72 protein-coding genes, 1 riboswitch and 1 other annotated feature (1 of these 74 running past the window's edge) are annotated in these 53519 nt (G+C 45.8%); of the genes, 64 read left to right on the top strand and 8 right to left on the bottom strand.

The annotated features are described in order from the left end of the window. Positions 1 to 762, bottom strand: the 5' portion of a protein-coding gene (locus ABNS49_RS09790) for a choline/ethanolamine kinase family protein (RefSeq protein ID WP_168353632.1). It extends 75 nt beyond the left edge of the window; 762 of the gene's 837 nt are visible here — the first part of the coding sequence; the start codon lies at positions 760 to 762; its stop codon lies beyond the left edge, outside the window. Between the two features lie 74 nt (positions 763 to 836). Here ABNS49_RS09790 and ABNS49_RS09785 point away from each other — a divergent pair, with 74 nt between their 5' ends. The 7 genes from ABNS49_RS09785 to ABNS49_RS09755 all read left to right on the top strand — a co-directional run bounded on the left by ABNS49_RS09785 (position 837) and on the right by ABNS49_RS09755 (position 5081). After that, positions 837 to 1253 carry a hypothetical protein gene (locus ABNS49_RS09785; RefSeq protein ID WP_135980876.1) on the top strand — a complete coding sequence of 139 codons (417 nt, stop codon included), beginning with the start codon at positions 837 to 839 and terminating at the stop codon, positions 1251 to 1253. Positions 1254 to 1266: 13 nt separating this feature from the next. Next, a complete protein-coding gene (locus tag ABNS49_RS09780; RefSeq protein WP_135980875.1) occupies positions 1267 to 1767 on the top strand; it encodes a tetratricopeptide repeat protein in 501 nt (166 codons plus the stop codon). 113 nt (positions 1768 to 1880) lie between these two features. Beyond that, complete coding sequence (gene rplK, locus ABNS49_RS09775) at positions 1881 to 2300, top strand: 50S ribosomal protein L11 (RefSeq protein ID WP_016320225.1); 420 nt, start codon at positions 1881 to 1883, stop codon at positions 2298 to 2300. Positions 2301 to 2313: 13 nt separating this feature from the next. Further along, positions 2314 to 3000, top strand: a complete 687-nt coding sequence (rplA, locus tag ABNS49_RS09770; protein WP_135980874.1) for a 50S ribosomal protein L1 — start codon at positions 2314 to 2316, stop codon at positions 2998 to 3000. A 28-nt stretch (positions 3001 to 3028) separates the two neighbouring features. After that, positions 3029 to 3147 (top strand) — a sequence feature (ribosomal protein L10 leader region). Between the two features lie 33 nt (positions 3148 to 3180). Beyond that, complete coding sequence (gene rplJ / locus ABNS49_RS09765) at positions 3181 to 3702, top strand: 50S ribosomal protein L10 (RefSeq protein WP_135980873.1); 522 nt, start codon at positions 3181 to 3183, stop codon at positions 3700 to 3702. A gap of 23 nt (positions 3703 to 3725) precedes the next feature. Continuing rightward, the gene (rplL, locus tag ABNS49_RS09760) at positions 3726 to 4094 is read left to right on the top strand and encodes a 50S ribosomal protein L7/L12 (protein ID WP_135980872.1); all 369 of its coding nucleotides are present in this window, start codon (positions 3726 to 3728) and stop codon (positions 4092 to 4094) included. Positions 4095 to 4175: 81 nt separating this feature from the next. Next, the gene (locus ABNS49_RS09755; protein ID WP_168353631.1) at positions 4176 to 5081 is read left to right on the top strand and encodes an ATP-binding cassette domain-containing protein; all 906 of its coding nucleotides are present in this window, start codon (positions 4176 to 4178) and stop codon (positions 5079 to 5081) included. Positions 5082 to 5133: 52 nt separating this feature from the next. On the opposite strand, the gene ABNS49_RS09750 is transcribed toward ABNS49_RS09755, so the two are convergent. Then, positions 5134 to 5946: an HAD family hydrolase gene (locus ABNS49_RS09750; RefSeq protein WP_135980870.1), complete on the bottom strand. Its 813-nt coding sequence runs from the start codon at positions 5944 to 5946 to the stop codon at positions 5134 to 5136. A 198-nt stretch (positions 5947 to 6144) separates the two neighbouring features. On the opposite strand from ABNS49_RS09750, the gene ABNS49_RS09745 reads away from it, so the two are divergent. Continuing rightward, the gene (locus tag ABNS49_RS09745) at positions 6145 to 7455 is read left to right on the top strand and encodes a class II D-tagatose-bisphosphate aldolase, non-catalytic subunit (protein WP_135980869.1); all 1311 of its coding nucleotides are present in this window, start codon (positions 6145 to 6147) and stop codon (positions 7453 to 7455) included. A gap of 179 nt (positions 7456 to 7634) precedes the next feature. Here the strand turns inward: ABNS49_RS09745 and ABNS49_RS09740 are convergent, their stop codons facing one another. The 3 genes from ABNS49_RS09740 to ABNS49_RS09730 form a co-directional block, all read right to left on the bottom strand. Continuing rightward, positions 7635 to 9218: an IS1182 family transposase gene (locus ABNS49_RS09740; RefSeq protein WP_135981386.1), complete on the bottom strand. Its 1584-nt coding sequence runs from the start codon at positions 9216 to 9218 to the stop codon at positions 7635 to 7637. 112 nt (positions 9219 to 9330) lie between these two features. Continuing rightward, a complete protein-coding gene (locus tag ABNS49_RS09735; RefSeq protein ID WP_135980868.1) occupies positions 9331 to 9957 on the bottom strand; it encodes a hypothetical protein in 627 nt (208 codons plus the stop codon). A gap of 2 nt (positions 9958 to 9959) precedes the next feature. Further along, complete coding sequence (locus ABNS49_RS09730; RefSeq protein ID WP_288342080.1) at positions 9960 to 10505, bottom strand: hypothetical protein; 546 nt, start codon at positions 10503 to 10505, stop codon at positions 9960 to 9962. A 151-nt stretch (positions 10506 to 10656) separates the two neighbouring features. Here ABNS49_RS09730 and ABNS49_RS09725 point away from each other — a divergent pair, with 151 nt between their 5' ends. Beyond that, complete coding sequence (locus ABNS49_RS09725) at positions 10657 to 11823, top strand: SIS domain-containing protein (RefSeq protein WP_135980917.1); 1167 nt, start codon at positions 10657 to 10659, stop codon at positions 11821 to 11823. Between the two features lie 10 nt (positions 11824 to 11833). Then, positions 11834 to 12268 carry a PTS galactosamine/N-acetylgalactosamine transporter subunit IIA gene (agaF, locus tag ABNS49_RS09720; RefSeq protein ID WP_135980866.1) on the top strand — a complete coding sequence of 145 codons (435 nt, stop codon included), beginning with the start codon at positions 11834 to 11836 and terminating at the stop codon, positions 12266 to 12268. A 28-nt stretch (positions 12269 to 12296) separates the two neighbouring features. On the opposite strand, the gene ABNS49_RS09715 is transcribed toward agaF, so the two are convergent. After that, positions 12297 to 13238: an AraC family transcriptional regulator gene (locus ABNS49_RS09715; RefSeq protein WP_289642108.1), complete on the bottom strand. Its 942-nt coding sequence runs from the start codon at positions 13236 to 13238 to the stop codon at positions 12297 to 12299. 405 nt (positions 13239 to 13643) lie between these two features. Here ABNS49_RS09715 and agaV point away from each other — a divergent pair, with 405 nt between their 5' ends. The 50 genes from agaV (at position 13644) to ABNS49_RS09465 (ending at position 47861) form a co-directional block, all read left to right on the top strand. Further along, a complete protein-coding gene (gene agaV, locus ABNS49_RS09710) occupies positions 13644 to 14120 on the top strand; it encodes a PTS N-acetylgalactosamine transporter subunit IIB (RefSeq protein WP_135980864.1) in 477 nt (158 codons plus the stop codon). Between the two features lie 15 nt (positions 14121 to 14135). Then, positions 14136 to 14927, top strand: coding sequence for a PTS sugar transporter subunit IIC (locus ABNS49_RS09705; RefSeq protein WP_135980863.1), 792 nt, complete (start codon positions 14136 to 14138; stop codon positions 14925 to 14927). Continuing rightward, positions 14917 to 15792, top strand: a complete 876-nt coding sequence (locus tag ABNS49_RS09700; protein WP_135980862.1) for a PTS system mannose/fructose/sorbose family transporter subunit IID — start codon at positions 14917 to 14919, stop codon at positions 15790 to 15792. The genes ABNS49_RS09705 and ABNS49_RS09700 overlap by 11 nt, the downstream gene beginning before the upstream one ends. 338 nt (positions 15793 to 16130) lie before the next feature. After that, positions 16131 to 17387: an IS110 family transposase gene (locus ABNS49_RS09695; RefSeq protein WP_348687908.1), complete on the top strand. Its 1257-nt coding sequence runs from the start codon at positions 16131 to 16133 to the stop codon at positions 17385 to 17387. Positions 17388 to 17627: 240 nt separating this feature from the next. Next, positions 17628 to 18041 (top strand): 30S ribosomal protein S12, encoded by a 414-nt coding sequence (gene rpsL / locus ABNS49_RS09690; RefSeq protein WP_135981179.1) that lies wholly within the window; start codon positions 17628 to 17630, stop codon positions 18039 to 18041. Between the two features lie 26 nt (positions 18042 to 18067). Further along, on the top strand, positions 18068 to 18538 hold the full coding sequence (gene rpsG / locus ABNS49_RS09685; protein WP_135981180.1) for a 30S ribosomal protein S7: 471 nt from the start codon (positions 18068 to 18070) through the stop codon (positions 18536 to 18538). Between the two features lie 17 nt (positions 18539 to 18555). Further along, positions 18556 to 20634 (top strand): elongation factor G, encoded by a 2079-nt coding sequence (gene fusA, locus ABNS49_RS09680; protein ID WP_135981181.1) that lies wholly within the window; start codon positions 18556 to 18558, stop codon positions 20632 to 20634. An 89-nt stretch (positions 20635 to 20723) separates the two neighbouring features. Then, positions 20724 to 21908 (top strand): elongation factor Tu, encoded by a 1185-nt coding sequence (gene tuf / locus ABNS49_RS09675; RefSeq protein ID WP_135981182.1) that lies wholly within the window; start codon positions 20724 to 20726, stop codon positions 21906 to 21908. Between the two features lie 168 nt (positions 21909 to 22076). Continuing rightward, complete coding sequence (locus ABNS49_RS09670; RefSeq protein ID WP_135981183.1) at positions 22077 to 23540, top strand: amino acid permease; 1464 nt, start codon at positions 22077 to 22079, stop codon at positions 23538 to 23540. Positions 23541 to 23840: 300 nt separating this feature from the next. Continuing rightward, positions 23841 to 25160, top strand: coding sequence for a M18 family aminopeptidase (locus ABNS49_RS09665; protein WP_135981184.1), 1320 nt, complete (start codon positions 23841 to 23843; stop codon positions 25158 to 25160). Further along, positions 25157 to 25798 carry a hypothetical protein gene (locus ABNS49_RS09660; RefSeq protein ID WP_135981185.1) on the top strand — a complete coding sequence of 214 codons (642 nt, stop codon included), beginning with the start codon at positions 25157 to 25159 and terminating at the stop codon, positions 25796 to 25798. Before ABNS49_RS09665 ends, ABNS49_RS09660 begins: the two co-directional genes overlap by 4 nt. Positions 25799 to 25837: 39 nt before the next feature. After that, positions 25838 to 25952, top strand: a riboswitch (FMN riboswitch). Positions 25953 to 26036: 84 nt separating this feature from the next. Continuing rightward, entirely contained in the window at positions 26037 to 26684 is a 648-nt protein-coding gene (locus ABNS49_RS09655; protein WP_135981186.1) for an ECF transporter S component, read from the top strand. A gap of 16 nt (positions 26685 to 26700) precedes the next feature. Further along, a complete protein-coding gene (locus ABNS49_RS09650; RefSeq protein ID WP_135981187.1) occupies positions 26701 to 27159 on the top strand; it encodes a pyridoxamine 5'-phosphate oxidase family protein in 459 nt (152 codons plus the stop codon). A gap of 204 nt (positions 27160 to 27363) precedes the next feature. Further along, the gene (gene rpsJ, locus ABNS49_RS09645; RefSeq protein WP_016320210.1) at positions 27364 to 27675 is read left to right on the top strand and encodes a 30S ribosomal protein S10; all 312 of its coding nucleotides are present in this window, start codon (positions 27364 to 27366) and stop codon (positions 27673 to 27675) included. Between the two features lie 14 nt (positions 27676 to 27689). Further along, positions 27690 to 28385: a 50S ribosomal protein L3 gene (rplC, locus tag ABNS49_RS09640; RefSeq protein WP_135981188.1), complete on the top strand. Its 696-nt coding sequence runs from the start codon at positions 27690 to 27692 to the stop codon at positions 28383 to 28385. Then, positions 28385 to 29014, top strand: coding sequence for a 50S ribosomal protein L4 (gene rplD / locus ABNS49_RS09635; protein ID WP_135981189.1), 630 nt, complete (start codon positions 28385 to 28387; stop codon positions 29012 to 29014). The genes rplC and rplD overlap by 1 nt, the downstream gene beginning before the upstream one ends. After that, positions 29014 to 29304 carry a 50S ribosomal protein L23 gene (gene rplW / locus ABNS49_RS09630; RefSeq protein WP_135981190.1) on the top strand — a complete coding sequence of 97 codons (291 nt, stop codon included), beginning with the start codon at positions 29014 to 29016 and terminating at the stop codon, positions 29302 to 29304. Before rplD ends, rplW begins: the two co-directional genes overlap by 1 nt. Before the next feature lie 58 nt (positions 29305 to 29362). Further along, positions 29363 to 30196 carry a 50S ribosomal protein L2 gene (rplB, locus tag ABNS49_RS09625; protein ID WP_135981191.1) on the top strand — a complete coding sequence of 278 codons (834 nt, stop codon included), beginning with the start codon at positions 29363 to 29365 and terminating at the stop codon, positions 30194 to 30196. Positions 30197 to 30210: 14 nt separating this feature from the next. Beyond that, positions 30211 to 30489: a 30S ribosomal protein S19 gene (rpsS, locus tag ABNS49_RS09620; RefSeq protein ID WP_135981192.1), complete on the top strand. Its 279-nt coding sequence runs from the start codon at positions 30211 to 30213 to the stop codon at positions 30487 to 30489. Between the two features lie 12 nt (positions 30490 to 30501). Next, positions 30502 to 30837, top strand: a complete 336-nt coding sequence (rplV, locus tag ABNS49_RS09615; RefSeq protein WP_135981205.1) for a 50S ribosomal protein L22 — start codon at positions 30502 to 30504, stop codon at positions 30835 to 30837. A gap of 10 nt (positions 30838 to 30847) precedes the next feature. Further along, positions 30848 to 31699 carry a 30S ribosomal protein S3 gene (gene rpsC, locus ABNS49_RS09610; RefSeq protein ID WP_135981193.1) on the top strand — a complete coding sequence of 284 codons (852 nt, stop codon included), beginning with the start codon at positions 30848 to 30850 and terminating at the stop codon, positions 31697 to 31699. Beyond that, entirely contained in the window at positions 31686 to 32102 is a 417-nt protein-coding gene (gene rplP, locus ABNS49_RS09605; protein WP_135981194.1) for a 50S ribosomal protein L16, read from the top strand. The genes rpsC and rplP overlap by 14 nt, the downstream gene beginning before the upstream one ends. Beyond that, on the top strand, positions 32102 to 32302 hold the full coding sequence (gene rpmC / locus ABNS49_RS09600; protein WP_016320201.1) for a 50S ribosomal protein L29: 201 nt from the start codon (positions 32102 to 32104) through the stop codon (positions 32300 to 32302). The genes rplP and rpmC overlap by 1 nt, the downstream gene beginning before the upstream one ends. A 12-nt stretch (positions 32303 to 32314) precedes the next feature. Then, positions 32315 to 32572: a 30S ribosomal protein S17 gene (gene rpsQ, locus ABNS49_RS09595; protein WP_135981195.1), complete on the top strand. Its 258-nt coding sequence runs from the start codon at positions 32315 to 32317 to the stop codon at positions 32570 to 32572. 17 nt (positions 32573 to 32589) lie between these two features. Next, entirely contained in the window at positions 32590 to 32958 is a 369-nt protein-coding gene (rplN, locus tag ABNS49_RS09590) for a 50S ribosomal protein L14 (RefSeq protein ID WP_135981196.1), read from the top strand. Positions 32959 to 32970: 12 nt separating this feature from the next. Continuing rightward, positions 32971 to 33294, top strand: a complete 324-nt coding sequence (gene rplX / locus ABNS49_RS09585; protein ID WP_016320198.1) for a 50S ribosomal protein L24 — start codon at positions 32971 to 32973, stop codon at positions 33292 to 33294. A 9-nt stretch (positions 33295 to 33303) separates the two neighbouring features. Next, on the top strand, positions 33304 to 33843 hold the full coding sequence (gene rplE / locus ABNS49_RS09580; protein WP_135981197.1) for a 50S ribosomal protein L5: 540 nt from the start codon (positions 33304 to 33306) through the stop codon (positions 33841 to 33843). Positions 33844 to 33855: 12 nt separating this feature from the next. Continuing rightward, entirely contained in the window at positions 33856 to 34041 is a 186-nt protein-coding gene (locus ABNS49_RS09575) for a type Z 30S ribosomal protein S14 (protein WP_015535556.1), read from the top strand. An 18-nt stretch (positions 34042 to 34059) separates the two neighbouring features. Further along, the gene (rpsH, locus tag ABNS49_RS09570; RefSeq protein WP_135981198.1) at positions 34060 to 34455 is read left to right on the top strand and encodes a 30S ribosomal protein S8; all 396 of its coding nucleotides are present in this window, start codon (positions 34060 to 34062) and stop codon (positions 34453 to 34455) included. An 18-nt stretch (positions 34456 to 34473) separates the two neighbouring features. Further along, positions 34474 to 35019 carry a 50S ribosomal protein L6 gene (gene rplF / locus ABNS49_RS09565; RefSeq protein ID WP_135981199.1) on the top strand — a complete coding sequence of 182 codons (546 nt, stop codon included), beginning with the start codon at positions 34474 to 34476 and terminating at the stop codon, positions 35017 to 35019. 21 nt (positions 35020 to 35040) lie between these two features. Further along, the gene (rplR, locus tag ABNS49_RS09560; RefSeq protein ID WP_135981200.1) at positions 35041 to 35397 is read left to right on the top strand and encodes a 50S ribosomal protein L18; all 357 of its coding nucleotides are present in this window, start codon (positions 35041 to 35043) and stop codon (positions 35395 to 35397) included. 12 nt (positions 35398 to 35409) lie between these two features. Next, on the top strand, positions 35410 to 35922 hold the full coding sequence (rpsE, locus tag ABNS49_RS09555; protein WP_135981201.1) for a 30S ribosomal protein S5: 513 nt from the start codon (positions 35410 to 35412) through the stop codon (positions 35920 to 35922). Positions 35923 to 35939: 17 nt separating this feature from the next. Continuing rightward, positions 35940 to 36377, top strand: coding sequence for a 50S ribosomal protein L15 (gene rplO, locus ABNS49_RS09550; RefSeq protein WP_135981202.1), 438 nt, complete (start codon positions 35940 to 35942; stop codon positions 36375 to 36377). Positions 36378 to 36380: 3 nt separating this feature from the next. After that, positions 36381 to 37670 (top strand): preprotein translocase subunit SecY, encoded by a 1290-nt coding sequence (gene secY / locus ABNS49_RS09545; RefSeq protein WP_135981203.1) that lies wholly within the window; start codon positions 36381 to 36383, stop codon positions 37668 to 37670. A 12-nt stretch (positions 37671 to 37682) separates the two neighbouring features. Then, positions 37683 to 38330, top strand: a complete 648-nt coding sequence (locus ABNS49_RS09540; protein ID WP_135981204.1) for an adenylate kinase — start codon at positions 37683 to 37685, stop codon at positions 38328 to 38330. A 131-nt stretch (positions 38331 to 38461) separates the two neighbouring features. Then, positions 38462 to 38578 (top strand): 50S ribosomal protein L36, encoded by a 117-nt coding sequence (gene rpmJ, locus ABNS49_RS09535; protein WP_003866328.1) that lies wholly within the window; start codon positions 38462 to 38464, stop codon positions 38576 to 38578. A gap of 12 nt (positions 38579 to 38590) precedes the next feature. Further along, positions 38591 to 38956 (top strand): 30S ribosomal protein S13, encoded by a 366-nt coding sequence (gene rpsM / locus ABNS49_RS09530; RefSeq protein WP_135981390.1) that lies wholly within the window; start codon positions 38591 to 38593, stop codon positions 38954 to 38956. A gap of 16 nt (positions 38957 to 38972) precedes the next feature. Further along, complete coding sequence (rpsK, locus tag ABNS49_RS09525) at positions 38973 to 39362, top strand: 30S ribosomal protein S11 (RefSeq protein ID WP_135981391.1); 390 nt, start codon at positions 38973 to 38975, stop codon at positions 39360 to 39362. Positions 39363 to 39387: 25 nt separating this feature from the next. Continuing rightward, positions 39388 to 40341, top strand: coding sequence for a DNA-directed RNA polymerase subunit alpha (locus tag ABNS49_RS09520; RefSeq protein WP_135981255.1), 954 nt, complete (start codon positions 39388 to 39390; stop codon positions 40339 to 40341). 18 nt (positions 40342 to 40359) lie between these two features. Then, positions 40360 to 40722 carry a 50S ribosomal protein L17 gene (gene rplQ, locus ABNS49_RS09515; protein ID WP_135981256.1) on the top strand — a complete coding sequence of 121 codons (363 nt, stop codon included), beginning with the start codon at positions 40360 to 40362 and terminating at the stop codon, positions 40720 to 40722. 90 nt (positions 40723 to 40812) lie between these two features. Next, on the top strand, positions 40813 to 41346 hold the full coding sequence (locus ABNS49_RS09510; protein ID WP_290138791.1) for a class I SAM-dependent methyltransferase: 534 nt from the start codon (positions 40813 to 40815) through the stop codon (positions 41344 to 41346). After that, a complete protein-coding gene (locus ABNS49_RS09505) occupies positions 41343 to 41768 on the top strand; it encodes a hypothetical protein (RefSeq protein WP_135981258.1) in 426 nt (141 codons plus the stop codon). The genes ABNS49_RS09510 and ABNS49_RS09505 overlap by 4 nt, the downstream gene beginning before the upstream one ends. A gap of 90 nt (positions 41769 to 41858) precedes the next feature. Then, positions 41859 to 42686 carry an energy-coupling factor transporter ATPase gene (locus ABNS49_RS09500; RefSeq protein WP_135981259.1) on the top strand — a complete coding sequence of 276 codons (828 nt, stop codon included), beginning with the start codon at positions 41859 to 41861 and terminating at the stop codon, positions 42684 to 42686. Then, complete coding sequence (locus tag ABNS49_RS09495; protein ID WP_135981260.1) at positions 42662 to 43522, top strand: energy-coupling factor transporter ATPase; 861 nt, start codon at positions 42662 to 42664, stop codon at positions 43520 to 43522. The genes ABNS49_RS09500 and ABNS49_RS09495 overlap by 25 nt, the downstream gene beginning before the upstream one ends. Then, the gene (locus ABNS49_RS09490) at positions 43515 to 44321 is read left to right on the top strand and encodes an energy-coupling factor transporter transmembrane component T (protein ID WP_135981261.1); all 807 of its coding nucleotides are present in this window, start codon (positions 43515 to 43517) and stop codon (positions 44319 to 44321) included. Before ABNS49_RS09495 ends, ABNS49_RS09490 begins: the two co-directional genes overlap by 8 nt. A gap of 8 nt (positions 44322 to 44329) precedes the next feature. Next, positions 44330 to 45058: a tRNA pseudouridine(38-40) synthase TruA gene (gene truA / locus ABNS49_RS09485; protein ID WP_288342933.1), complete on the top strand. Its 729-nt coding sequence runs from the start codon at positions 44330 to 44332 to the stop codon at positions 45056 to 45058. Further along, entirely contained in the window at positions 45051 to 45884 is an 834-nt protein-coding gene (locus ABNS49_RS09480; RefSeq protein ID WP_288342935.1) for a histidinol-phosphatase, read from the top strand. Before truA ends, ABNS49_RS09480 begins: the two co-directional genes overlap by 8 nt. A 118-nt stretch (positions 45885 to 46002) precedes the next feature. Next, entirely contained in the window at positions 46003 to 46440 is a 438-nt protein-coding gene (gene rplM, locus ABNS49_RS09475; protein WP_135981263.1) for a 50S ribosomal protein L13, read from the top strand. 12 nt (positions 46441 to 46452) lie between these two features. Next, the gene (rpsI, locus tag ABNS49_RS09470; RefSeq protein WP_288342937.1) at positions 46453 to 46860 is read left to right on the top strand and encodes a 30S ribosomal protein S9; all 408 of its coding nucleotides are present in this window, start codon (positions 46453 to 46455) and stop codon (positions 46858 to 46860) included. Positions 46861 to 47030: 170 nt separating this feature from the next. Continuing rightward, complete coding sequence (locus ABNS49_RS09465; RefSeq protein WP_288342939.1) at positions 47031 to 47861, top strand: Cof-type HAD-IIB family hydrolase; 831 nt, start codon at positions 47031 to 47033, stop codon at positions 47859 to 47861. A 69-nt stretch (positions 47862 to 47930) separates the two neighbouring features. On the opposite strand, the gene ABNS49_RS09460 is transcribed toward ABNS49_RS09465, so the two are convergent. Beyond that, positions 47931 to 48737, bottom strand: coding sequence for an SDR family oxidoreductase (locus ABNS49_RS09460; RefSeq protein WP_288342941.1), 807 nt, complete (start codon positions 48735 to 48737; stop codon positions 47931 to 47933). A gap of 114 nt (positions 48738 to 48851) precedes the next feature. Between ABNS49_RS09460 and ABNS49_RS09455 the strand changes: the two genes are divergently transcribed. The 3 genes from ABNS49_RS09455 (at position 48852) to ABNS49_RS09445 (ending at position 51406) form a co-directional block, all read left to right on the top strand. Continuing rightward, on the top strand, positions 48852 to 49679 hold the full coding sequence (locus ABNS49_RS09455) for a glycerophosphodiester phosphodiesterase (protein ID WP_288342943.1): 828 nt from the start codon (positions 48852 to 48854) through the stop codon (positions 49677 to 49679). A gap of 261 nt (positions 49680 to 49940) precedes the next feature. Next, positions 49941 to 50750: a Cof-type HAD-IIB family hydrolase gene (locus ABNS49_RS09450; protein WP_288342945.1), complete on the top strand. Its 810-nt coding sequence runs from the start codon at positions 49941 to 49943 to the stop codon at positions 50748 to 50750. Positions 50751 to 50764: 14 nt separating this feature from the next. Continuing rightward, positions 50765 to 51406, top strand: coding sequence for an HAD hydrolase-like protein (locus tag ABNS49_RS09445; protein WP_288342947.1), 642 nt, complete (start codon positions 50765 to 50767; stop codon positions 51404 to 51406). A 66-nt stretch (positions 51407 to 51472) separates the two neighbouring features. Here the strand turns inward: ABNS49_RS09445 and gdhA are convergent, their stop codons facing one another. Further along, the gene (gene gdhA / locus ABNS49_RS09440; protein ID WP_289183861.1) at positions 51473 to 52804 is read right to left on the bottom strand and encodes an NADP-specific glutamate dehydrogenase; all 1332 of its coding nucleotides are present in this window, start codon (positions 52802 to 52804) and stop codon (positions 51473 to 51475) included. A 184-nt stretch (positions 52805 to 52988) separates the two neighbouring features. On the opposite strand from gdhA, the gene rpiB reads away from it, so the two are divergent. Beyond that, positions 52989 to 53438, top strand: coding sequence for a ribose 5-phosphate isomerase B (gene rpiB / locus ABNS49_RS09435; RefSeq protein ID WP_288342949.1), 450 nt, complete (start codon positions 52989 to 52991; stop codon positions 53436 to 53438). The last annotated feature ends 81 nt before the right edge of the window (positions 53439 to 53519 follow it).

Below are 53519 nucleotides of genomic sequence, written 5' to 3'. Positions count from 1 at the left end.
GTGGGTGGAGTCGTACAGCATATTGGCCCAATAGCCCCACAAGATGTCTTCGAAACATTCGAACAGGCGGACTTCCTGCTGGGCTTGAAGATCGTTGGCCAATCCATACCCTTCGAAAAAAAGCAGACGTTCTTTTTCGTCTTCGATTTGATTTTCGCTTAAAAAACTCGCGAGATCAAACCGGTAGTCGTTCATGCTGGCGTATTCGTAGTCGATCAAATACAGCCGTCTGGATGTAAACAGCAAATTGCCGTCCACCACATCGTTGTGGCAAAGCGTGTCGGGCCGGTACAGCTTTTGCACCCGGGCAATGACGGCATCCGCTTGCTCAAAATGGACGAGGGGATGCGCGATCCGGCTTCGGTAGCGCTCAAGCTTTTGAAAGGGATCGAAAGCAAAGGAAACGGCCGGTTTTTGATGGAGCGCTTTGAGCGTCCGGCCGACTTGCCACGCTTTGTTTTGCGAGCGAGCCTGGGCGTACGTGCAGGTGTCGGGAATGTAGGTCGTGATCTTGATGCCGTTTTGGGTGTCAAAATCGACGAGCGGCACATCAAGGTCCTTTACGAGCGCGAGCACGCGCGCTTCTTCGTGAAAGCGCAGATCCAGACAAGCGTGGCTGGATCGAGGCGTTCGGACGATGTAGGTGTGGTTTTGGGTTTGCAGGCGATACGACTCGTTGCTGATGCCAAGATTGGTTGGCGTTAGCGTGTACGGCTTGTCGAGGCGTTGGTCGAGCCATTGTTTGATTTGATTCAGATTCATAGGCATATAATATCATGCAAGGAGTTAGAACAAAGCATTTTTGAATGGTATAATTGAACAAACGAGGTGAAATTATGAAACAACCAAATATTCCGCAAATCCCGAAACCCGGCGCAGGATTCGCCGAAAGACCGGTCAAAGAAAGCCGGCTTTGGATCGTGGCGCTTATTTTGGCGCTCGTTTCGATCGTTCTGGCCGTATTTGCGGCTTGGCATGGATTTATTTTAGGTTTTCTTGCTTTGGCGTGCGGCGTGATTGCCTTCGTTCTGGTTTGGAAGGAATTTGAGTGGACGAAGAAGATGCTTTCGCTTTTGATTTTGAGCATTTGCGCGGCCGTGCTTGGGTTTTATTCCTTTGGGACAGGCGTTTACAATATGGTGCAGATGATGCGCTTTTCCTATCCGGCGGGTCATTCTTTTGATTCGGATGACTGGAACGTGATCGACGAGCCGTATTTTGATTTTGAAGAGGACTACGACTTCTGGGACTAAGGCGGTGTTGGCGATGGATCAGGAAGTGTTGCACGATTTAAAAGCCGAAATCAGCCGGCTGCTGGAAAGCGATCAAACGGCGGACGCGTTGCCGCTGCTCAAGCAAGCTGCCAACTGGGGCGATTTGGAGAGCCAGAAAACACTGATGGCGATGTTTTTGGAAAAGGAGCGTGGTGTTGGTTACGATCCGAAAAGCGGATACGAATATGCGCGCTTAGGCGCGATGAATGGCGACCCGAAAGCGATGTATGTCGTCGCCATGATGAATCGGGATGGTGTCGGCTGTCCGAAAAATATGGAGCAGGCGTTCTACTTTATGAAGAAGGCGGCGCAGGCAGAGTATCCGCTGGCGTACGATGGTCTGGCGATGCTGTATTTGAACGGAAAAGGTGTCGCAAAGGATCCTCTGGCGGCCTTGGATTGGATCCGGAAGGCGAAAGAAAGCCTGGATTGGACACCGGCGCTGGAAAAGCATGCGCGTTTGGTGGAGAAAACCGTGGAGAGAATGAAATAAAAAAGATAAAGCTTGCGTTTTATCTTTTTTTTGCTTATAGTTAATAAGCATGCGTGGGAGAACACTCGTGTTCACAAACCACTGCATAAGGCCATTTATAGGAGGAGCGTCTTATGAGCAAGAAAAAAGTAACAAAAGTTTGTAAGTTGCAGTTCATGGCAGGCGGAGCAAAACCGGGACCAGCTTTGGCGAGTGCCGGAATCAACATGCCTCAGTTCTGTAACGCGTTCAACGATGCGACAAAAGACCGCAAAGGCGATGTCGTACCTGTTATCATCACGGCGTACGAAGACAAATCGTTCGATTTCGAATTGAAAACGACGCCAGCAGCCAACATGCTGAAAAAAGCGGCAGGTATCTCGAAAGCCAGCGGCGACCAGAAGCAGACGGCCGGTACGATCACAGTGGATCAGTTAAGAGAGATCGCTGAATACAAAATGCCGGACTTGAACGCAAACGACGTCGAAGCAGCGATGAAGATCGTTGCCGGAACTGCCCGTAACATGGGTATCAAAGTCGAAGGAATGGAATAAGGAGGAACGATCCATGGCAAAAGTAAGTAAAAGATTTGCGGAAGCTGAAAAATTAGTCGATCGTGATCGTCTTTATTCAGTGGAAGAAGCTGTTGCGCTCGCGAAAAAAGCCGCAACCGCAAAATTTGATGAAACTGTTGAAGTAAGCTTCAACTTGAATGTAGACCCTCGTCATGCGGATCAGCAGATTCGTGGTGCGATGGTACTGCCGCACGGAACGGGAAAAACGCAGACGGTTGCGGTAGTTGCCGAGGGTGATAAAGCGAAAGAAGCGGAAGCTGCCGGCGCCGATTTTGTTGGTGCTGATGAGCTGATCCAGAAAATCCAGGGCGGATGGTTTGGATTCGACGTTTTGATCGCAACCCCGAACATGATGGGAAAACTGGGACGTCTTGGTCGTGTACTGGGACCTAAAGGCTTGATGCCAAACCCGAAAACGGGAACCGTGACGATGGATATCGCTAACGCGATAAACGAAGTCAAAAAAGGAAAGATCACTTACCGTGTGGATAAAGAAGGAAACATCAACGTATTGATCGGAAAAATCAGCTTTGATGATGACAAACTGGTAGAGAACTTCCGCGCGATTTATCAAACGATCGCGAAAGCGCGTCCTACGAAAGTAAAAGGAACGTACATTAAAAACCTCGTGCTTTCCACGACTATGGGTCCTGGAATCCACGTTGAGCGTCAAAAGTAATTGACAAATTTGAATTTCAAAGTAATATAAGATTGTTATCAATATTCCAAAGACAGTAACGGCAGTTTTGCTTAATCATGTTACCGAGGGGTCATACATAAAAATGATGTGTAAGCCTGCCCTCGTGCGGGCTTTTCTTTTGAATATTGTAACGATATACAGAAAGAAGAGGTGGATCGGATGAACAAAGATATCCTTGCCCAAAAGGAAGCCGATGTCAAAGCTCTTACAGAAAAAATGGAGGGCTCCAGCTCGATCGTCATGGTGGAATACCGTGGATTGACTGTGAAGGAATTGACGGAACTTCGTCGCGCTCTGCGTGCGGAAGACGTGGATTTCAAAGTGTACAAAAACACGACAGCACGTCGTGCGGCTGAAAATCTGGGATATGAAAAGTTCGCAGAAACTTTAAAAGGACCGAACGCATTGGCGTTTGGTAAGGATCCAGTTGCTCCAGCTCGTGTACTCGCAAAATTTGCGAAAGGACACGATAAACTGATTTTGAAAACTGGTATCGTTGACGGTGACGTGGTCGATGAAGAAATGATCAAAACACTGTCTGCATTGCCGAACAAGGAAGGCATGCTCGCCAAATTTGCGTCTGTATTGAACGCGCCGGTTGTTAAATTCGCAATGACGATCAAAGCGTTGGCGGAAGCAAAGGAAAACGGAAGCGCCCCAGCTGAAGAAGCTGCCGCGTAATACAATATTAGGAGGAAAAGAAAATGGCTAAATTAACTCAGGAAGAAATTCTTTCTTACTTGGAAGAAGCGACAATTTTAGAACTTAACGATTTAGTAAGCGCAATCGAAGAAAAATTCGGTGTTGTAGCCGCTGCTGCCGTAGCTGCTCCAGCCGCTGCTGAAGAAGCTGCAACAGGTCCTACGGAAGTAACTGTTACGTTGACTTCTGTTGGTGGAACGAAAGTTGCTGTCATCAAAGCCGTTCGTGAAATCACTGGTCTTGGACTGGTAGACGCGAAGAAACTGGTTGACTCCGCTCCAGCTGCAATCAAAGAAAACATTGCTCCAGAAGAAGCAGATCAGATTAAAGAAAAACTGATGGCTGCTGGCGCAACTGTTGAAATTAAGTAATCGAACCAAGTAAAATCAAAAGTCCTGTTTTGCGGGACTTTTTTTTCAATTCATTGGGCTTTGGTCAGGAGGAGAATGTGGATGATTCAGTTTCGTCATGTCAATAAAACGTACCCTTCCGGGGTTTGCGCGCTTCGGAACGTTTCGTTTCATTTGCCGCCTGGGGAAAGGGTGGTGCTATATGGACCGTCGGGTTCTGGAAAAACAACGATTGTATCTCTGATTGCCGGCTTGGAAAAACCGACAGTGGGCGTTGTGGAAGTCCAAGCATCCAAAGTTTCGGTGGTTTTTCAGGAAGATCGGCTGTTTTCTCATCTGTCGGTGTTTGACAACATCGCATTTGGCTTGGATCATCACGCGTTTGCCGAAGAAGAAATTGAAAGACGGGTGAAAAGGATCGCGGCTTTGACGCGAATCGAGTCGTCTTTGGCACAAAAGGCAAGCGCTTTGTCTGGTGGCCAGCGTCAGCGCGTGGCGATTGCCCGCGCGCTTGTTTCCGGCCCGGATGTTTTGCTGCTGGACGAAGCATTCAATCATTTGGATCCGGCATTGAAGCGCTCCCTTATTTTTGATGTTCTGGCGTGGGTGGATGAGTTGAACATCACACTGGTGAGTGTGTGCCATGATTTTCAGGAAGCTGGTTTGCTTGGAAACCACATTCTTGTCATGCAGGACGGAAAACTGATTCAGGAAGGGGCACCTTCGCAAATCCGAAGCCATCCCGTCTCGCTCGATGTGGCTTCTTCGCTGTCGCTTTTGGGTGTCAATGTTTGGAAAGGACAGCTGGTACCGGTTGAGTGCTGTTCGTTTGAAGTGGATGAAGGGGCGCAGGCGATTCATGGGTGGAAGCCGATTCGGCAATTCGCGTATCTTGACGGTTTCCTGCATTTAGGCACATGGCAGGGGGAGCCGTTTTATGTGTATTCAAAGAAAGAAGATGCGGGAGAGGATCCCATCGTATACATTCATGAAGAAAAAAAGGAATAGAAAAAGAGGAAATTCGACGGAATGAACGGAATTTCCTCTTTTTTGCGTTGTTTTAATCTTGGACTTCTTCGGCCATGATCTTTTTCAAGCCGTTGAATAAGCCGTGGTGGAACACGTCGGTGGTGGAGAAGTCGGCAAAGCTTTTGACGTAGTCGTTTGCGCTGCCCATCGCCACGCCGATGTGGGCCTGCTCAAGCATTTTCGTGTCGTTGGTGCTGTCGCCAAAGGCGATTACATCATCCCAGGTCAGCCCTTCCCGTTCCAGAATCATATCAATGCCGTGCGCCTTGTCGTTGTCGGCGTTGAAAATATCGTAGCAAAAGCCTTCGGTTTTGACATTGATTAGATCGGAGCGAAGATCGGGGTGCTCGTCCATGAAGCTTTGCAGCTTGGTGGAGTCTTTCGTGAGCACGACGGCGTTGAACGCCCGGTGACGTTTATGATAGGCCTGGTTCGGATCGTAGAACAAAGAGTCGAGGACGTTGCAGTATTTGCAGAAATAGTACATCGGATAAAAGTCGTTGTAGATGTACGTCGCATCCCCGAAATGGAACATCAGCCCGTATTCATTGGCGCGGGCTAGCTCGACGAGTTCTTCGACGGTTTCTTTTTGGATTGGGTCGGAGCCGATTTCATTGAAGTCGGCATCGAGGACGTATCCTCCGTTGATCAAGACATAATAGTCGAATTTCACTCGTTCCAGGATGAGTTTCATTTGATTGAGAGGACGGCCTGTGGCGGCGGCAACGATGTATCCTGCGTTTTTCAGGGATTGAATGGCCGCGATGCTCGATTCTTGAATGACATCGTTTTCGGTTTGATAAAGAGTGCCGTCCATGTCGATAAATACGATTTTATGTTTCATGTGTATTCCTCTTTTCTTGTAATTTCTATTATATCCCTGAAAGGGGGTTCCAAGAAGCCATTTGATTGAAATTAGGTGGTAAAAAAGAGCGGATTTTCTTTATGGTTTACTTTTTAGCGAGAATATTATAATAAATAGCAACCCTATTTTTTCCTGTTTGTTCCATGAATATAATTCAAACGAACAGGAGGATATACTATGAAAAATCCATTGAAACAAATCGTAAAAGCGCAAAAAGCGGGGAAGGCTCTTGGCATTTATTCTTGTTGTAGCGCGAATGAATATGTGATAGAAGCGGTACTTAGAAAAGGGAAGGAAGAGGATTCGTGCGTTCTAATTGAGAGCACAGCCAATCAGGTAGATCAATTTGGTGGATATACCGGGATGACTCCAGCCGATTTCAAGCAGTTTGTGTTGAAAAAGGCGGACGAAGTTGGTTTTGACGCTTCAAAGTTGTTTTTGGGAGGGGATCATTTAGGACCATTGACGTTCGCAAATGAAAACGAGACCGAAGCGATGAAAAAATCAAAAGACCTTATTCAAGCGTATGTGAAGGCGGGGTTTTCGAAAATCCATATCGACACGAGTATGAAAGTGGCAGATGATGACCCGAATACACGTTTAAGCGATGAAACGATTGCCCGTCGCGGCGCGATATTGGCGCAGGCGGCGGAAAAAGCGTTTGAAGAATACAAGCAGGCGCATCCTAACGCGATAGAGCCGGTGTATGTGATTGGAAGCGAAGTCCCTATTCCTGGCGGGCAGCAAGGAACGGAAGCGGCATCAGAAATGGAAGTGACGAAGCCAGAAGACTTTCAAGCGACTTTGAAAGCTTTTCAAAACGCGTTTTTACAGCGTGGATTGGATCAGGCTTGGAACAATGTGATCGGCATTGTCGTGCAGCCAGGCGTCGAAGAAAAAGACGCGGGCTGTGTGGAGTATGATCGAAAGAAAGCCGAGAAGCTTTGCCAGGCGATTCAAGCGTATGATCAAATCGTTTTCGAAGGCCATTCGACGGATTATCAGACGAAAATCAAACTGCGGGAACTTGTAGAAGATGGTGTCGCCATTTTAAAGGTTGGGCCGGCCCTGACTTTTGCGATGCGAGAAGCGTTGTTCGCGCTTGCGTTCGCGGAAGAAGAGTTGTTTGGCGCGCAAGGCAGCCACTGGATGGATGTGCTTGACCAGGCGATGCTTGACGATTCGAAGTACTGGGAGAAGCATTATATCGGCACGCCAGAACAAACGCGAATCCAGCGTAAATACTCGTTTTCAGATCGGAGCCGCTATTATATGCCTGATGCGCGCGTACAGGCCGCGGAAACGGTGATGCTGGCGCATTTTAAAGACGGGGTTCCTTTGAACCTTCTCAGTCAGTTTATGCCAAGACAATACACGGCTGTGCGTGAGGGACGGATAAAAAATGAACCAAAGGAGCTGATTTTAAATTATATTCAGCATACTATCGACGAATATTTGTACGCGACGTATCAAAAAGAATTGTTTTAAAAAAAGGGGCTGTAACGAATCAGTGATTTTTAGAAATCACTAGAGCGTTGCAGCTCTTTTTTTCTTTGCTTCTTTCGAAAATGACAGAATCTATGCCAAAAAGAAAAGCGCGCCTCATTTTTTGGCGCACTTAAAAAGAAATATCACTTTTTCTGCTTTTTTCGATTGATTTTATGGTTTCAGGCTTCGCACTGTTTCTTCTTTGGAAACTTGCTCCTGTGATATCGGCGCAGATTATGACCGATTGATACAAGTAGAAGCTCCAATTTGACGCCGGTTTCTCCTCGACGGCGGAATCGGTCGTATTGATAATCCTGCTTGATCTCTCCGAAGATCCCCTCCGCCTGGACACTTCGTTGCGTCATCAGCTCTTTTCCTTCGTCCTTAGCCAGGTTCGCTTTGACTTCTTCCTGATACTCGATCAGTTTTTCAGTGATTTTCAAAGTACGCCCTTTTTTGGCTTTCGTACATTTCGCTTTTAACGGACAATCCGGACAATGCGCATTTTGATAGTGTTTGGTCTTTCGTTCATATCGTCCTCTTTTATCCGTGGTTTCCTTGATGAATGTAAAGGTGTGGCCGGCTGGACAAAGGACTTCTCCTTGTTCATCCGGTTTCATCTGATAGCTTTTGAACCGGTTTTTATCTGTGACCTTTTCCTGCTCTTTTCGATATGTGTTGTACTTCATGAAAAGCTCGATATGGTGTTCTTTACAATACGAATAATTGTCGTAGCTTCCATAGCCGGCATCGGCCGGTGTTTTCGTTGGATAGTCGCCATAGGCTATATTGTATCCTTCCATGAACGGGATATAGGTGTTCAGGTCATTGGCGTCGCTAGACACATAGATATGGCGGATATAGCGGTTGCTGCTTCCCATCTGGACATTGTATCCGGGCTTGAACACATTGGTGTGATTGTAGTAATCGTATTTCATGTGCATGAACGTAGCGCCTGGATCCGTTTTGGAAAAACTGTTTCTTCCATCGGCCAGCCGATAGTAGATCGAGTATTTCAGAATCTTATCCGCGTCTTCTTCAAAGCCTTCCTTAAAACGCTGGAAAGGATGTTTTCTTTGTCCTTTGCCATGTTTTGACTCGATTTTCCTCTGATTCATGAGTCCCTTGATCGTGTCGACGATCTCGACAAGATATTCGAAAGAAAATTCCTTCAATACCGAAAGTTTGACGGGGACTGCTTCTTTCTGGCAGTATGCATTGAAAGCTTTGATGCGTTCCATAATCTTCACCCAGCGCTTTTGACGATACTTCTTCGTTGAGCGCATCCATACGAAAGTCATCTTGTTGGCGTTGGCCTCAAATTTGGTGCCGTCGATATAAAGGATGTCGGTATGGATGTCGTCATGGGCTTCAAAATAACGATTGAACTCGACAAAAAGATCTTCTAAAGACATCCGAAGATTGTTGGCGATGAAGCGTTGAAAAGCCATAAAAGAAGGGGTGAGGCCATCCATGATGAATTGAAAACGAATATCGAATTTACACAGATCCTCAAGATCGCGAAGAGAAGCGTAGCCTTTGAGGGTATAAGCTAGAAGGATACATTGGAGCAATTTCAAACCATCGTAACCGCAGTCATGACGGGAAGAGAAGTCGATATATTTAAACACGTTGACTCCCTCTACGACTTCCTTCACGGTTCTGGAGATATCATCCCGAGGGATGGAATCATCATAAACAAATGACAAAGGGAATTGAAAAGATGGCTGAAGTGCGTTACTATGGACTAGGTATTTTGGCACACATAAATAATACCAAAAAAGGCCGGGTTGATGATCATTTTGATATCAACTCGGTCCTTTTTTTATTTCGGGAGCCGGATATTTTTTTACTTACCCGTTACAGCCCCTTTTTTTATACGTGCTTTTTTAGTTTTTGGCTTGTTTGTTGATCGACGAAAGCAAAATGAGTTTTGCTGAGGTGTTCGTATTTTTGTGCGTTTTCCCAGTCGTTCTTGTTTTTATAAATACGCGAGATGAGAAATTCGTGGACGCCACGCTGCGAGTCTTCCATCCCTTCAATTTCTTCGAGAAGGGCAGGAAGGTCGTGGTCGTTTTTTAAAATGTAAATGTTGTAGACTCGATGGGCTTCCTGCTTCATTTGCTCGTTGCTGGAGCAGTCCACTTTTGTTAAATACTTTTTGGCGTTTTTAGCATCGTTGAGCCCAATAAAATAATTGAATCCTTTCATCATGTATGTGTCTTTTTCGCTTTTTGGCATTGGGATTCTTTCCAGCTCTTCCAAATATCGTAGCGCTTTTCGTTTCTGGTTTTGAAGGATGGCGGCATTCAGGCGAAGATCCAGCAGGCTTTGTTTCGAAAACAAAAGTTTTACCAGCAGTGCATCCACTTTTTGGTCAAACGACGCATAGTGGCCGTTTTGGAGAAAAGTAACGAGTTGTTTGTAGATAGAGCGTTTGATGCCACCGACTAATGTATAAAGAATTAAAGCGGTGACAACGACAACAGCAATCGTCTGCATGCTTATCTTTTTCCTTTCTTTTCTTTATGCGCAAGTAGCATTCCGTATTGATACGCCATGTACAACGCAAAGACGGCAAGGCAGTAGCTTGCGCTTTCCAGAGCCGGATGTCCATGAACTGCTCCGGGTACAAATGTATTGACGACAAGTAAAATCGCCAGCAGGCAGTAGAGCGTCAAGCGAAGAATCAATCCTTCTTTGGAAACTTTGATTTCTTCATTGACGGCTGTAGCACGCGCTTTCTTCGGAAAACCGACGGTTCTGGGCATTTTTTTTAAGAAGCTGTGGTAGCGATATTCCAAAAAGATGAAAATCACGGCGCTTAAGCTGATCGACAAAAAAAGATTCAGCTGAAACAACAAGTAAAAAAAGATTAAAGAAATCACGGTTAGAACAACACGCATTCGCAAGGTATTGAATGTTTTCCGGTGAACCGGACTGATCGTATAGGAAACATTCGCTTTTGGGTTGAAATACAGCAAGGTTCCATTGGACTGTTCAAAAAGATTGGAGCCGCTTGCCAATATGTTTGCAAAGTTATTTCTCATATAAATTCCTCCGTATTTATTATAAAAAGAACGCGATTTATTTCCTACCACTTATTAACGATGTTTTTTCACATTTTAGCAGTCGTGTTGAAATGAGGCCTTTCAAAAATATAATTAGAACCGTGAACCGGACGAAGGAGGTTTGATGAATATGCTTTTAAAAAAAGAACAGGTCGACTGGAAACAATTGAACGGTTTTTGGACAGCATCGGAAATTCGGCAGCAGCCGGAAACTTGGAATAAAACGATTGCTCAAATCGCAAAAGAAAAAAAGGCGATTATGGATTTTATCGCGCGAATTACGAATTGTGCGGATTACGATATCATTTTAACCGGGGCGGGAACGAGCGAGTTTGTCGGCAATTCTGTCTTCCCTTTTTTGGAAAAAACGTACGACCATAAAGTAAAGTCATACGCGACGACGGATATCGTGGCAGATCCAGAGTGTTATTTATCTAAAACAAAACCGACGCTTTTAGTGAGTTATGGAAGAAGTGGAAATTCACCGGAGTCGGTGGGCGCGGTAGAAGCTGCAAACTCGGTTTGTGAAACCATACAGCATTTAATGATTACATGCAACGAAAAGGGAGCGTTGTCGAAATTCGCGATCGGAAAAGCGAATTGTCTTGTCATTAATTTAACGCCGGAAACATGTGATCAAAGCTTTGCGATGACGTCTTCTTTTTCCAATATGGTTTTGGCTACTTTGCTTGCTTTTAGCAAAGATTTTGAAACGCTGTCAGTTGAAGCCGCTTTGACGGCGAAAATGGACGAGTTGTTTTTTGAACAAAAATGGGAGCTTGCCCAAGAAATCGTGGATACCTACGACTTTAATCGAATCGTCTATTTAGGAAGCAACAGCTTAAAAGGCTTTGCGCAAGAATCCGCTTTAAAGATTTGCGAGCTAACAGGCGGTACGGTTGATACGGTTTTCGACTCACCACTTGGATTCCGTCATGGACCAAAATCGGTGATTAACGATTCAACTTTAACGATTGTTTATTTGAGCGATGATCCGTATACGCGTCAGTACGAATATGATTTGATTCGCGAAATGAGTGAACAGCGGAAAGGAAACAAGATTTGTGTGTTGTCAGGCGGGGAAGACGCGATAAAAAAGGAAGTGGATTATTTTCTTTCTTTTGACAATCCCCAAACGATTCCTAACGCACTGCTTGGTTTGGAATACATTACGTTTGCGCAAACCTTAGCTTTGTTTAAATCGCTTCGTTGCCATTTGGGTCCGGACAATCCGTGTCCGAGCGGGGAAGTCAACCGCGTGGTAAAGGGTGTAAACATTTATCCATATACAAAATAAGGAGGAAATTATGATTGGAATTATTGTGACGGGTCATGGCCGGTTTGCTCAAGGGTTGAAAAGCGCAATTGAAGTGATTGCCGGAGAACAACGGAAATTTATTGCCGTAAACTTTGAAAAGGAAGTCAAAGAGCTGGAGCAAGACTTGACCAAAGCATTAAACGAGTTACAGGATTGCGAAGGGGTGCTTGTTTTTACCGACTTGCAAGGTGGCTCGCCATTTAAAACGATCGTCGAGCTTTCGATGAACCGATCGGATATTGAAATTTTGGCGGGTGTGAACATGCCAATGCTGGCGGAAGTTGTGCTGGCTAGAAATTTTGGAATGGATTTGGATACGCTGGCAGCGACAGCCATCCAAACCGGTAAAGAAATGATGACGCGGTTTGATTTTTCTGTTTTATTCGAAGAAGAAGAAGAAATCATCGAGGAAGACGGCATTTAAAAAGACAAAACATCTTTGCGTTTTGCCTTTATAAAATCTTGTTTGCGTATTCTGTCGGAGTCAATCCAAATTCCTGCTTGAATCGGCGGGAAAAGTAATGGATGGTTGAAAAACCGAGCATGGTGGCGATTTCGGAAATAGTGAATTTGCTTTCTTTGATCAGTAGTTTGCTTTTTTCTAGCTTTAAGCTGCTGACGTATTCTTTGGGTGCGATGGATAGATTGTTTCGGAATAGGGATTGAAGTGAGCTGCGGGAAATCCCAAATTGCGCGCAAAGCTCCTCAATGTTAAAAGCGGTATAAATGTTTTCATTGATATAGAGCAGAATTTCGTTAAGCAGTTCGTTTTCAAAGCGCTGCTGCATCGGCGTGCTGGCTACTTTACTGAGTGACTTCTCCCCTTTTTTCAGCAGATTGATGATGATCTTTTCCAAAGCGATGATCATGAGATCGCGATCATAAGCGGACTTTTGATCGTTGGATTTTACAAAGGTTTCTATAGCGGCCCGGGAATCGCGATCAATTTCAAAGACGGTGTTGACAAGCTTTTTCTGGTTGTCAAGATTTGTTTCCAAGTCAATGATGATGGTCAAGTAGGAACAGGCTTCGTTTGTTGTATTTTGCCGATGGAACTGTCCGGGAGCGTATAAAATCATTTGATTGCTTGTCAGCTGGTATTTGTGATCTTCTATGGTCGTATGGAGTGTGCCACTGTCAACGAAAGTGATTTCCCAATATTGATCTTTTTCACCCGGAAAGAAATAGTTGGATGAGCGAACATTGTAGTAGTAGGCAATCAATTCGTTAATTCGGACCGCGGGCTTGATGCGGGAATAGCCGTAAGGATTGGGAATAAAGCGGTTTTGAAGGACGGTTGTCCTTGAAAAGGCGATTTCAACTTTGGCTTCATTGCCTAGGGAAATAAAATTGAACAATACGCCTTGATTAATTTTCACGACGCGATGAATCACGAATCGGTCGAAAGTTTCCTGATCCAGAGAATTTGCCACGACGAGCATGCAGATTCCTTCGGTGGATTTTAAATAAATATCGGTGTTGGCGACGTAAAAATAAACGATTTTATCGTTTTGAATTGTAAAAATGTAATTGTTGTCGTGGATTTCGTTGTTTTCCGAGAAAATACTGAAGACTTCACCGTACTTTAAAAAATCGACACTGGAAGTTTTATTAAACATATAAGATCACCTTAACCTTTTGTATGGTTTCATTATAGCAATTATGACAAAAAAATGAAAAATGTTTTATTAAAAATCTGTCAAAAGTTATAAACACAAGCGCAAAAAATGCAAAGATTTTAAATCTTTTTAAATTTAGAATGATGTTACAAAAAGCGAAGGCTTAGAAGGAGGGAAAAGATGCCTAATATTGTATTGACCCGGATCGACAATCGTCTGATCCATGGGCAGGTTGCCACGCAGTGGTGTGGCTCAGTAGGAGCGAATTTACTTTTGGTTGCGAACGACGCGGTCGCGGGAGATAAAATGCGGCAAGGATTATTAAAAATGGCCGCTCCAGGCTATGCTCAAACGAGATTTTTTAGCTTGGCTAAGACCATCGCGGTCATCGACAAGGCAAGTCCAAGACAAATGATCGCGATTATTTGTGAAACGCCCCAAGATGTGCTGAAGTTGGTTGAAGGAGGAGTTCCAATTCAAAAAGTCAATATTGGAAACATGCACATGTCGGAAGGAAAACGGCAGGTGGCAACTTCTGTTGCGGTAGACGATGACGATGTCGCCGCGTTTAGAAAATTGCAGGATCTTGGTGTGGAATTAGAAATCCGGCGAGTACCGGATTTGGCGGCAGAAGATGTCAATAAATTGTTTGGATAGGAAGGTGAGAAAAATATGAATATTGTTGAGATTATTCTTTTGGCGGTTGTCACATTTATTTTCGCAATCGACCAGTTCTCTTTGACAGAAATCATTTATCGACCAATTATCGCTTGTCCGATTATCGGGCTTGTTCTTGGCGACTTGCATACAGGACTTGTCGTGGGTGGAACGTACGAATTGATGATGATTGGTAATATGCCAGTCGGCGGGGCGCAGCCGCCAAACGCGGTACTGGGAAGTGTGGTTGCGATGATCTTCGCCATCAAAGCGCGAATGAATATCGACGCAGCTTTGGGGGCGTGCATGATTTTCGCAACATTTGGACAATATGTGGTGACTTTGACATTTACGGTGATGTCCGGATTGATGGCAAAAGCCGACGAGGCGGCGATCAAAGCAAGTCCGGCAGGAATTGTGAAAGTGAATTTGATTTCTTGTTTGATTCTTGGTTCGCTGTTTGCCTTGATTGCTGTGATCGCTTATGTGGGTGGTGTTGCCATGTCTGGAACATTGGAACAACTTTCCGAGAAGGCGTCTTGGTTCATGGGCGGATTGAGCGCGGCCGGAGGAATGATGCGCTTTGTCGGTTTCGCGATTTTATTGAAAATCATGCTGGCCAACGATATGTGGGGTTATTTGTTTGCTGGTTTTGTTTGCGCGCTCGTCATTGGAAATATCGAGGCGACGGCTTCGGCTTGTCTGCTGCTTGTCGCATTCCTTGGTGTGGCGGTAGCAATCAATGATTTCCGGGTAAATGGTTTGAAGAAACAAGTCGAAGAAGGAGGTTTTAGTGATGGCATCTAATAATAAAGAGTTGCGATATATCGACACGACACCGGCACCACGTGTCAGCAAAAAGACATTGAATAAAATGGTTTGGCTATCGACTATGCTTCAGGCGTCGTTCAACTATGAGCGAATGCAGTCAGGTGGCTGGTTGTGGGCTATGTTGCCAGGATTGGAAGAAGTACACACGAACAAGGAAGACTTGTCAACGTCTATGATTCAGAACTTGGACTTCATCAACACGCACCCGTTCGCGGTTACGTTTGTTATGGGGATCGTGCTCTCGATGGAGCAGATGAAAACGGATGTACAGACGATTCGTTCAGTTCGTATTTCTGTGGCTGCGCCACTTGGAGGAATTGGCGACGCTTTGTTCTGGTATACGCTAGTTCCAATTACCGCGGGTTTGACGGCCAATATGGCAATCAATGGTTCAATACTCGGTCCGATCCTTTATTTCATTATTTTGTTTGGATGCGAGATGGCGCTTCGCTATGGGTTGATGTATTGGTCGTATAACTTAGGCATGAAGGCCGTGTCGATGATGACGGAGTATGCGGATGAGTTTACGCATGCGGCTGCAGTTCTTGGCGTATTTGTGGTCGGGGCCTTGATTGCTAACTATGGCGGCGGAACGACGTTAGGGATGACGATTGCGAATGGGGAGTCACCGATTGTCATTCAAGACTATTTAAATATGATTCTTCCTTGCATGCTTCCGCTATTGATTACTTTGCTGATGTATTTCCTCATTAAGAAAAAAGGCTGGACGCCGGTTAAATGTATCGGTTTGATTCTTGTGATGGGAATTGTAGGGGCTATTTTTGGAATTTGGTCTGGAACTTATAAACCATTTGTTCCGGTTCCTTGGACAGTTGGTTAATCAAAGGCTAAAAATAAACTTCATAAACTTGAAAAGGGATTTCATCGTGAAATCCTTTTTTTACTTTTTGTTATCGTTTTTTATAAAAAATCTCCATACTCCGAGGTGTACCACACGGAATGTAACTTTAGACAAAAATCTATTGTTTCATTCCTTTTTTCTTTATACTGGAATTAGCGGAAGAGGTCGTCTCTTTTTTGAGCTCCGAACTCGTAAAAAAAATTGATTGAGGGACGGTTGAACGCACCACCATCTGTTGATCGCTTCGTCGAAAAAACGTATAAAAAAATGATCTACGCAGCCGTTCCGACCGCTTTATTTGAAAAGGAGTTTTGTTTATGGAAAATCTTTATGCGGTTTGTTGTGGTATTGATGTTCACAAGAAATTGATCGTCGCCTGTCTTCGTCAGGAGCAGAACACCCAGATCAAGGAATTCGGTGCTTCCACTCGTGAACTTCTCTCTTTGGCGGATTGGCTCTTGGAAAATCATTGTCAAGCCGTCGCTATGGAAAGCACCGGTTCTTACTGGAAACCTTTATACAATGTCCTTGAATCTTTCGACTTGAACCCGATTGTTGTCAATGCTCAGCATATGCGCAATGTTCCCGGTCGAAAGACGGATATCAAAGACGCGGAATGGATTTCCGATCTTCTTTGTCATGGCTTATTGATTCCCAGCTTTATTCCCAATCGCTCCCAACGCGAACTTCGCGAGCTTGTCAGCTACAGGAAAAGTCTGGTAAAAACCCAATCCGCCGAATTGAACCGGCTCCAAAAAATGCTGGAAGGCGGAAATATCAAGTTGTCCGGTACAGTATCCAATATCAATGGAAAAAGCGCGAGAAATCTTTTGGATCTCATTCTGGAAGGCGAAAAATTCGATGAAGCTGTTTATGACCAGATGATCAAAGACAGAAAGATTTCAAGAAGATTAAAAGCGAGCAAAACAAAGTTGATCGAGGATATGAATGGCGTGCTGAGTCCGGTTCAAATCAAAATGATCCGGGAACTGCGCAAGCATATTGATGAATTGGAAAAGCATATTCGAGAACTGGATCAGGATATCAACGACGCCATGAGCGATCCGGAGAAAGAAGCGGCCAAACGATTAACGCAGATTCCGGGAATCGGAGAAGACAGCGCGAAAATCATCATATCTGTGATTGGTGTCGATATGAGTCGGTTTCCCACGGATCGCCACATTTGTTCATGGGCGGGAATCAGCCCGGGAAACAAAGAATCGGCAAAGAAAAAACTGAGCGCTCGAACGACAAAAGGAAACAAACTGCTAAGGAGTACTCTGGTGGTTTGCGCGCATTCTGCCGTAATGAAAAAAGAAAGCTATTTTTCCTCTCTATACAACCGGATCGCGGCACATCGCGGAAAAAAGAGAGCGATCGTGGCAGTGGGACATTCAATTTTGAAGATTGCATATCATATGCTGAAAAACGGAGAATCATACAAGGAATTGGGAAGCAATTATTATCAAACAAAGACAAAGGAAAGTAAGATCAAAAGTTATTTGACAAAACTAGAAAACCTGGGCATAGAGATTCCAGTGGAATATAGGAATCAGGCACTTCAAATGTCTTGATGGAAGAGATACAAATTAACGCTGTTTTTCAAAATAGGGTTTTTATGCGCTTTTTTATAGAAATCAAGGAATAAGTTACATAAAAAAAGCTTGACAAACAAAACGGATAAAAGTATTGTAATGATTGTACGCGCGAGGTCCGAAATAGGGACCTTAAAAAATGGGCATAAGATGAACCGCCCGGATTCGTGTACTTAATTTTATTCAAATTAGAAGTAGATAAATTGGAAGGAGGATCTTATGCCTACAATCAATCAGTTGATTCGAAAAGGTCGTAAGGCTAGTCAAAACGTATCGAAGTCACCGGCTTTGAACCGCGGTTACAACTCTTTGAAATCGAAACCGACAAATCTTTCATCTCCGCAAAAACGTGGAGTATGCACGCGTGTCGGAACGATGACGCCAAAGAAACCAAACTCTGCGCTTCGTAAATATGCCCGTGTTCGTCTTTCAAACGGAATGGAAGTTACCGCTTATATCCCAGGAATTGGACACAACTTGCAGGAGCATAGTGTGGTTCTGATCCGTGGTGGTCGTGTTAAGGACTTGCCAGGTGTTCGTTACCATATCGTCCGCGGTACGCTGGACTGCGCTGGTGTAAACGACCGGAAACAATCCCGTTCCCTGTATGGAACAAAAAAACCGAAAAAATAAGTCGATCGTGAAAGGAGAAATAAACTATGCCTAGAAAAGGACATATCGCTAAACGTGATGTATTAGTAGACCCGATTTACAACTCTAAGCTGGTTACTCGTCTGATCAACAAGATCATGATCGATGGTAAAAGAGGGACTGCTCAGAAAATTTTATATAACGCTTTCGACATCGTCGAAGTGAAAACAGGAAAACAACCAATGGAAGTTTTCGAGGAAGCGTTGGAAAACGTAATGCCTCAGCTGGAGCTGAAGGCTCGTCGTGTAGGTGGCGCGAACTACCAGGTACCGGTGGAAGTCAGCGATGAGCGTCGTTTGACGCTTGGACTGCGCTGGTTGGTTAACTACGCTCGTCTGCGCAACGAAAAAACAATGGAACAGCGTCTTGCCGCTGAGATTATTGACGCGGCAAACAACTCTGGTGCCAGTGTGAAGAAACGCGAATCCGTTCATAAGATGGCAGAAGCGAATAAAGCGTTTGCACATTACCGCTGGTAGGAAAGGATGTCGGTTAAATGCCAAGAGAATATGCATTGAAAGATACTCGCAATATTGGTATCATGGCGCACATTGACGCCGGAAAAACGACAACGACTGAACGTATCCTTTACTATACGGGTGTTAACCACAAAATTGGTGAAACACACGATGGTGCGAGTACAATGGACTGGATGGAGCAGGAGCAGGAACGTGGAATCACGATCACTTCCGCTGCCACGACATGCCATTGGAAAGGCTGCCGTATCAATATCATAGATACTCCGGGCCACGTTGACTTCACCGTTGAAGTTGAACGTTCCCTGCGTGTTCTTGATGGTGCGGTAACCGTATTGGATGCCAAAGCCGGTGTTGAACCGCAGACAGAAACCGTATGGCGTCAAGCCACGGAATACGGAGTGCCTCGTATCGTATTCGTCAACAAGATGGATGCGACGGGAGCGGACTTCATTATGTCTTGCAATACGATCATTGATCGTTTAGGGGCGAAATCTTGCCCAATCCAGCTCCCAATCGGAGCCGAAAGCGATTTTACAGGAATCGTTGATATTATCGAAAGAAAAGCGGAGATTTACAAAAACGACCTCGGTACAGATATCGAAGTGACGGAAATCCCTGCTGATCTTGTTGATCTCGCAGAAGAGTATCGCATGAAGCTTCTCGAGTACCTTGCAGATTACGATGAAGATCTTATGATGCAGGTGCTGGAAGGAGAAGAGCCAAGCGTTGAAGAAATCAAGCGCGTATTGCGTATCGCGGTTTGTGCCGGCGATTTCTTCCCGGTTCTTTGCGGATCGGCCTATAAAAACAAAGGTGTGCAGATGGTTTTGGATGCGGTTGTGGATTACCTGCCGTCTCCATTGGACATTCCTGCCATCAAAGGAACGACGCTGGATGGCGAAGCCGACGAGCGTCATGCTAGCGATGAGGAACCATTCTCCGCGCTGGCGTTCAAGATCGCGACGGACCCGTTTGTTGGAAAATTGTCGTTCTTCCGTGTTTATTCGGGAACGGCGACATCCGGAAGCTACGTCTTGAACTCGAACAAAGACAAGAGAGAACGTTTCGGACGAATCGTGCAGATGCACGCCAACGCCCGGAAGGAAATCTCGGAAGTATACGCCGGCGACATCGCCGCTGCGGTTGGATTGAAAAATACAACAACAGGCGATACGTTGTGCGATGAAAAGAACCCGATCATTCTGGAGTCGATGGAATTCCCTGAACCAGTAATCGAGTTGTCCCTGGAGCCAAAAACAAAGGCCGATCAGGACAAAATGGGTCTTGCGCTTTCCAAATTGGCGGAAGAAGATCCAACATTTAAAACATACACGAATGAAGAAACCGGCCAGACGATCATCGCGGGTGTCGGTGAACTTCACCTCGATATTATCGTAGACCGTCTGCGTCGTGAATTTAAGGTGGAAGCGGTTGTTGGTAAACCACAAGTTGCTTATCGCGAAACGATTCGTCAGGGCGCGGAATGCGAAGGAAAATACATTCGTCAGTCCGGTGGTCGCGGACAGTACGGCCATGTATGGATCAAATTTGAACCAAACGAAGGAAAAGGATTTGAATTCGTTGATGCAATCGTCGGAGGAAGCGTTCCTAGAGAATACGTGAAACCGACACAGGAAGGTTTGGAAGCAGCACTCGAAAACGGTGTGATTGCCGGCTATCCGGTAATCGACGTAAAAGCGACGCTGTTCGATGGATCTTACCATGATGTCGATTCCTCGGAGATGGCATATAAGATCGCGGCAAGTATGGCACTGCGTGAAGCGGCAAAAAAATGTAAACCAGTTCTGCTGGAGCCGATCATGTTTGTTGAGGTCACGGCCCCTTCCGAATATTTGGGTTCGGTTATGGGCGACGTTTCCAGCCGTCGTGGTCAGATCACGGATCAGGAAGAGCGCGGTAACGCGATTATCGTGCGCGCGATGATCCCGCTTTCCGAAATGTTTGGCTATGTCACTGACTTGCGCGGATTCACGCAGGGACGTGGTAACTATTCCATGAAATTTGATCATTATTCAGAAGTTCCAAAGAGCATTTCTGAAAAAATTATCAAAGAAAGCGCAGCTGCGCAGGATTAATTGAGGATAGGTGGTTGATTTTAAAGCTGCATTGCATTAAAATTAAACCGACTTGTTATGAATGTTTAGCATTTAGGAGGAAAATTTAAATGGCTAAGGAAAAATTTGACAGAAGTAAAACGCACGTTAATATCGGTACGATTGGTCACGTAGACCACGGTAAAACGACTTTGACTGCAGCGATTACTAGCGTTTTGGCTAAAAAAGGTATGGCCAAAGCAGAAGCTTACGATGAAATCGACGGTGCTCCAGAAGAAAAAGAACGTGGAATCACGATCAACACGGCACACGTTGAATACCAGACAGAAACTCGTCACTACGCGCACGTAGACTGCCCGGGTCACGCCGACTACGTTAAGAACATGATCACTGGTGCCGCTCAGATGGACGGTGCGATCCTTGTTGTTGCGGCATCGGATGGTCCTATGCCTCAGACTCGTGAGCACATCCTTCTTGCTCGTCAGGTAGGTGTTCCTTACATCGTTGTTTACTTGAACAAGTGCGACATGGTTGATGACGAAGAACTCGTTGACCTTGTAGAAATGGAAGTTCGCGAATTGTTGAACGAGTACGGATTCGACGGAGACGAAACCCCAATCATCCGTGGTTCGGCTTTGAAAGCACTGGAAGGCGATCCAAACTACGAAGGTTCGATCGACGAACTGATGGAAGCCGTTGACTCTTGGATCCCAGATCCAGAACGTGATGTTGACAAACCATTCTTGATGGCAGTCGAAGACGTTATGACGATTTCCGGACGTGGTACCGTTGCAACAGGACGTGTTGAACGTGGTACAGCTCACCTTGGTGACGAAGTTGAAATCGTTGGTATCAAACCAACTCGTAAATCCGTATTGACTGGTCTTGAAATGTTCCACAAACAACTGGACGAAGCACAGGCCGGTGACAACATTGGTGCATTGCTCCGTGGTGTTGCACGTGACGAGATCCAGCGTGGACAAGTTCTTGCAAAACCAGGAAGCGTAAACCCTCACACGACGTTCAAGGCGCAAGTATACGTTTTGAGCAAAGAAGAAGGTGGACGTCATACTCCATTCGTTTCAAACTACCGTCCTCAGTTCTACTTCCGTACAACGGACGTAACTGGTGTTATCACGCTTCCAGAAGGAACGGATATGGTTATGCCAGGGGACAACGTAGAAATGAACGTTGAACTGATCGCTCCAATCGCTTTGGAAAACGGAACAAAATTCTCTATTCGTGAAGGTGGCCACACAGTAGGTGCCGGAAACGTTACAGAAATCATTGGTTAATCTTTGATAAAATCAGACAGCTGGTATCAGCTGTCTTTTTTTGTTTCATCGCGTGAAAAAGGATGTATATTGTGGACTGTCCCCTTTTTTGATTTGTAGAAAAGATTGACATATCATGAAAAATGTGTGAACATTTATGTAATTGGCTTATAAGAAAGGAGACAAAGAATGGCTAAAGACAATTCAACAGGCCAGCAAACCGCCGCATCTTCCAAGATCAAATGGTACATGCTCGCATTCATGGCGTTCTCTACCGTTTGGGGCTTTGGAAATGTAACCAACGGATTCGGATATTTCCACGGTACGCAGGTGATCTTCTCATGGATCATGGTATTCGTTTTGTATTTTGTTCCGTATGCGTTAATGGTCGGAGAGCTTGGCTCTGCTTTCAAAACGGCAGGTGGAGGTGTCACGTCGTGGATTCTTGAAACGACGAATCCGAAGCTTGCGTATTACGCCGGATATACGTACTGGGTAGTCCATATTCCGTATATCGCTTCGAAAGGTTCAGGAGGGCTCAAAGCGCTCGCCTGGATGACTTTAAGCAACGACTGGTATGATTCGCTGCCTTCCTGGCAGATTCAGCTGGCAACCGGCGTCGTCTTCCTGTTCTTCTGCTGGGTCGCTTCCCGAGGATTGAATCCTTTGAAAGCATTGACTACAGCGGCGGGATCGAGTATGTTCGTCATGTCGATCCTGTTCATTTTGATGATGATGGCTGCACCGGTCATCAATCCATCGGCATCGTATGTACCGCTTGACTGGAGCTGGGAAGCGCTGATTCCTAAGTTTAATGTGGAATACTTCACTTCGCTCTCGATCCTGATCTTTGCGGTCGGCGGCTGCGAAAAGATTTCTCCATATGTAAACAAAGTGGAAAATCCAGCGAAAAACTTCCCGAAAGGAATGATCGCGCTCGCAATCATGGTTATGGTGTGCGCGGTTCTTGGAACGGTCGCTTTGGGCATGATGTTCTCAGGCGCCGAAATCACAGGCGATGCGCAAGCTTCGTTCATCGCCAATGGCGCGTACGAGGCGTTCCAGCGTCTGGGCGACTACTATCACGTCGGCAACTTGTTCGTGATCTTCTATGGCGCCTGCAACACGATTGGACAGTTCTCGACACTTGTGTTGAGTATCGACGCGCCGCTGCGAATGCTGCTTGATGACGGCAACGCCCGCCGCTTCGTTCCAAAACAGCTGCTCAAGCAAAACGATAAAGGTGCCTATGTCAATGGTATCAAATTGATCGTTGTGCTTTCCGGAGCCATTATCGCGATCCAGCTGCTTGGAAAAGACGCTTCGGATATCATCACCTGGCTGACCCGGTTGAACTCCGTTTGTATGCCATTGCGTTATTTGTGGGTATTCTTCGCGTACATCATGCTGCGCAAGCTGTCTTCCAAATTTCCGCGTGACTACATGTTTGTGAAAAACAACAAAGTAGCGGTCTTCTTCGGTGTATGGTGCTTCGCGGTCACCGCGATTTGCTGCGTGCTCGGAATGTATGCGGCAGGCGATCCAATGCGCACGATCTTCAACGCGATCTCGCCATTCGTGTTCCTGCTTCTCGGCTTGATCATGCCGGAAATCAGAAAACGTCAGGACGAGCGCGACGGAACGACAGAATAAAAAACAATACAAAAGAGGCTGTAATGAATGGGTGGTTTTTAGAAATCACTCGAGCGCTACAGCTTTTTTTCTTTGCCTCTTTTCAAAAAGAAATATCACTTTTTCTTCTTTATTCAATTCGCCGCTCTTTACAATACGAATCATTGCCATCGCTTCCATAGCCGGCGCTTTCGCTGGTTCGCCATTCCATTCGGCCTCTTTTTCAATTCCGGAGCCGGATATTTTTTTAATTACCCGTTACAGCCCCTTTCCTATGAATTTGATTTCAGACGTGATACACTACAAAGAGGAGGAATTATCATGAATGATTTAGATATTTCAAAAGAACTACTCGCGTTTATCGAGTCCAGTCCAAGCATGTTTCATTCCATCGCGACGATCCAATCGTATTTGAGCGCGGATGGTTTTGAATACTTGCCGGAAGGAAAAGCCTGGACTTTGAAAAAAGGCGGGAAATACTACACGACGCGCAACCATACCAGTTTGATCGCGTTTCAAATTGGAAAGGAATTGAGCGACTATCATTTTCAAATGACGGCGGCCCATTCGGACTCGCCAACCTATAAAATAAAATCGGTGGCAACGCTGGAAGGGCCGGGAGAATACATTAAATTAAACGTGGAAGCGTACGGCGGAATGATTGACAATACGTGGTTCGACCGCCCGCTCAGCGTGGCCGGACGCGTGCTTGTCCATGACGGATCGAAGCTGGTAAACAAGCTTCTTTACATCGACCAGGATATTTTGATGATCCCGAATCTGGCGATTCATTTTGACCGTTCCATCAACGACGGATACAAATACAACCGCGCGGTCGATCTTTGCCCGCTTTTCTCGGCCGGGTCGATGAAAAAAGAGGCGTTTGATCAAATGATCGCCGACGCCCTCGGCGTGCGAACCGATCAAATCATGGGAAAGGATTTGTTTTTGGTGAACCGGCAAAAAGGCGTGGTGTGGGGATATGATCAGGAATTCGTATCTTCGCCAAAACTCGATGACTTGCAGTGCGCGTTTGTTTCGCTAAAAGCGTTTATGAACGTACGCAACGAGAAAGCGGTCAACGTGTATTGCTGCTTTGACAACGAGGAGGTTGGCTCGAATACTAAACAAGGCGCGATGTCGACGTTCCTGAAAGATACGCTGAAACGAATCAACGGCAATCTTGGCTTTGGAAACGAAGACTATTATCAAGCGGTGGCCCGTTCGTTCCTCGTATCGTGCGACAACGCGCATGCTGTCCATCCAAATCGTGCGCAGGAAACCGATTCCACGAACTGCGCGTATATGAATAAAGGCATCGTCATCAAGGAAGCCGCAAACCAGAAATACACGACAGACGCGTTCTCCCGCTCGATTTTTACGCAAATTTGCAAGATGGCGGATGTGCCGGTGCAAACGTTTGCGAACCGCTCCGACAAGGCGGGTGGCTCGACGCTTGGCAACCTGTCCAATACGCAAGTGTCCGTCAACGCGGTCGATATTGGTTTGCCGCAGCTTGCGATGCACTCCAGTTATGAAACGGCGGGCATGAAAGACACGTTGTACGCGATCCAGGCATTGGAAACGTATTTTCAAACCAACATTCAAATCCAGGAATCGGAACAGGTGATTTTTGAATGAAGCAAAAGAAATCTTCACCGTTTCAATGGGTAAGCGTGGAAACTTCGGACGCGCTCGCCCATGATGAAGATGGAACGCTTCTTTCAGTCATTCAGGCGATTGATGAGAAAAAAGACTGGTCCGGTTTAAAGAAAGACGTCTACGCCACCTTTTATTTAAAGAAGAGCGCGCGGGCGCTGGAACGCAAAAAAGAGACGAAGCTGACGGTGGAAAACATGCGGACATGGAGCAAATCCTCCGCTTTCAAAAAGACGGTTTACGAAGTCGAAAAAAACTATGAAGAGAAATTTACGATGACCGGCTTGATGATCATCATGACCGGAACGATGGTGCTCTTTTTTCTGCGGGCGGTATTGGCGCAAACGTACTTCATCAATTTTTCGGTGGACGCGATCGTCGGCGCCATTGGCGCGGTGATTTTGTTTAGCAACTTCCGGGTCAAATACCGAATGATTCGCTCGTGTACAAACAGCAAAGACTTTTTGTATATGGATATCAGCTCGTTTGTGCTCAGCGCCTTGCTGAAAATGATGTTGCCGCCCAACATCGACTTCACGTTAGTGGTTTTGATCGTGGCGTATTTTATCGAGAAACGCAAATTTAAATTTGTGCTGGACGAATTTCTACGTTCTTATTGAATTTGTTTGGCAACTTGGATTATAATGAAGTTGCATAAAATAAATCTTCAGGGCAGAGTGAAATTCTCGACTGGCGGTATACTCCGCGAACCTTCGGGCCGAACCGGTGCAACTCCGGTAGCAACAGTTAAAGTCTGGATGAAAGAAGAGTTTGTTGACTGACATTTTTTAATCGTCGAAAAACGCACCTAGAAGTTTATTTTAGGCGCGTTTTCTGTTATTAGGAGGTGTCGTTGAAATGAATAACTCGAAAACAAAAAAAATCACAACGATCGGCTTGTTGTGCGCGATGGCGATGGTCTTGAACTTGCTCGTCTCGTTCCCGCTTGTGCCGGCGGTGTCTTTTCTGAAATTTGATCCCAAAGACATCATCATCGTGATTGGCGGCTTTATTTACGGCCCGCTGACATCCTTTGTGATTAGCGCGATTTGCTCGGTGCTGGAGCTATTGTTCCGCGGGGGAACGATTTTGGATGTGCTTATGAACGTGATCGCTTCGTGCACATTTGCTTGTACGGCTGCGTTCATTTATAAAAAGGTTCATACCAAAAATGGCGCTGTGCTCGGATTGATCGCGGGAACGATTTGCTGTACGCTGTCGATGGTGCTCTGGAACTACATCATCACGCCGATTTATTTTGGTATGCCGCGCGAAGCGGTGGTCGGCATGCTGCTGCCGGGCATCGTGCCGTTCAACTTGCTGAAGTGCGGGATCAACGCGGGCATTACGTTGTTTGTGTATAAGCCAATCGTGACGGCGCTGCGTCATTCCGGTTTGGTGAAAGAAAGCGAGTCGGTATCGACCGGAAAGTCGATGGCTGTCGTTGGCGGTTTTATGGTTGTTTCGGTTTTGCTCATCGTGTGTACGATGAATGGATTGCTTTAAGCGAGGAGAGAGAAAGATGGATTTTTTGGAAGCGAAGAAAATTATGGACGCGAAGCTCGGGGATTGGAAGATCATGGCGCTGGCCAGCAGCGTCGATGACTACCCGATGGTTCGCAACGTGAGTTGTTTGTTTTACAAGGACCGGATCTATTTTAAGACGGATCGCAATTTTCGGAAAACGCAGCAGCTGTACGCCAATCCGCGCGTAGCCATGTGCTGGAACGGGGTGCAGGTCGAAGGAATCGCCCGCGTCGCGGGACTGGTCGTGGACGAGCCGGGACGCACGTTCGAGACGCTGTATAAGAAGTACTTGTGGCAGTCCTACAACGCCTACTCGCATGTGGACACCGAGATTCTGGTCGAGGTGGAACCAAAATTCGTCGAGATTTGGGACGAGGACGAAAATCGCAAGGCGTTCCAGCTGTTTCTGGATTTTGACTTGCATACTGTGACACGGAAACAATACGATGAATAGGGAAAGAAGCCGGTGTGGGTGTCCATGCCGGTTTCTTTTGAAAAAAAGAAGAAATATAGTTGAATCCCCTCGGGTTGTGTGCTATTATTTTTGAGCACTGCGAAGAAGTGCGAGGTTGCTGACCCACTGAAAAGCGTTGTCATGGGTGAGGTCAGGTAATTCGCATGGAGCATGTTTATCTAGAATAAACGAAAGGAGAAAACCATGGCAAACAATACAATGAGAATTCGCTTAAAGGCGTATGAGCACCGCATCCTGGACGAGAGCGCAAAGAAAATCGTCGATGCGGCTACAAAACACGGGGCTAAAAAAGTCATCGGCCCGGTTCCGCTGCCGACGGAAAAACAAGTTGTGACAATTCTTCGTGCAGTTCACAAATACAAGGATTCGCGTGAGCAGTTCGAAATGCGTACGCATAAGCGTTTGATTGAGATCGTTGCACCAAACAAGGAAACAATTGACTCTTTACAAAGACTTGAACTTCCTAGTGGTGTTGACATCGAGATTAAACTTTAATGGAGGTGTCAAAGATGAAAGGACTATTAGGAAGAAAATTAGGAATGACGCAAGTCTTCACAGTAGACGGCGAGTTGATTCCTGTAACAGTGATCGAAGCGACTCCGAACGTTGTTCTTCAAAAGAAAACGGTTGAAACGGATGGGTATGAAGCGGTTCAGTTGGGCTTTGAAGATATCAAGGAACGCCGCGCAACAAAAGCCAACATCGGACACTGCAAGAAAGCGGAAACAGCGCCGAAGCGCTTTGTCCGCGAGGTTCGCGATTGCGAGCTCGACGTAAAAGTCGGAGATACGGTTGGCGTTGACATTTTCGAAGCCGGTGAGCAAGTCGATGTCATCGGAACGAGCAAGGGTAAAGGTTACCAGGGTACGATCGTGCGTAACAACGCGCATCAGGGACCAAAGACACATGGTGGTTCGAAGAACATCCGCCATATCGGTTCTTTGGCAACAAACGGTATTACTTCCCGTCAGGGCCGTATCATGAAAGGTACGATGATGGCTGGTCAGGAAGGTGGATATCGCACAACGAATCCGAACCTGACTGTCATTAAAGTAGATAAAGAAAAAGACTATATCTTGATCAAGGGCTGTGTGCCTGGACCTAAAAAAGGATTGGTGATGATCCGTACAGCCAAGACTTCGAAAGGAAACAAAGCGCCAGTTACATTGGTCGACTACACGGTGAATGAGGAGGTCAGTGAATAATGGCTACATTAGACGTAATTAATCAGGCCGGTGCGGTTGTTGGAACGATCGAACTCAACGATGAAGTATTCGGAATCGAGCCAAATCAACAGGCACTTTACGATGCATTGATCATGCAGCAGGCAAGCCGTCGTCAAGGTACGGCAAGCACAAGAGGACGTTCCGAAGTTCGCGGCGGCGGTCGTAAACCATATCGCCAAAAGGGAACAGGTCGCGCCCGTCAAGGTTCGATCCGCGCTCCTCAATACAGAGGCGGTGGAACGGTGTTTGGACCTAAACCTCGGAACTATGCATATAAAATCAACAAGAAAGTTCGTCGTCTTGCCCTGAAATCCGCATTGAGCGAGAAACTGATCGGCGAAGCGATGAACGTCATGGATAAATTAGAATTGGCAGCGCCAAAAACAAAAGATTTCGTTGCGATCGTCGATGCGATCCAGGCGCCTTACAAAACGTTGTTTGTCGTTGCGGAAGCCGATGACAACACGAACGCTTACTTGTCGGCGCGCAACTTGCCAGGCGTAAGCATGATGAGCTCGAAGGCGATCAACGTATACGATCTTGTTAACGCGAACAAAGTTGTCATGACGAGCGCAGCCGTAAAAGAAATTGAGGAGGCGTTGGCATAATGATGGACTACAGAGACGTAATCATTCGCCCGATCATCACGGAGAAGTCGATGAAGCTGATGGCTGAAGACAACAAGGTGACGTTCGAAGTGGCGAAAGGTGTAAATAAGATCGAAGTGAGACAAGCGGTGGAAGCTTTGTTCCACGTGGATGTTGTTTCGGTCAACATCATGAATGTAAAACCAAAGACACGTCGTGTTGGACGCTTCGTTGGAAAAACGAACCATGTCCGCAAAGCGATTGTAAAAATCAAAGAAGGCCAGACAATCGACTTGTTTGGTGAGGAATAATCAGGGAGAAGTCGCTATTTCCTGAATAAATATTGCGAATAGGAGGAAAAATTAGTTTATGCCAATCAAAAAGTATAAACCTACTACACCTGGTCGTCGTGGGATGTCCACGCTGACTTTCGAGGAGATCACAAAAACAACTCCGGAGAAAAGTCTTCTTGCTCCATTGAAAAGCAAGGGCGGCCGCAACAATCTTGGTCGGATCACGACTCGTCATCAAGGTGGCGGACACAAACGTGCATACCGTATCATTGATTTCAAACGTAACAAAGACGGAATTCCGGCTACGGTCGCTGCGATCGAGTACGATCCAAACCGTACGTCGAATATCGCGCTGCTTCACTATGTTGATGGTGAAAAGCGTTATATTATCGCGCCAAAAGGCTTGAAAGTCGGCGCGAAAGTCATTTCGGGTCCTGAAGCGGATATCCAGATCGGAAACGCGATGGAACTCCGGAACATGCCTGAAGGTACAGTGGTTCACAACGTGGAGCTGAAACCGGGCAAAGGCGGACAGATGGCGCGAAGCGCTGGTGCATCCGCACAGATTCTTGGTATCGAAGACAAATATGTAACTTTGCGTCTGACTTCCGGCGAAGTTCGTCGTGTGCTTGGTGTATGCCGCGCGACGGTTGGAACGGTTGGCAACGAGGACCACAACCTCGTCAACCTCGGAAAAGCTGGACGTAACCGTTGGAAAGGCGTTCGCCCGACGGTTCGTGGTTCCGTTATGAACCCGAACGATCACCCTCATGGTGGTGGTGAAGGCCGTACGCCAATCGGACGTAAATCGCCTATGACGCCATGGGGCAAAAAAGCTCTGGGCGTGAAGACGCGTAAGAAGAAAAAAGCAAGTACGAAACTGATCGTACGTCGCCGCAACGGTAAGTAGAAGGAGGATAAGACATGAGTCGTAGTTTGAAAAAAGGTCCTTTCTGTGACGAACACTTGATGAAAAAGGTCATCGCATTGAATGCTGCCGGAAAAAAAGAAGTGATCAAAACGTGGAGCCGTCGTTCAACGATCTTCCCTCAATTTGTAGAGCATACATTTGCGGTGTATAACGGGAAAGAACATTTGCCTGTATACGTAACAGAAGATATGGTTGGACACAAGCTTGGTGAGTTTGTACCGACGCGTAAATATGCCGATCATGCAAAAGATGACAAGAAAGGCAGAAAATAGGAGGAACAGATGATGGAAGTAAAAGCAACAGCAAAAACTCTTCGCATTCAACCTCGTAAGGCTAGACTTGTTTTAGACTTGATCCGGGGTAAAAACGTGGAAGAAGCCGCTGCGATCTGCAAATTTCTCCCAAACAAGGGTGGGGAACTTGTTGGTAAAGTTCTGAAATCTGCAGTTGCGAATGCGGTTCACAATAATGATTTAGATGAAGCAAAACTTTATGTAAAAGCTTGCTATGCGGATGAAGGAATGACGATGAAGCGTTTCATGCCTCGCGCAAAAGGTAGCGCAAGCCCAATTCATAAGCGTACGAGCCACATCACGGTGATCGTGGCTGAGAAAGAGTAGGAGGATCGATATGGGTCAAAAAGTAAGTCCGATCGGAATGCGTGTCGGAATCATCCGCGACTGGCAGTCGAGATGGTATTCAGACGATAAAGAATTCGGAACGCTTCTGATGGAAGATGTTCGGATTCGTGATTTTATCGAAGATTATTATGCAAAATTGTCTGCATCGGCAGCCGACAAGCGCAAAGCAGATCCTCAGATTTCCCGCATTGAAATCGAACGTACGAACAATCGCTTGACGATTATCATCCGTACTGCGCATCCTGGCGTTGTCATCGGTCAGGATGGAAAATCCATTGAAGGTTTGAAAAAACAAATCATCAAGATGACAAAAGTGAAAAACGTGCAAATCAACGTGGTGGAAATCGCCAACCCGAATTTGGACGCACGTCTGGTTGCTCGCTGGATTGCCAACGAGCTGGAAGGACGTAAATCGTTCCGTGCGACGCAGAAAAAAGCGATCCAGAACACGATGCGCGCCGGTGCCAAAGGAATCAAGACTTCGGTTTCCGGACGTCTTGGCGGTGCTGATATGGCCCGTACGGAAGGCTATTCCGAAGGTGTCGTTCCTCTGCATACTCTGCGCAGCGATATCGACTATGCTTGGGAAGAAGCAAGCACGACTTATGGTCGTCTGGGCGTAAAAGTCTGGATCTGCCGTGGGGAAGTTCTTCCTGGCGAAATGGTGAAAGAACCAGAAGCGCCAAAACAACGTCCTATGCGCAATCGCCGCCGCAACAACAACCGTCGTGGCGATGGACGGAATAACAATCGCGCGCCTCGGGGAGCGAATGGCCGCAACAACGCGGAAAAAGCCGCAGCTCCTGTAAATAAAGGAGGTAACGAAGATGTTAATGCCTAAACGTACAAAGTATCGTCGTCCTCATCGTCTGAGCTACGAAGGTCGCAGCAAGGCGGGACGCTCGGTTGACTTTGGTGAATTTGGTCTCGTTGCTGAATCGGGAAACTACGTAAGCAACCGTCAGATCGAGGCTGCCCGTATCGCCATGACACGTTACATGAAGCGTGGCGGTAAAGTTTGGATCCGTATCTTCCCTCATTTGGCAAGAACGAAAAAACCTCTCGAAGTTCGTATGGGTTCCGGTAAAGGTGCTCCAGAAGGATGGGTTGCGGTTGTAAAACCGGGCCGTGTTATGTTCGAGATCGGTGGAGTAAGCGAGGAAGTAGCTCGTGAAGCATTGCGTCTGGCTTCTCATAAGCTTCCTGTGAAAACTCGCTTTGTTAGAAAAGGAGAAGTTGAATAATGAACGCAAAAGAAATCCGTGAAAAAACCAACGAAGAACTTTTAAAGGAAATCGATGCATTGAAAGACGAATTATTTAACCTCCGTTTTCAGCAGGCGACAGGACAGTTGGAAAATACGGCTCGTTTGAAAACCGTAAAGAAAACGATTGCTCGTATTAAAACGATTATGACTGAGCGTGAAAACGCCGCAGCGAAGTAGGAGGGCTGATCAATGGAAAGAAATGCTCGTAAAGTTTACAGAGGAAAAGTAGTATCCGACAAAATGGATAAGACGATCACTGTAGCGGTAGAAACGAAAAAAACACATCCGATTTACGGAAAACGTGTTAAATATACAAAAAAATACAAAGCGCATGACGAAAACAACGTAGCACGTGAAGGCGATGTAGTAACGATCATGGAAACTCGTCCTCTTTCGGCTACCAAGCGTTTCCGTCTGCTTGAAGTTGTAGAAAAAGCGGAAGGATAAACGAGGGGGTAGACACAATGATTCAAAACGAAAGCCGTTTACGTGTTGCCGACAATACCGGAGCGAAAGAAGTTCTTGTTATCCGGTGTTTAGGTGGCTCCGTAAGAAAATTCGCAAACATCGGTGACATCGTTGTATGTGCTGTTAAACAGGCTACTCCTGGTGGAACCGTAAAAAAAGGTGATGTAGTCAAAGGGGTTATCGTTCGTACAAAACGTGGCGTTCGTCGCGACAACGGAACCTATATCAAATTTGACGACAACGCAGTCGTATTGATCAAAGACGACAAAACGCCAAGAGGAACTCGTATTTTTGGACCTGTTGCCCGCGAATTGCGTGACAAGGACTTCATGAAAATCGTTTCTCTTGCGCCAGAAGTATTGTAGGAGGAGTGTCTTGTGAGAATTAAAAAAGGTGATAAAGTTCAAGTTATTACAGGTGCTTACAAAGGCACGATCGGTGAAGTAAAACAAGCGTTCCCGCGGGAAGACAAAGTCATTGTCGAAGGCGTGAACATTGTAAAGAAGCACCAGAAACCAACACAGCAAAATCCGGATGGTGGGATCATTGAAAAAGAAGCAAAGATCCACGTGTCGAATGTCATGCTGTATGATGAAAAAGCGAAAGCGCCTAGCCGTGTTCGCTATGAGTTCCGGACAAACAAGGACGGAAAGAAAGAAAAAGTACGCGTGTTCGTAAAATCGGGCACAGAAGTGAAGTAGGAGGGTATCATGAACCGTTTATTGGAAAAATATAAAAGCGATGTTGTCCCTCAGATGATGAAGGATTTCAACTATTCATCAATCATGGAAGTGCCAAAGATTGACAAAGTCGTTGTCAATATTGGTGTTGGTGATGCGATTCAAAACTCGAAGCTGCTCGATGAGGCAGTGGAAGAGCTGGCAGCCATTACCGGACAGGCTCCAGTGATTACAAAAGCAAAAAAATCAATCGCGAACTTCAAACTTCGTGAAGGTATGCCAATCGGATGCAAAGTAACGTTGCGTGCCGACAAAATGTACAACTTCCTTGATAAACTGTTCAACATCTCGCTTCCACGCGTTCGTGACTTCCGCGGTGTCAGCGACACAAGCTTTGACGGTCGTGGAAATTACACGCTGGGTGTAAAAGAACAAATTATTTTCCCTGAAATTGATTTCGATAAAGTCAACCGTACCCGTGGTATGGATGTTGTTATCGTGACGACAGCGAAAACGAATGACGAGGCAAAAGCATTGCTGACTGCAATGGGAATGCCTTTCAAAAAATAAGAGGAGGCAACAATGGCTAAAAAAGCAATGATCAACAAGCAGCAGCGTCCGCAGAAATTCAAAGTGCGTGAATACACACGTTGCGAGCGTTGTGGACGTCCACACTCTGTTTTAAGAAAATATAAACTTTGCCGTATCTGCTTCCGCGAACTGGCTTACAAAGGTCAGATCCCGGGTGTTAAAAAGGCAAGCTGGTAATAAGGAGGCATACGACTCATGAATATGACAGATCCAATCGCAGATATGCTTACTCGTATTCGGAATGCACTGCAGCAAAAACACGAAACAGTGAGCATGCCTTCCAGCAAAGAGAAAACGGCAATCGCCGAAATCTTGAAGAGTGAAGGATACATCAATAACTATAAAGTAGAAGGCGATCTCAAGAAAACTTTGACGATTGACTTGAAATACGGGAAAAACGGCGAGCGCGTTATTAGCGGTCTGCGCCGGATTTCGAAGCCTGGACTGCGCGTTTACGCGAAGGTGGAAAACCTGCCACGCGTATTGAACGGTCTTGGCACTGCCATCATCTCGACTTCGAACGGAATGATGACAGATAAAGATGCGAAGAAAAACCACGTTGGTGGCGAAGTCATCGCATATATCTGGTAATTTAGGAGGAAAAATAAAATGTCACGTATCGGGAATAAACTGATTACCATTCCTGCCAACGTTACTGTCGAAGTAGCGGCAGGCAATGAGGTGACTGTTAAAGGTCCTAAAGGAACTTTAACTCGGAAGTTCTCTCCGTTGATGGACATCAACGTGGAGAACAACGAAGTCACTGTGAAGCGTCCTAATGACGAAAAACACACTAAGCAGCTCCATGGAACAACGCGTGCGCTCTTGCACAACATGGTAGTGGGAGTTTCTGAAGGATTCGTAAAAGAACTTGAGCTGGTCGGAATTGGTTTCCGTACCGCTGTAAAAGGAAACAAGCTGACCATGAGCGTGGGATACTCGCACCCAGTTGAAATCGACATCGTGGATGGTTTGGAAGTAACTTGTCCAAACGCCACGTCGATCAAAGTCGCTGGAATCGACAAACAGCTTGTTGGAGAATATTCCGCCAATATTCGCGCAGTCCGCAAACCGGAACCTTACAAAGGCAAAGGAATTCGTTATAAAGGCGAAGTTGTCCGTCGTAAGGAAGGTAAAACGGCTGGTAAGAAATAATAGTGGGAGAGGAGAACTAATATGTTGAAAAAAGAATCACGTAATTCACAAAGACTTCGTCGTCATGTGCGTGTACGTAAAAATATAAGCGGGACTCCTGAATGCCCACGTTTGAATGTATTCAGAAGCAACGCCCACATCCACGCGCAGTTAATTGACGACGTGAATGGACACACACTGGCGGCCGCATCGAGTGTGGATATGAAACTGGAAAACGGTGGAAATATCGAAGCCGCAAAAAAAGTCGGAGCCGAAATCGCAAAACGCGCTCAAGACAAAGGAATCAAAAAAGTAGTATTCGACCGTGGTGGATATATCTATACTGGTCGTGTAGCAGCACTTGCTGACGCCGCTCGTGAAGCCGGCTTAGAATTTTAGGAGGTCGCAACAATGGCAAATGAAAGAAAACCTAGAAGAGACCAGAAAGAATTTGAAGAACAAGTCGTAGCCATCAACCGTGTTACGAAAGTTGTCAAAGGTGGTCGTAACTTCCGCTTTGCGGCATTAGTTGTTGTTGGTGACCGTAAAGGACGCGTTGGAATTGGCACTGGAAAAGCAAAAGAAGTCCCTGATGCAATCCGGAAAGCAGTCGACAACGCGAAGAAAAACGTATTCACAGTACCTGTAATTGGTACAACGATTCCACATGAAGTCACTGGAACATATGGAGCAGGATCCGTATTCATGCGTCCAGCCAGCGAAGGTACTGGTGTAATCGCCGGTGGTGCGGCACGTGCCGTTCTTGAATTGGCTGGAATTAGCGATATCCTGACGAAATGTCTGGGATCCCGTACAAAAATCAACGTGGTTCGGGCGACTGTCGAAGGTCTGAAGAGCCTGAGAACCGTTGAACAGGTGGCTGAACTTCGCGGTAAAACTCCGGAAGAGATCCGTGGTTACTAATCGGGGAGGTAAATGAAATGAAATTACATGAAATGTCATCGTTGAGCCCGCGTACTTCGAGAAAACGGGTAGGACGCGGTCCTGGAAGCGGCTTGGGTAAAACCTCGGCGCGAGGACAAAAAGGACAAAACGCACGAAGCGGCGGCGGAACTCGTCTTGGCTTCGAAGGTGGTCAGACACCGATTGCGCGTCGTCTTCCAAAACGTGGATTCACGAACTTCAACCGCAAAGAGTATGCGATCGTCAATGTAAAGGATTTGAACCGTTTTGAAGACGGAACAAACGTTACACCTGCATTGTTGATGGAATGCGGTTTGGTAAAGAAAGAATTAAATGGTGTAAAAATTCTTGGAAATGGTGAGCTTACAAAGAAATTGACTGTTTCGGCAGCAAAATTCTCGAAGGGAGCTCAGGAAGCTATTGAGAACGCAGGCGGAAAAGTTGAGGTCTGCTAATTAATGGGTTCAAAAATCAAGGCAATGTGGACGAATAAGGACATCCGGAACCGGATTGTCTTTACTCTCTTTGCCTTTCTTGTTTATCGTCTTGGTTGTGCGATCACGATCCCAGACGTAAACACTTCTGATTTGGTAGCGGGACTGGGAGAAAACTCCTTGTTCGCGATGCTGAACTTGCTGGGTGGCGGTGGTTTGGAGCAGTTTTCTGTATTCGCTCTAGGTGTTACACCTTACATTACCGCATCCATTATCATTCAGCTGTTGAGCATGGATGTTATTCCAAGCTTGACCGAGCTATCGAAATCAGGCGCAAATGGTCGTAAGAAACTCGATAAATATACACGATATCTTGCGGTGGTCTTTGCCTTTGTTCAATCCTTTTCACTGGTGTACGGTTTCTCGAAAACCTACACCGGATTGATCGTTGGCGGAGTCACGGTAGCGAAGTTATTGTTTATCGCAACGATATTCACGGCTGGAACGATGTTCCTAGTCTGGATCGGCGATCAGATTTCATTAAAAGGGATAGGAAACGGAATTTCGATGGTGATCATGGCGGGAATTGTCGGGCGGATGCCGCAGCAGTTCTCTGCAGCCTGGTCATCGTTAATTGATGGGAAAATCGCAAATGGCGCGTTGTTGTTTGCGGCGTATATCATCATTTATTTGTTAATTATCGTCTTTGTGACTCTGATCAATACCGCCGAACGAAAAATTCCGATCCAGTATACTTCGAGTTCTGTCACGATGACCCAAACAAGCAAAATGAATTATTTGCCATTGAAAGTCAATTCGGCAAGTGTGATTCCTGTCATTTTCGCTTCGTCATTGATGATGGCGCCATTGCAGATTGCCAGCTTTTTTCCGGAAAATGAATGGATCCGGCCAATGCAAGATTGGCTAGGCCTTCAGACCTGGTATTCTTTGGCGATCTATGTCGTGCTGATTTTGCTCTTTACGTTCTTTTACACGAAGATGCAAATCAATCCGGAAAAGATTGCCGAGAATCTCGGGAAATCGGGCGCTTATATTCCAAGTGTGCGTCCGGGAACGGAAACGCAGGATTATATCAACCGCGTGTTGTCGCGGATCACGGTATTGGGGGCCGTTGCTCTCGCGTTTATCGCGGTCATGCCGCATATTATGCCGCTCATCTGGCCGGAACTGCCAAGTTCTATGGCGTTAGGTGGAACAGGTATGATTATCGTGGTTGGTGTAGCGATCGAAACGGTACGACAAGTCCAAGGACTAATTACACAGAAATCGTATAAAAAGTATTTCGAAGACTAAAGGGAGATTACTATGAACATCTTTATTATGGGTGCGCCTGGATCTGGCAAAGGCACGTTCTCAAGCCGAATTAAAGATGAGTTTAATTTAAACCACATCTCGACTGGAGATATCTTCCGCGCGAATATCGCAAACGATACCCCGCTTGGACAGCAGGCCAAGGCGTATACGGAGAAGGGACTTCTTGTTCCGGACGAAATTACGAACAAAATGGTTGCGGATTACTTAGCAAATCTAACAGATAAAAAGAACGGGTATTTGCTGGACGGTTATCCGCGGACGCTGGACCAGGCCAAAGCGTTTGAGCAAATGACAAAAGGAACGGATCTCGCAGTGGACGTCGTTGTTGCTATGGATGTGCCATTCGACGTGCTGACAAAGCGAATTACCGGTCGTCGTACATGCAAAAAATGCGGAGCGATATATAATATATATACGACTCCTCCTCAAACTGAGGAAATTTGTGACGTTTGCGGTGAACCGTTATCACAAAGAAAAGATGATAACGAGGAGAGTCTAAAAGTACGTCTCGATGAATACGCAAAAAATACCGAGCCAGTTATTGCGTATTATGAAGAAAAAGGAATCGTAAAACATATCAATGCGGATCGCGGCATTGATGAAATTTGGTCTTCCATTCAGGAAGCCTTGAAAAACTAATAAATTGCGCTTATAATATATAAGCGCATTTATTTGCGTATGAATGAAAGCCCACGTTTCTGTTAAAATCCGCATGCAGACATACGCATTTTAGCAGGGCAATACGTGGCAAGTGTACAGGAGGAAAAAAGATGAAAGTAAGACCATCTGTAAAACCAATCTGTGACAAGTGCCGGGTCATCCGCCGGAAAGGTCGCGTGATGGTGATCTGCGAGAACCCGAAACACAAACAGAGACAAGGAAACTAGTAGGAGGAACGAATGGCACGTATAGCAGGAGTAGATATTCCAAACGATAAACGAGCAGTGATCTCATTGACGTATATTTATGGAATCGGCCGTACGACGGCAAGCAAAGTATTGGCGGCAGCCAATGTCAGCGAAGACAAGCGCATCAAGGATTTGAGCGAACAGGAAATGAACGCGATCCGAAAAGAAGTGGACAAGATCAAAGTCGAAGGGGATCTGCGCCGGGAAGTGCAGCTGAACATCAAACGACTGATGGAGATCGGCTGCTACAGAGGAATTCGTCATCGGAAAGGACTGCCGGTCAGAGGACAGAGAACGAAGACGAACGCGCGGACAAGAAAAGGGAAGGCAAAAACAGTTGCCAACAAGAAGAAGTAGGAGAGGAGAGTAGAACATGGCAAAAGTACAAAAAACAAGAAAACGTCGTGTCAAAAAGAATGTGGCCAGAGGATGCGCGCACATTCACTCGACTTTCAACAATACGATCGTAACGATCACGGATGAAGGCGGAAACGCGATTTCGTGGAGCTCGGCAGGAGCGCTCGGATTCAAAGGAAGCCGGAAGAGCACGCCGTACGCGGCGCAGATGGCGGCGGAAGCGGCAGGAAAAGCGGCGATGGATCACGGAATGAAGAGCGTCAGCGTAGAGGTAAAAGGACCTGGACCTGGACGGGAAGCGGCTGTACGGGCGCTGCAGGTAGCCGGACTGGAAATCACAATGATCAACGATGTGACGCCAATCCCTCACAATGGATGCCGTCCACCGAAACGACCTCGTGGATAATAGGACACTATAAGGAGGTGCCTAAATGACAAAGTATGAAATCCAAACAGTAGAAGAAAATCAAACATCAGGTAAATTTATTTTTACTCCTCTCGACAGTCAATTCGGAATCACACTGGGAAACGCATTGCGTCGGGTCATGCTGTCGGCAGTACCTGGAGGCGCGGTGTTCGCCATCCGAATCGACGGAGTATACCATGAGTTTACCGGAATCAAAGGAGTGAGCGAAGACGTTGCTTCCTTGATTCTGCGAATCAAACAGTTGATTTTAAAAATTGATATTCATGATAACGAGATCCATCCTTTACGGATCAATAAAGAAGGACCTTGCGTCGTTTACGCAAAAGACATCGAGTGTCCGGAAGGGGTGGAAGTACTGAATCCAGATTTGGAGATTTGCACTTTGTCACAAGGAGGCGTTCTTAATATGGAATTGTCCGCCCGTTTGGGCAGAGGGTATGTTGGAGCCGAAACCAACAAGCATATGTATCAAAACGACAATCAGCCGCTCGGTACCATTTATACCGACGCGCTGTATTCCCCGGTAAAACGGGTCGCCTATGTGAGCGAACCGCAAGTCAATGAAGAAGGTCAGGAATACGACAAACTGATCATGGAAATTGATACGGATGGAACTTTGAAGCCATCGGAAGCACTTTCTATTTCTTCAAAAATTCTTAGAGATCATCTGGCCATCTTGAAAAACCTGGATGAAGGCTTCATTGATGAAGCGGATGCGCAGGAACAGGAAAGCGATACGACGCCAAGCGCGATCCAGTCCAAGATGATCGAGGATCTGGAATTGTCTGTTCGTTCGTATAACTGCTTGAAAAGAGCGGGAATCACGACGGTTGAAGAGCTGATTCAGAAAACCGAAGATGAGATGATGCATGTGCGTAATCTTGGAAAGAAATCACTGAAGGAAGTCAAAGATAAGATTTATTCACTTGGCTTGTCTTTCAAATCCAGTAATGAATAAATAAGAGGAGGAACGACCATGCGTAATCGCAAATTGGGCCGTAAAGCAGATCACCGGAAAGCGTTGCTTCGCAATATGGCAACGTCGCTGATCCAATATGGTCAAATCGAAACAACAGAAATGAAAGCGAAAGAAGTAAGCTCAGTTGTCGACAGTCTGGTTACTCTTGCGAAAAGAGGAGACCTGCACGCGCGTCGTCAAGCTGCTGCATACGTTCGGAATATCGAAGTGGATGACAACGGAACGACCGCATTGCAGAAATTGTTCAATGAGATCGGGCCTGAATATGCAGACAGAGATGGCGGGTACACACGTGTAGTAAAAACCCGGATCCGTCGCGGGGACGCCGCTCCGATGGCAATCGTCGAATTTGTGAAGTAGTCTTTCTACTTCACTTTTTTTTAGGTTGATTTTATGAAGACACAACAGCAAAAACTATCACAATACGCGAAAGACAATCATGTACCGGTCATGATGGAAGATGGATTGGCCTTTCTTTTAGACCAAGTCCGTCAAGCGAAAGTGAAGAACTTTTTAGAAATAGGAACGGCCATTGGAAAAACGGCGATCGCCGTCGCATCGCTTGATCCCGAAATTCAAGTCGTGACCATCGAGAGAGATCCAAAAATGATTGAAGCGGCCAAAATCAACATCGCGGAAAGCGGACTTGCCTCGCAAATCACACTGATCGAAGGGGACGCGAATGAAGTCGCGCTGCCGGATTTTTTGGCAGATTGTATTTTTATTGATGCCGCAAAAGCTCAATATCAACGATTCTTTGCAAAGTACTCTCCCATTTTATCCCGAAATGGTATAATACTCTCAGATAATATGAATTTTCATGGCATGGTTGACCATCCCGAACGGACGAACAATCGAAACACGAAGCATCTCTTAAAAAAGATCAGGATGTACCGAGAGTTTTTGAAATCCCTCGAGGACTTTGAAACAACGTTCATGGACGTCGGAGACGGAGTTGCCGTGACAAGGAGGAAAAAACGATGAAATGGTTAAAATGGGTAGCCGCCATTGCTGGAATCGCAGCAGGCGCTGCCGGAATTGCGAAAGTGATTACCGACAAAAAAAACAAATCTTTGGACAATTACTTGCTTCCCGCCCCAACGGATGATGAAAGCGAGGAAATTCCCGCGCTAAAAGCGGATATTTTGTCCTGGGTCGGTCAGGATGAGAAAAGCTTTCCCGTCACTTTGACTTTTGCGGTACCGGATGCGAAAGTCGCCGACCGCTTTCAAGAAGAATTGGCACGGGATGGTTTGTCGTCTTCGTTCGATACCAACGCCAATGTTGTGGATGTGCTCTACAACGGGGAATCCACGATCGAAGGACTCACATTCCTGGCATCGGCGGTTATCAACGCGATGAAAACAACCGACGTGCAATATCAAGGATTTCATTTTACAAAATAGAGAATGATCACCGATCATTCTTTTTTTACGATTTCCAAGGATATTTTAAAGTTTTCATGTATAATATACCCGTTTACGAGGAGGTGTTTTATGGACGCGGTAAACGTAAAAGATTTGACATTTTCCTATGATGGAGAAAAAGAAACCATTCAAAATATTTCATTTTCCATTCCCAAAGGAAGTTATACAACCATTATTGGACAAAACGGTTCCGGGAAAAGCACGATCGCGAAACTATTGATTGGGCTTTTAGAAGCGAAATCCGGCACGATTTCTATTTTCGATCAACCTTTAACCGAATCCACCGTATACGATATTCGAAGTCACATTGGCATCGTGTTCCAAAATCCAGACAACCAGTTTATCGGCTCGACCGTCGCCGACGACATTGCGTTCGGACTGGAAAACCATTGCGTTCCCCAGGAGCAAATGCAGGAAATCATTGAAGCATCCGCCGCGAAAGTCGGAATGTCGGACTATTTGGATACGGAACCAACAAAGCTTTCAGGCGGACAAAAACAACGAGTCGCCATCGCGGGAATTTTGGCCATTGAGCCGGAAATCATTATTTTTGACGAATCGACCAGCATGCTCGACCCGCAAGGAAAGAAAAGCATCAACGAGCAAATCAAGCGGCTCCACGAAGAAAAAAACGTGACAATCATTTCGATTACGCACGACATGGAGGAAGTCGCGCAAAGCGAAAACGTGATTGTTCTCAAAGACGGCCACGTCGAAATGACCGGAAAGCCCATGGAAGTCTTTTCGCAAGAGCAGCGCTTAAAAGAAATGAAGCTGGATATTCCATTTGCGCTGAAATTTTCAAATGCCCTAAAACAAGAAGGAATTCTGAAAGAGGGGATTTGCACGCTGGAAGGAGTGGTCGATAAACTATGCCAATTAAAACAAACGAATTGACGCATATCTATAATCCGGGAACCCCTTTTGAGCATTTGGCGCTCAATGGCATCACCGTTGAAATTCCAAAAGGAAAAGTGACAGCCATCATCGGACAGACCGGTTCCGGAAAAAGCACATTCGTCCAGCATTTGAACGCCCTGCTGCTGCCAACGAGCGGCCGCGTCGAAGTGGACGATTATCACATCGAAGCGGGAACGAAGTTGAAAGACGTCAAAAATTTACGAAAAAAAGTCGGGCTCGTATTCCAGTTTCCTGAATATCAGCTTTTTGAGGAAACCATTGGAAAAGACATCGCGTTTGGTCCGAAAAATTTCGGCATCGCGGAAGACAAGGCGCTGGAACTCGCAAAACAAATTTTGCCGGTTGTCGGCCTGGACGCGTCGTATATGGAGCGCTCCCCCTTTGATTTATCGGGCGGACAAAAGCGAAGAGTGGCGATAGGCGGTATTTTAGTGCTGGATCCGGATCTTCTTGTGCTTGACGAGCCAACGGCCGGATTGGATCCGCAAGGTGCCAATGAGATGATGGCTTTGTTTATGCGGCTCAACAAAGAGAAAGGGAAAACGGTTTTGCTGGTTTCCCACGATATGGAGCACGTTAAGAACTATTGCGACCATGTGATCGTGTTTGAGCAAGGAAAAGTAAAAATCGAAAGCGACGTAAAAGAGTTTTTTCAGCACCCCGAATGGATGGAAAACATTGGAATCAATCCACCCGCGCTGATTCGACTGAAAAAGCAGCTCATCGAAAAAGGCTTCACAATCCCGGCGGATGTGCTGGAAATGGAGGACTTGGTCCAATGTGTGAAAGAGCAGGTGAAATCAGATGAATAATATCGCGCTTGGCCGCTATTTGCCTTTGGACTCCATCGTCAATCGAATGGATCCACGCGCCAAAATCATGATCATGCTGTTTTTGATGATTGCGATTTTTATACCCGCCGGAATTTGGGGATATCTTCTCATTGCCGCCTTTATCGCGGTCGCTTTGGTGTTATCCAAGCTGAGTCTGGGCTTTGCGCTGCGCTCCATCAAACCGATGCTGTTTATGATGGTTTTTTTGCTTGTGATCAATGTTTTCGTGATCAAAACCGGAACCGCCTGGATCCAGCTCGGATGGTTTTCCGTTTATTCGGATGCGATTTACCAGACGCTGTACATCGTTGTCCGGCTGATGATGATGATCATTATAACGACGATTTTGACGGCGACGACCAAGCCGCTGGACTTAACGCTTGGAATTGAAAAACTGCTGCATCCTTTTGAAAAGATCGGCTTGCCAGCGCACATCATCGCGATGATGATCAGCATCGCGCTTCGCTTCATTCCGACTTTGATTGAGGAAACGCAGCGGATTATGAACGCACAGGCATCCCGTGGTGTCGACTTGGAAAATGGTACGATGAAAGAAAAAGTGATGGCCGTTCTCGCGCTCATCGTTCCGCTCTTTGTTTCCGCGTTTGACCGCGCCGATCAGCTAGCCAACGCCATGGAAGCGAGAGGCTACGATCCCCAGCGCCAGCGGACGCGGTACAAGCTGTTGAAAATGGGTGGAATTGACTATGCCGGCATGTTGATCTCGGCCTTGATTATGGCTGCCTGCATCGCGATTTCAGTTTCAGGACTTGCATAATGATGTTGATGAAAGCGAAAATCGCCTACGATGGATCCAACTATGCTGGCTGGCAAAAACAAATCAACGCGCTCGGCATTCAAGAAGTATTCGAAAAGGCGCTCGAAAAAATTCACCATCAGCCTACGGAAGTCGTTGCCAGCGGCCGGACGGATGCCAAAGTCCACGCCATGGGACAGGTTGTTCATTTCGAGGCCCGGTCCGGCATAACTTGCCAGCAATACCAAAAAGCGCTGAACGGAATCCTGCCGCGCGATATTCGCGTTTTGGCTTGCGAGGAAGCCAAAGAAGGGTTCCACGCCCGGTTTAGCGCGACCGGGAAACGCTATCGCTACATTTGCACCACGAATCAAAACGATCCCTTTTGTTTTCCCTACAAAAGCATTGTGTATGAGACGCTGGATATCAAACAAATGCGCGAGGCGTCTCGATATTTGATTGGTTCCCATGATTTTACGAGTTTTTCCTCGCACAAAATCGACCCAAGAAAGCCGAGGGTAAAAACGATTGCTTCTATAGAAATCAACGCGCATGGGGACGACATCGAATTTGAGTTTATTGGTTCGGGCTTTTTGCGCTATCAAGTGCGCATGATGGTTGGCGCGCTCATGGCTGTCGGACGTCATAAACAGGAGCCAAAGGCTCTAAAACGGATGCTGGAGGCGAAAGATAAGCATGCGTGTCCTTATAACGCGCCCCCGCAAGGATTGTATTTAATGGAGGTCTATTATGGATGATGAAAACTTGTTCCGCACCAATTATCATACACATACGTTTCGCTGCCATCATGCGGTTGGATCGGATGAGGAGTATGTGTTGGAGGCCATCGCGAACGGGTACAAAGTTCTCGGATTTTCCGATCACGCATGCTGGGAGTACAATTCGAATTTTAGGTCCGGGATTCGAATGGATGTCAGCGAGTTTGACGAATACAAAAAGAGCGTCCTTGCCTTGAAGGAGAAATATAAAGACAAAATCACGATTTTGCTTGGAATGGAAGCGGAATATTATCCGATGTATCAAGAGTGGCTGCTGGAGTTTTGCGTGGAGCAGGAAATCGACTATTTGATTTTAGGCAACCATTATTATTTAAGCGACGAATATGGAATTTATTTCGGGCATATGCCTCCGCGGTATTTGAATGCGTATTTTGATATGTGTATTGAAGGGCTGCGCACGGGAATGTACGCCTATTTAGCCCATCCAGAACTCATCATGCGCAACGAGTATATGGAATGGTACGACGTAGTCGAGGAAGGATTCCAAAAAATATGTCTGGAATGCGCCCGCCTTCATATACCGCTTGAATACAATGTGCTCGGAATGCAGGCCAATCGAAAAAGCGGCGTCGAACAATATCCGCATCATAAATTTTGGGAAATGGCGGCCTCGTTTGGCTGTCAGGCCATTGTCGGGATGGACGCCCATGATCCAAAGGATCTCAATGCCTCGCTTTATGAGGAGGCGATCGCGTACCTGGAGTCGCTAGGAATCGAGATCGTAAAAACGATTGAGCCGGTCAACTATGAGTATTTGCAGGACTTACAGTGGATTGATGAATAAAATTCGCTTGGAATGGGCTTTTTACATTGACAAATAGCCCTGTTTTGGTATTATTTAACTTGGCTACACTCTGGCCGATTGAGCCCCGGTAACGCTCAAATCACAGGAGGAAAACACAATGCGTCAAACAACAATGGCAAAGCCAGCTGAAGTGAAACGTACATGGTATGTTGTTGATGGAGAAGGTCAAACCTTGGGTCGTCTGGCAACAACATGTGCGCATGTATTAAGAGGAAAACACAAACCAACCTATACCCCAAACGTGGATTGTGGAGATTGCGTCATCGTGATCAATGCGGATAAAGTCAATATGACCGGTAACAAATTGGAAACGGAAAAATACTACAATCATTCTGGATATTTTGGAGGACTGCGTACGCGGACCGCGAAAGAAATGAAGCAGAAATATCCAGTGGAATGGGTAGAGCACGCAATTCAAGGGATGTTGCCTCACACGAAGCTAGGCGACAAAATGCGTGGACATTTGTTCGTGTACACAGGAAGCGAACATCCACATGCAGCTCAGCAGCCTGTTGAGCTGAAGGTGAAAGGATAGGAGGAATAGAAAATGGCAGTGAAAAAGTCAAATCTCGTTCAATATCATGGTGTTGGACGTCGTAAACAATCTGTTGCTCGTGTCTTTTTGCGTCCGGGAACGGGAAAAATCGAAGTAAACGGAAAAACATTGGAACAGTATGTACCTTCCGGAATTCTCCAGCAAGTCGTAAAATCCCCATTGGAACTTACGAACACATTGGATCAATTCGATGTATTGATCAATGTAAAAGGCGGCGGATTCACAGGACAGGCCGGCGCGATGCGTCATGGAATTACGCGTGCGCTCATTGAAGCGAGCGAAGACTATCGTCCAGCTTTGAAAGCCGCAGGTTTCGTTACACGTGACCCACGTGCGAAAGAACGTAAAAAATACGGTCTCAAAGCAGCTCGTCGCAGACCTCAATACTCAAAACGTTAATTTCGTTTATCACGCAAGACCACATTTGTGGTCTTTTTTTCATTGAAAAGAAATCATCATATTTGGAAAAAGAAGCTTGAAAATTTGTTTTCTTTCTTCGAATGGATATTGATTTTGTTAAAAAGAGTTTTTATGATGGTTTTAGTTTGAACAGGAAACGGGGGATAAAAGTGAAAAAAGACTTTAAAGTGTTTGTGGCGGATATTGACGGGACGTTGGCGGCAAAAGGCGAAATGCTGATGCCGCATACGAAAGCGGCGCTGGAGAAGCTGCATGAGCAAGGCGTGCTGATTGGCGTGGCGACAGGAAGACCGCTAGATTCAAGGGTTCTTGCCAAACCGGGAGAATGGGAGCTCTCTTTTGATTTTGATTTCGCGATTGGCATGAATGGCGGCGATCTTTGGGAAAAGGGAAATGACGAGATCGAGCATTTTTACTTGCTGGAGCGGACCGTGGTGAAAGAAATTTTAGAAATGCTCAGCGAGTTTGACATCAACGCCATTGTCTACGAAAAAGGATATGATCAAATCGCCTGCCTGCGGATGGATCCATTTATGGTTGAGTCGCAAGCGCGAAACCGTTCCATCGTAGAAGTTGGCGACATTGAGCGGTTAAGCCGATATGATACCGGAAAAATCGAGGTGCATTGCTCCGGGAAAGAAAAAGAACGAATCCTCGCTAAAATAGCGAAGCATCAATCCGGGAAATGGGCTGTCATGCAGACGTTCGCGATCGAGGACACGTTTACGATCGAATTTTTAGATCCTCGAATCAACAAAGGCATGGGGCTGGAAAAGTTCGCGCAAAGAAACCAAATTCCACTTGAGGAGATCATCGCGTTTGGCGATATGGAAAACGACATTCCGCTGCTGGAAAAAGCGGGCTGGGGTGTTTGTCTGGCCAACGGCTCTTCGCAAACGAAAGAAAAAGCGGACGCGGTCACGGACTATACGGTGGATGAAGATGGCTTAGGACGATATTTGGAAGAGCATATTTTGTAAAAAGCGTCTTGGAAAGAAAAAAAGAAGGCGCTTTATACTCGCCTTCTCAGGGAAATTGAAGAACCGGATTTACTTTTCGTAAACTTCGTTTGCCAGTTCCTTTTTAAACGCTTCAACGCCTTGCGAACGATATTTCGAAATCAAGGTGTTGGCTACGTCGCCAATGATATACTCCAGCTGGTCGCTGTCTGATGTAGCAGCTTCATAAGCCACTTGCGCCACTTCTTTTGCTTCCGGAAGACTGTTGAAGTCAGGAATCAAAATCTTGGAAAGATTTTTGGATGGCTTCAAATTGTGCGCGGAATTAAAAGAGCTAATGAAAGTCTGCATTTTAAAATTCGTGTTGATCGGACCTGGAATCAGGATTTTCACACGGATTCCATAAGGGAGTAATTCGTAATACAAAGATTCGCAAAGGCCGATCAAGGCGTGTTTCGCAGCGGCGTAAACCGAATCGTAAGGGAAGGAAATCACACCCGACATAGATGCGGTCGTCATCAGGACACCGCTTTTTTTCGTTTTAAAATACGGAATAAACGCTTTCATTATTTCAGCCGGACCCATGAAGTCTGTTTCAAAGACTTGCCGGATGCTTTCTTCCGGGGTCGCATCAAGGCATCCTTTTACGCCGATGCCCGCGTTGTTGAACAAAACATCCAACCCGCCTTGAGAAATCACTTCGCTGGCGACGGTTTCAATGTCTTCTTTGTTTGTCACGTCAAGTTTCATAACTGTTACATGATCCATTTCGGCAAAGGTTTTGTCGTTTTTTGGCTCTCGCATCGTCGCGATGACGTTCCAGCCTTTGGCTGCAAACAATTTTGCGGTTTCTTTTCCAATTCCGGAGCCTGCTCCGGTAATCAAGATTGTTTTCATAGTTTTCTGCCTTTCCATGGTAACCACTTTTATTGTTGTTGAACAAGAATTAAATGTCAAATTTCTTAATCACAATCCGTTTTCATATGTAGGAAAACCGTATACAATAAATGCATGATGTATTTTAGAAAATTTTTTGTGCTGATGCTTGCCATCATAAGCGCATGCTTTATTTTTGGTTTTCAGGTTATTTCTGTTGAACAAGCTAAGGATATAAAAGAAAAATCATACGCCCGTCCCGCCATTCGTGTAATTGCGCACCGGGGAGCCTCCGCGGCCATGACAGAGCATACATTTCAATCGTATGAGGAAGCAATTCGTGAAGGCTGCCGGCAAATTGAATTGGATGTCTATCAGTCCAAGGACGGAACGTTGTATGTTTCGCATGATCCTTCCACGTTGAGGTTGACCGGGAAAGATTATATCATTAACGATACAAATGATGAAGTGCTTTCTTCTTTAACCGTGGAAAATGGGGAAACTTTACATACTGTTCAGGAATTTTTCAATCATTTTGGGAACAAAGTGTTATATTTGATTGAATTGAAAGAAGGGACGCCGGCACTTGATAACCTTCAGAAACTCCTGGAAAAAAATCCAAGGCTGCTTTCGAATATTACTGTGCAGACGTGGGATGTACAAAGTCTGATTGCGCTGGAGTCGCGCTACCCGGAAATGTTTAAACAGCTATTGATGTCGACTGAACAAGATATCGAAAGTTATGTAAAGTGTAGCTGGATCGACTCTTTCGCGGTGGCGTTTCCGCATATTCGAAAAGAAGATGTGGAACTTGCGCACAGCTACGGGAAACAGTATTGGGGATGGACGATCAACGAAGAAGCGGATATGCAAAAATGTGAAGAGCTTGGTGTGGATGGTGTGATTTCCGATAAGCCTGATCTCGCTTTGCAAATTATGGAAATCAATAAACAACCTGGGTAAAAATTGGTTCAACCAATAATTTACCAAAGGAAAATATGGAAAAAAATGTGTTTTTTTGACCCGATTTCGTTGACATTGCTACTTTACCTTGGTATATTAAAGGTGGAAATAGAAAACATAACTTTTAGGGAGAGTTAAGGTTGCTGTTTCTTGGGGATTAGTTATTTCAGAGTTAAGTGGCTGAAAGACAGAAAGTTTTGAAAGGAAGTATAGAGGACGGTCCGGGAATACCGTCCTCCCTTTTTTTTAGGAGGAAATCAGATGAAATTGATTGCGAGTGATTTAGATGAAACTTTGTTGAGCACCGATCGGACTGTCAGTGAAGAAAACCGGGAGGCGATTCGCAGAGCGCGCGCCCAGGGAAATAAATTCGTTTGCGCGACGGGCCGGGGGTATGAGAGTATTCAGGGGACACTTGAGGAAATCGGGATGAAAGATGCAGCCAATGAATACACGATTTCATTCAATGGCGGCGCCATTACGGAAAACGCAGGCAACCGCCTGATTCATTTTGAAGGTTTGCCGTTCGAACAGGCGGAAACGATATTTCAACGGGGTTTGAAGTATGATGTGTGCATTCATGTGTATACATTGGACACCGTATGGATTTATCGCATTTTTGATGGAGAACGCCAATATTTGGCCGGGCGAATGGCATTTCGTGAATTTGATGCGGAAAATTTAGATTTTTTAAAGGAAGAGCCGCTTGTGAAGGTTCTTTATGTCCATACGAATCGGGACTATTTGAACCGGATCGAAGCAGAGCTTGCTGATATTACCGGCGATTTGGATGTTTCTTATTCGTCGAACCGGTATTTGGAATTCAACAAGAAAGGCGTCAACAAAGGAAACGCTTTGAAGTTCCTGGGGGATTATTTGGGCATTCCGCATGAAAACCAAATTGCGGTTGGCGATAATTTCAATGATTTGTCTATGATCGAGGCAGCCGGACTTGGGGTCGGAGTACAAAATACGGTACAATCAATGAAAGGGAAATGTGATGTGATTTTAAAAAGCACGAACGACGAGGGCGCAATCGCTGAATTAATCGACCGGTTTGTGCTTTCATAGAATCGAGGAGAAATATGGTATTGATTTTTGATTTGGACGGTACATTGACGGACTCAAAGGAAGGAATTACGAAATGTGTTCAGTATACTTTGAAACATTTTGGCATCGAGGCCGATTGTGAAGACTTGCTTCCTTTTATCGGTCCTCCGCTGATTGACTCTTTTATGAAGTTTTACGGGATGGATGAGGGGCAGGCGAAAATTGCTGTCCAAAAATATCGCGAGCGGTTTTCAACGGTAGGTAAGTACGAAAATAAAGTATATGACGGGATACCGGAATTGTTGGCTCAATTAAAGCATGAGGGAATCCAATTAGCGGTAGGCAGCTCCAAGCCGGAAGTGTTTGTCAAAGACATTTTGGATCATTTTGATTTAGCGAAATACTTCGATGTGATCGTTGGGAGTTGTTTAGATGGCTCAATGGTGGACAAGGAAGACATCATTCGGGAAGTGTGGCGCCGTATAGGGGGTAAGGAAGAAACGATTATGATTGGCGATCGAATTTTTGATGTCGAGGGGGCGAAAAAAGCGGGTGTTCCCTGCGTGGCCGTCACATATGGGTTTGGATCGGAAAGTGAGCTGGCGTCTGCCGATTTTCAAGCGGATAGTGTAAATTCCTTGGAGGAAGTATTGTTTAAAACAAGAGAAGTGTTGTAGAGCTTCTCTTTTTTAGTGAAAAGAAAAAAGCTGCGGCTTGATTACCACAGCTTTCAACTGGAAAGATTAAACGCAGCCTTGCGCTTTCATTGCTTCAGCAACTTTTAAGTAGCTTGCGATGTTGGCGCCAACGACATATTGATCAGGGTGACCATATTCCGCCGCTGTATCCCGGCACGTTTCAAAAATATTGACCATAATGTCTTTGAGTTTTCTGTCGACATCCTCAAAAGACCAGGAGAGATGTTCTGCGTTTTGGCTCATCTCTAAACCGGAGCATGCGACGCCGCCCGCGTTGCTTGCTTTTCCAGGCGCGTACAACACGTTATTTTCAAGCAGATAATGGATCGCATCTGGTGTAGTCGGCATGTTGGCGCCTTCACAAACGGCAAACACTCCGTTTTTAACGAGTTCTTTGGCTTCGTCAAGGTTCAATTCATTTTGCGTGGCACATGGCAAAGCGATATCGCAAGGAATCGACCATGAGCGAGCCCCTTCCGTATACGTGGCCTGCGGATGAAGTTCCAGGTATTCTTTGATGCGTCCGCGACGAATTTCTTTAATGTCTTTGACAGTTGAGAGGTCAATGCCGTCTGGATCATAAATGAATCCGTTGGAATCGGACATTGTAACGACTTTGGCGCCGAGTTCCTGCGCTTTTTGGCAAGCGTAAATCGCTACGTTTCCACTTCCGGAAATCACAACAGTTTTATTTTCGAAATTCATTCCTTTGTCTTTCAACATAGCTTCGGTAAAGTAGCAAAGACCATAGCCCGTTGCCTCTGTGCGGACCAAAGATCCGCCATAGGATAATCCTTTTCCTGTCAGAACGCCGGTGAACTCATCACGGATGCGTTTATACTGACCGAATAAGTAGCCAATCTCGCGGGCACCAACACCGATATCACCGGCTGGGACATCTGTGTTTGCGCCAATATGACGGAATAATTCAGTCATAAAAGACTGGCAGAAGCGCATAACTTCTCCGTCGCTTTTTCCTTTTGGATCAAAGTCGGAGCCGCCCTTTCCACCGCCCATAGGCAAGGTTGTCAAAGCGTTTTTGAAGATTTGTTCAAACCCTAAAAATTTAATGATACTTACATTGACAGATGGATGGAATCGCAAACCACCTTTATAAGGGCCTATAGCGCTGTTGAATTGGATTCGGAAGCCACGGTTCACTTGAGTTTTTCCTTGATCATCAACCCAAGGGACCCGGAAAATAATTTGGCGTTCCGGTTCAACAAGACGAGAAAGGACATCATCGGATAGTTTTTCAGGATGGACTTCCGCGATTACATTTAATGATTCAAAGACTTCTTCAACGGCTTGAAGAAATTCCGCATCATTAGCGTTTCTTTGTTTGACAGTTTGATATAAAACTTTTAAGTCAGTCATATTCTCCTCCTAAAATTTACTTTCCTAGTATAGCACAAAAGAAAAGATTTTCATCAACAAAAGAAAATTGTTTCATTTAGAGTGCGAAGTGAAAACCATTTACATTTGATTATTGGGGAAAAGGCGAGGTAATCATAAAGAATAAGTGATATACTGAATAAGAAATGACGAGGAGGAGTGCAAGATGAAAATAGCAATAGCGTGCGATCATGGAGCTGTTGATTATAAATTGGATTTGATTTCCATGCTGGTTGAGCAAGGTCATGAAGTGATTGACTGTGGCTGTGATGGAAAGGCAAGTGTTGATTATCCGGATTATGCTTATCAATGTGCGAAGCTTGTTCAGCAAGGTGAAGTAGAAAAAGGAATTGTCATGTGCGGAACAGGAATCGGAATGTCGATTTGCGCAAACAAGGTAAAAGGAATTCGCTGTGGATTGTGCTTTGACACGACAATGGCCCGGTTGACCCGGGAGCATAACGATGCCAATATGCTGGCGGTTGGACAGCGCACAACCGGAATCGAAGTCGTGAAGGATATTGTAAACACATTTTTAACGACACCATTTTCCGATGGTGAACGGCATATTAAGCGAATCGAGAAAATCGCGGCGATTGAAGAAATGGAGGAGTAATCCTCCTTTTTCTGTCCTTTAAAAATATTAAAAAATATCTAATATTTTAGTTGACAGATAATAAAAAAAGGAATAGAATAA

This window comes from uncultured Dubosiella sp., from assembly GCF_964018005.1.
Classification (GTDB): domain Bacteria; phylum Bacillota_I; class Bacilli_A; order Erysipelotrichales; family Erysipelotrichaceae; genus Dubosiella; species Dubosiella muris.
This window is presented reverse-complemented; position numbering and strand designations above follow the sequence as displayed.

What these genes read in the sequence shown, in the direction of transcription:
- rplK (WP_016320225.1), top strand. Translation starts at nt 1,881, where the DNA reads ATGAGCAAGAAAAAAGTAACAAAAGTTTGTAAGTTGCAGTTCATGGCA.
- rplM (WP_135981263.1), top strand. Translation starts at nt 46,003, where the DNA reads ATGCGTCAAACAACAATGGCAAAGCCAGCTGAAGTGAAACGTACATGG.
- ABNS49_RS09460 (WP_288342941.1), bottom strand. Translation starts at nt 48,737, where the DNA reads ATGAAAACAATCTTGATTACCGGAGCAGGCTCCGGAATTGGAAAAGAA.
- rplJ (WP_135980873.1), top strand. Translation starts at nt 3,181, where the DNA reads ATGAACAAAGATATCCTTGCCCAAAAGGAAGCCGATGTCAAAGCTCTT.
- agaF (WP_135980866.1), top strand. Translation starts at nt 11,834, where the DNA reads ATGATTGGAATTATTGTGACGGGTCATGGCCGGTTTGCTCAAGGGTTG.
- rpsH (WP_135981198.1), top strand. Translation starts at nt 34,060, where the DNA reads ATGAATATGACAGATCCAATCGCAGATATGCTTACTCGTATTCGGAAT.
- ABNS49_RS09700 (WP_135980862.1), top strand. Translation starts at nt 14,917, where the DNA reads ATGGCATCTAATAATAAAGAGTTGCGATATATCGACACGACACCGGCA.
- ABNS49_RS09490 (WP_135981261.1), top strand. Translation starts at nt 43,515, where the DNA reads ATGAATAATATCGCGCTTGGCCGCTATTTGCCTTTGGACTCCATCGTC.
- ABNS49_RS09755 (WP_168353631.1), top strand. Translation starts at nt 4,176, where the DNA reads ATGATTCAGTTTCGTCATGTCAATAAAACGTACCCTTCCGGGGTTTGC.
- ABNS49_RS09730 (WP_288342080.1), bottom strand. Translation starts at nt 10,505, where the DNA reads ATGAGAAATAACTTTGCAAACATATTGGCAAGCGGCTCCAATCTTTTT.
- ABNS49_RS09745 (WP_135980869.1), top strand. Translation starts at nt 6,145, where the DNA reads ATGAAAAATCCATTGAAACAAATCGTAAAAGCGCAAAAAGCGGGGAAG.
- rplF (WP_135981199.1), top strand. Translation starts at nt 34,474, where the DNA reads ATGTCACGTATCGGGAATAAACTGATTACCATTCCTGCCAACGTTACT.
- ABNS49_RS09735 (WP_135980868.1), bottom strand. Translation starts at nt 9,957, where the DNA reads ATGCAGACGATTGCTGTTGTCGTTGTCACCGCTTTAATTCTTTATACA.
- ABNS49_RS09575 (WP_015535556.1), top strand. Translation starts at nt 33,856, where the DNA reads ATGGCTAAAAAAGCAATGATCAACAAGCAGCAGCGTCCGCAGAAATTC.
- rplP (WP_135981194.1), top strand. Translation starts at nt 31,686, where the DNA reads ATGTTAATGCCTAAACGTACAAAGTATCGTCGTCCTCATCGTCTGAGC.
- ABNS49_RS09510 (WP_290138791.1), top strand. Translation starts at nt 40,813, where the DNA reads ATGATGGAAGATGGATTGGCCTTTCTTTTAGACCAAGTCCGTCAAGCG.
- rplN (WP_135981196.1), top strand. Translation starts at nt 32,590, where the DNA reads ATGATTCAAAACGAAAGCCGTTTACGTGTTGCCGACAATACCGGAGCG.
- ABNS49_RS09695 (WP_348687908.1), top strand. Translation starts at nt 16,131, where the DNA reads ATGGAAAATCTTTATGCGGTTTGTTGTGGTATTGATGTTCACAAGAAA.
- ABNS49_RS09480 (WP_288342935.1), top strand. Translation starts at nt 45,051, where the DNA reads ATGGATGATGAAAACTTGTTCCGCACCAATTATCATACACATACGTTT.
- rpiB (WP_288342949.1), top strand. Translation starts at nt 52,989, where the DNA reads ATGAAAATAGCAATAGCGTGCGATCATGGAGCTGTTGATTATAAATTG.
- rpsQ (WP_135981195.1), top strand. Translation starts at nt 32,315, where the DNA reads ATGGAAAGAAATGCTCGTAAAGTTTACAGAGGAAAAGTAGTATCCGAC.
- fusA (WP_135981181.1), top strand. Translation starts at nt 18,556, where the DNA reads ATGCCAAGAGAATATGCATTGAAAGATACTCGCAATATTGGTATCATG.
- rplO (WP_135981202.1), top strand. Translation starts at nt 35,940, where the DNA reads ATGAAATTACATGAAATGTCATCGTTGAGCCCGCGTACTTCGAGAAAA.
- ABNS49_RS09655 (WP_135981186.1), top strand. Translation starts at nt 26,037, where the DNA reads ATGAATAACTCGAAAACAAAAAAAATCACAACGATCGGCTTGTTGTGC.
- rplW (WP_135981190.1), top strand. Translation starts at nt 29,014, where the DNA reads ATGATGGACTACAGAGACGTAATCATTCGCCCGATCATCACGGAGAAG.
- ABNS49_RS09750 (WP_135980870.1), bottom strand. Translation starts at nt 5,946, where the DNA reads ATGAAACATAAAATCGTATTTATCGACATGGACGGCACTCTTTATCAA.
- ABNS49_RS09650 (WP_135981187.1), top strand. Translation starts at nt 26,701, where the DNA reads ATGGATTTTTTGGAAGCGAAGAAAATTATGGACGCGAAGCTCGGGGAT.
- ABNS49_RS09785 (WP_135980876.1), top strand. Translation starts at nt 837, where the DNA reads ATGAAACAACCAAATATTCCGCAAATCCCGAAACCCGGCGCAGGATTC.
- rpsI (WP_288342937.1), top strand. Translation starts at nt 46,453, where the DNA reads ATGGCAGTGAAAAAGTCAAATCTCGTTCAATATCATGGTGTTGGACGT.
- rpsE (WP_135981201.1), top strand. Translation starts at nt 35,410, where the DNA reads ATGGCAAATGAAAGAAAACCTAGAAGAGACCAGAAAGAATTTGAAGAA.
- truA (WP_288342933.1), top strand. Translation starts at nt 44,330, where the DNA reads ATGAAAGCGAAAATCGCCTACGATGGATCCAACTATGCTGGCTGGCAA.
- ABNS49_RS09495 (WP_135981260.1), top strand. Translation starts at nt 42,662, where the DNA reads ATGCCAATTAAAACAAACGAATTGACGCATATCTATAATCCGGGAACC.
- ABNS49_RS09520 (WP_135981255.1), top strand. Translation starts at nt 39,388, where the DNA reads ATGACAAAGTATGAAATCCAAACAGTAGAAGAAAATCAAACATCAGGT.
- ABNS49_RS09445 (WP_288342947.1), top strand. Translation starts at nt 50,765, where the DNA reads ATGGTATTGATTTTTGATTTGGACGGTACATTGACGGACTCAAAGGAA.
- rplC (WP_135981188.1), top strand. Translation starts at nt 27,690, where the DNA reads ATGAAAGGACTATTAGGAAGAAAATTAGGAATGACGCAAGTCTTCACA.
- rplB (WP_135981191.1), top strand. Translation starts at nt 29,363, where the DNA reads ATGCCAATCAAAAAGTATAAACCTACTACACCTGGTCGTCGTGGGATG.
- gdhA (WP_289183861.1), bottom strand. Translation starts at nt 52,804, where the DNA reads ATGACTGACTTAAAAGTTTTATATCAAACTGTCAAACAAAGAAACGCT.
- rpsC (WP_135981193.1), top strand. Translation starts at nt 30,848, where the DNA reads ATGGGTCAAAAAGTAAGTCCGATCGGAATGCGTGTCGGAATCATCCGC.
- ABNS49_RS09540 (WP_135981204.1), top strand. Translation starts at nt 37,683, where the DNA reads ATGAACATCTTTATTATGGGTGCGCCTGGATCTGGCAAAGGCACGTTC.
- rplA (WP_135980874.1), top strand. Translation starts at nt 2,314, where the DNA reads ATGGCAAAAGTAAGTAAAAGATTTGCGGAAGCTGAAAAATTAGTCGAT.
- rpmJ (WP_003866328.1), top strand. Translation starts at nt 38,462, where the DNA reads ATGAAAGTAAGACCATCTGTAAAACCAATCTGTGACAAGTGCCGGGTC.
- rplL (WP_135980872.1), top strand. Translation starts at nt 3,726, where the DNA reads ATGGCTAAATTAACTCAGGAAGAAATTCTTTCTTACTTGGAAGAAGCG.
- rpmC (WP_016320201.1), top strand. Translation starts at nt 32,102, where the DNA reads ATGAACGCAAAAGAAATCCGTGAAAAAACCAACGAAGAACTTTTAAAG.
- ABNS49_RS09500 (WP_135981259.1), top strand. Translation starts at nt 41,859, where the DNA reads ATGGACGCGGTAAACGTAAAAGATTTGACATTTTCCTATGATGGAGAA.
- ABNS49_RS09665 (WP_135981184.1), top strand. Translation starts at nt 23,841, where the DNA reads ATGAATGATTTAGATATTTCAAAAGAACTACTCGCGTTTATCGAGTCC.
- ABNS49_RS09670 (WP_135981183.1), top strand. Translation starts at nt 22,077, where the DNA reads ATGGCTAAAGACAATTCAACAGGCCAGCAAACCGCCGCATCTTCCAAG.
- rpsM (WP_135981390.1), top strand. Translation starts at nt 38,591, where the DNA reads ATGGCACGTATAGCAGGAGTAGATATTCCAAACGATAAACGAGCAGTG.
- rplR (WP_135981200.1), top strand. Translation starts at nt 35,041, where the DNA reads ATGTTGAAAAAAGAATCACGTAATTCACAAAGACTTCGTCGTCATGTG.
- rpsK (WP_135981391.1), top strand. Translation starts at nt 38,973, where the DNA reads ATGGCAAAAGTACAAAAAACAAGAAAACGTCGTGTCAAAAAGAATGTG.
- rpsG (WP_135981180.1), top strand. Translation starts at nt 18,068, where the DNA reads ATGCCTAGAAAAGGACATATCGCTAAACGTGATGTATTAGTAGACCCG.
- ABNS49_RS09505 (WP_135981258.1), top strand. Translation starts at nt 41,343, where the DNA reads ATGAAATGGTTAAAATGGGTAGCCGCCATTGCTGGAATCGCAGCAGGC.
- rplE (WP_135981197.1), top strand. Translation starts at nt 33,304, where the DNA reads ATGAACCGTTTATTGGAAAAATATAAAAGCGATGTTGTCCCTCAGATG.
- tuf (WP_135981182.1), top strand. Translation starts at nt 20,724, where the DNA reads ATGGCTAAGGAAAAATTTGACAGAAGTAAAACGCACGTTAATATCGGT.
- rplV (WP_135981205.1), top strand. Translation starts at nt 30,502, where the DNA reads ATGGAAGTAAAAGCAACAGCAAAAACTCTTCGCATTCAACCTCGTAAG.
- rplQ (WP_135981256.1), top strand. Translation starts at nt 40,360, where the DNA reads ATGCGTAATCGCAAATTGGGCCGTAAAGCAGATCACCGGAAAGCGTTG.
- ABNS49_RS09660 (WP_135981185.1), top strand. Translation starts at nt 25,157, where the DNA reads ATGAAGCAAAAGAAATCTTCACCGTTTCAATGGGTAAGCGTGGAAACT.
- ABNS49_RS09780 (WP_135980875.1), top strand. Translation starts at nt 1,267, where the DNA reads ATGGATCAGGAAGTGTTGCACGATTTAAAAGCCGAAATCAGCCGGCTG.
- rplD (WP_135981189.1), top strand. Translation starts at nt 28,385, where the DNA reads ATGGCTACATTAGACGTAATTAATCAGGCCGGTGCGGTTGTTGGAACG.
- ABNS49_RS09705 (WP_135980863.1), top strand. Translation starts at nt 14,136, where the DNA reads ATGAATATTGTTGAGATTATTCTTTTGGCGGTTGTCACATTTATTTTC.
- ABNS49_RS09455 (WP_288342943.1), top strand. Translation starts at nt 48,852, where the DNA reads ATGATGTATTTTAGAAAATTTTTTGTGCTGATGCTTGCCATCATAAGC.
- rpsJ (WP_016320210.1), top strand. Translation starts at nt 27,364, where the DNA reads ATGGCAAACAATACAATGAGAATTCGCTTAAAGGCGTATGAGCACCGC.
- agaV (WP_135980864.1), top strand. Translation starts at nt 13,644, where the DNA reads ATGCCTAATATTGTATTGACCCGGATCGACAATCGTCTGATCCATGGG.
- rpsL (WP_135981179.1), top strand. Translation starts at nt 17,628, where the DNA reads ATGCCTACAATCAATCAGTTGATTCGAAAAGGTCGTAAGGCTAGTCAA.
- rpsS (WP_135981192.1), top strand. Translation starts at nt 30,211, where the DNA reads ATGAGTCGTAGTTTGAAAAAAGGTCCTTTCTGTGACGAACACTTGATG.
- secY (WP_135981203.1), top strand. Translation starts at nt 36,381, where the DNA reads ATGGGTTCAAAAATCAAGGCAATGTGGACGAATAAGGACATCCGGAAC.
- ABNS49_RS09450 (WP_288342945.1), top strand. Translation starts at nt 49,941, where the DNA reads ATGAAATTGATTGCGAGTGATTTAGATGAAACTTTGTTGAGCACCGAT.
- ABNS49_RS09725 (WP_135980917.1), top strand. Translation starts at nt 10,657, where the DNA reads ATGCTTTTAAAAAAAGAACAGGTCGACTGGAAACAATTGAACGGTTTT.